Below are 57,010 nucleotides of genomic sequence, written 5' to 3'. Positions count from 1 at the left end.
CCGCCGAAGACGAGCGGCCGCTCCTCGGCGCCGGTCGCAAGGATCGCCTGGCGGGCGACGATGCGCCACAATCGTTCGACGGGGCGTTCCGGATCGGGCATCGCCACATGCTTCTGCACGCGTTCGACGGCGCCAAAGACATTGTCGTCGTACCAACCGAACACGGTCATGCGCGGCAGGCGGCGCACGTTCTCCAGGCTCGCCAGTTCGGCAACCAGCTCGCTGAGAAGCGCATCCGCCGGCTTGCCGTCAATGGTGCCGCTGTCGGAAAGCAGGCTGCCGCCGAGTTCGGATCCCTCGTCGGCGAGGATGACGCGCGCGCCGGCGCGGCCGGCGGTCAGCGCCGCGGCAAGACCGGCAGGGCCGGCGCCGATCACCAGCAGATCGCAATGCGCCCAGCATTTCTCGTAAGTGTCGGGATCGGCCTCGTAGGAGGCCCTGCCGAGACCCGCCGCCTTGCGGATCACCGGCTCGTAGAGCTTTTCCCAAAGCGCCGCCGGCCACATGAAGGTCTTGTAGTAGAAACCGGCGCTGAGGAAGGGCGAGAGCAGGCCGTTGACCGCGCCGACATCGAAGCCGAGCGAGGGCCAGCGGTTCTGGCTCTTTGCCGTCAGCCCCTCATGAAGCTCGATCATCGTCGCACGCGTGTTCGGTTCGGTGCGTCCGCCGCTGCCTGTCGTCACCAGCGCGTTCGGTTCGGCAGCCCCCGCCGTCAGAATGCCGCGCGGGCGATGATATTTGAAACTGCGGCCGACGAGCTGGACGCCGTTGGCAAGAAGCGCCGAGGCGAGCGTATCGCCCGGATGGCCGTCTAGCGGCCTGCCGTCGAAGGTGAAGCCGAACGTCGTGGCGCGGTCGATGCGGCCGCCGGAGGAAAGACGGAAGCTCGTCATGCCGGTTCTCCGCCGAGCTTGGAAAGGGCGGCATCGCGGACGCCATGGACTGCATGGGTGACGGTATCGCGTTCGACGATCAGCCAGCGTCGGCATCCGGAGGAGTGGTGCCAGTATTCGCTGTGCCGGCCGCGCGGATTGTCACGCAGATAGACATAATCGAACCAGGCATCCGCACCGGCATCCGGCGCCGGCCGGGCAAGGCCCGCATCGCCGCGGATCGAGAACTCCTCCTTCGGTCGGGCGCCGCAATGGGGACAGGAAATCAAGCTCGCCATCTTAAATGTCCTCAGTGCAGGTTGGGCTGGGCGCCGACGCCCTTTTCGTCGATCGGATAGCCGCGCGCGAAACGATCGAGCCGGAAGGCGCGGGCGGTCTGATGCGGCGCGTTGCGGGCGATCAGATGGGCGTAACAGAAGCCGGAGGCGGGCGTGGCCTTGAAGCCGCCGTAACACCAGCCGGTGTTGAGATAGAGATTGTCGATATGGGTGCGGTCGATGATCGGCGAGCCGTCCATGCTCATATCCATGACGCCGCCCCAGGAGCGCAGATACCGCACGCGCGACAGCGACGGGATCAGCGCCAGCCCGGCTTCGGCGACATGCTCGACGCAAGCGAGATTGCCGCGCTGGGCATAGGAATTATAGCCGTCGATATCGCCGCCGAAGACGAGGCCGCCCTTGTCCGACTGGGACGCGTAGAAATGCCCGGCGCCGAATGTGACGACCGTGTCGATGAACGGCTTCAGCCCTTCCGAAACGAAGGCTTGCAGCACATGGCTTTCGATCGGCAGGCGAAGACCGGCCATATCGGCAACGACGGTGGAGTTGCCGGCTGCTGCGAGCGCCAGCTTGCCGCAGCCGATGAAGCCCTTGCTGGTCTCAACGCCGGTCACCTGGCCGTTCTCGGTGCGAATGCCGGTCACCTCGCACTGGGTGATGATATCGACCCCGCGCTGATCGGCGCCGCGCGCATAACCCCAGGCAACCGCATCGTGGCGCACGGTGCCTCCGCGCGACTGGAACAGGCCGCCCATGATCGGGAAACGGGCATTGTCGAAATCGAGGAACGGCAATTTCTTGCGCACTGCCTGCCGGTCGAGAAGCTCGGCGTCGACGCCGTGAAGCCGCATGGCGTTGCCGCGGCGCGTATAGGCGTCGCGCTGGGCGTCGGAATGGAAGAGGTTGAGCACGCCGCGCTGCGAGACCATGGCGTTGAAGTTGAAGTCCTGCTCCAACCCCTCCCAGAGTTTCATCGACAGCTCATAGAAGGGATTGTTGCCCGGCAGCAGGTAGTTCGAGCGGATGATCGTCGTGTTCCTGCCGATATTGCCCGAGCCGAGGTAGCCCTTTTCGAGGACGGCGACATTGGTGACGCCGAATTCCTTGGCAAGATAATAGGCGGTGGCAAGACCATGGCCGCCGCCACCAACGATGACGACGTCGTAATGCGGCTTTGGGGCCGGGTCGCGCCAGGCCGGCGCCCAGCCTTTGTTGCCACGAAGGCCGTTCAGGAAAATCGAAAGAGCGGAATAGCGCATGGGTCACCCCGGAAAGAACAGCTGCATGATGCCAGAAAGGGGAGGGCGGACTTGCACAGAAGGGACATTAATCGCTAAGAATAAGACATGTCCTCGCTTGATAGCAGAAATGTGCAGACGATCGGCTTCATCCTCATCCCGGGATTTGCGCTGATGTCCTATGCCTCGGCGACGGAGCCGCTCAGGGCGGCAAATCTTCTGGCCGGACGCGAGATCTATCGGCTGCAGGTCTTCTCGCCGGATGGCGCACCGGCGCTTTCTTCCTCGGGCGTCAGCGTCCCCGCCGAACCTCTTCCCCTCAGAGGCTCGGGTCTCGGAACGGCCTTCGTCTGCGCCGGCGGCTTACCCCGCGACTGGCGGTATCCCGGCGTGCTTTCCTGCTTGCGGCAGCTGTCGCGCGAAGGGGTGAGGATCGGCGGCATCTCGGGCGGGCCTTATCTGATGGCCGCCGCCGGACTGCTCGGCGGCCGCGATTTCACCATCCACTGGGAGCATGCCGCAGCCCTTCTCGAAGCCTTCCCGGACCTCACGCCGCGCCAGGCGCGCTTCCTGATCGACGGCAACCGGATTACCTGCGGCGGCGGCATCGCACCGCTCGACATGATGCATGTGCTGATCGCCGAGCGCATGGGGCCGGATTTCGCCCGCCGGGTCAGCGACTGGTATCTTCATACCGAGGTCAACGAACCCGCGGCACCCCAGCGCGCCTCGCTGGCGCAGCGTTACGGCGTCCATCATCCCGGTCTGCTCAACGTTCTCGAACGGATGGAGGAGACGATCGAGATGCCGCTGGAGCGCGCCGCCATGGCGCGCATCGCCGGCGTCACCACCCGCCATCTCGACCGGCTCTTTGCGGCGCATCTCGGGACCACCTTCCTTGATCAGTACCGCAGGATCAGGCTGCAGCATGCCCATCGGCTGCTGAAGCAAAGCCCGCTTTCCGTCTCGGAAATCGCGGTGGCCACCGGCTTTTCCAGCCTGAGCCATTTTTCCCGGATGTTCCGTGCCGTCTACGGCATCGCCCCGCGTGAGGCACGGCGGGAATAGGTTTTCTTCACGGTTGAGGAATTTTCACTATGACGATAGGGTTGCCTTTGGACAAAAGAGACGGCGGCAGGGGAAAATCCATGAAATCCAGGCGTGAAGCGGCAGAGCAACCGGAACAGCCGGGCGGACGCGCTCCCTTTTCCCAGGACCCGCACGCCGTCCGCGAGCCGAAGGAAAACAACCTCGAAATGGCGATCGGCCATGAGGTGCGCGCCTACCGCAAGAAACTCGGCATTACGGTCACCGATCTAGCGGCGGCGACCGGCATTTCGCTCGGCATGCTGTCGAAGATCGAGAACGGCAACATATCGCCGTCGCTGACGACGCTGCAATCGCTGTCGCGGGCGCTCGGCGTGCCGCTGACGGCCTTCTTCCGCCGTTTCGAGGAACCGCGCAATGCCGTCTTCGTCAAGGCAGGTCAGGGCATCGAGCTCGAACGGCGCGGCACACGCGCCGGCCACCAATATAATGTGCTCGGTCATATCGACAACAATACCAGCGGCGTCATCGTCGAGCCCTACCTCATCACCCTGACGACCGACTCCGACATCTTCCCGACCTTCCAGCACGAGGGGATGGAGTTTCTCTATATGCTCGAGGGCGAAGTCGTTTACCGTCACGGCGACCAGCTTTTCCAGATGCAGCCGGGCGACAGCCTGTTCTTCGACGCCGATGCGCCGCATGGGCCGGAGCAGCTGGTGAAACTGCCGAGCAAATACCTCTCGATCATCAGCTATCCACAGCAGAGCTCGAAAAGCTGACTTGCCTTAAAAGAAAAAATCTTTCTTCCGAGTTGAAAAACCAAAACAGACCTGCTAGTCCTTTCTCAACACGAACGGAGGTCTGGTCATGTGCGGAATTGTGGGTCTCTTCCTCAAGGATAAAAGTCTCGAACCGGAGCTCGGGGCACTGCTGTCCTCGATGCTGGTGACGATGACGGATCGGGGGCCGGACAGCGCCGGTATCGCGATCTATGGCGACGCCAGCGGCAACAATGCCAAGATCACCATCCAGTCGGCCAATCCGAAGAAGGATTTCGCCGGCCTCGAGGCCGAGCTCGGCCAGGCGGTTGGTGCATCGGTCGCCATCCAGGTGAAGAGCACGCATGCCGTCATCACGCTTGCGAAGGATCTGCTCGACACGGGCAAGGCAGCCGTTGTGGAATTGCGTCCGAACATCCGCATCATGAGCAGCGGCGACGCCATCGAGATCTATAAGGAAACCGGCCTGCCGAAGGATGTCGTCTCCCGCTTCGCGGTCAATTCGATGGCGGGCACCCACGGCATCGGCCATACCCGCATGGCGACGGAATCGGCCGTCACGACGCTCGGCGCCCATCCTTTCTCCACCGGCTCCGACCAATGCCTGGTGCATAATGGCTCGCTCTCCAACCACAACAATCTGCGCCGCGAGCTGAAGCGCGAAGGCATGACCTTCGAAACCGAAAACGACACAGAGGTCGCCGCCGCCTATCTGACGGCAGAGATGGCCAAGGGCAAGAATCTCGGCCAGGCGCTCGAAGGCGCGGTGGACGACCTCGACGGCTTCTTCACCTTCGTCGTCGGCACGAAGTCCGGCTTCGGCGTCGTGCGCGATGCGATCGCCTGCAAGCCCGCCGTCATGGCCGAAACCGACCAGTATGTCGCCTTCGGTTCGGAATACCGGGCGCTCGTCAATCTGCCCGGCATCGAGAATGCCCGGGTCTGGGAGCCGGAGCCTGCAACCGTCTATTTCTGGGATCACCAGAAGGTCGCTTGACCGGCGCCTCATGCGTATTCTCCAAGGGTTATCGAAACATGCCTGTCATTGATCTTGCCACTACGCCGTTGCGTGAACTCAACAGTGCCCTGCACAACATCCAGAACGGTTCGAACGATCTTTCCTTCGAAGTCGTCAATCCGCGCGGCAGCCATTCGGTTGCCGTCGGCATCGACGCGCCCGTCACGGTCGACGTGAAGGGGTCCGTCGGCTATTACTGCGCCGGGATGAACGACGGCGGGACCGTCACCGTTCACGGTTCGGCAGGTCCGGGTGTTGCGGAAAACATGATGTCTGGAACCGTCGTCATCGAGGGCGATGCCAGCCAGTATGCCGGCGCAACCGGCCGCGGCGGCCTCCTTGTCATCAAGGGCAATGCGGCATCGCGCTGCGGCATCTCGATGAAGGGCATCGACATCGTCGTTCATGGCAATATAGGCCACATGTCCGCCTTCATGGGCCAGTCGGGCCACCTCGTAGTGCTCGGCGATGCCGGCGATGCGCTTGGGGATTCGCTCTACGAGGCGACGCTCTTCGTGCGCGGTTCGGTAAAGAGCCTGGGTGCCGATTGCATCGAAAAGGAGCTGCGTCCCGAGCATCTGACGAAGCTGGCCGAACTTCTCGAAAAAGCGGGCGTGACCGAAGTGAGGCCCGAGGAATTCAAGCGTTACGGCTCCGCCCGCAAGCTTTACAATTTCAATATCGACAACGCTGACGCATATTAAGGCGAGGGACCATCATGAGCTATCACAACCCCTATACCCCGCCGCGCAAGTCCGCGACCTTCGACGATTACACGCTGGCGGAAATCCGTCGCGCTGCGGCGACCGGCATTTACGACATCCGCGGCGCCGGCACCAAACGGAAGGTTCCGCATTTCGATGACCTGCTGTTTCTCGGCGCATCGATCTCGCGCTATCCGCTCGAAGGTTACCGCGAGAAATGCGACACGTCAGTCGTCCTCGGCGCGCGCTTCGCCAAAAAACCCATTCACCTGAAGACGCCGATCACCATTGCCGGCATGAGCTTCGGCGCGCTCTCCGGCAATGCCAAGGAAGCGCTCGGACGCGGCGCGACGATTGCCGGAACCTCCACCACGACAGGCGACGGCGGGATGACCGATGAAGAGCGCGGCCATTCGCAGACGCTGGTCTACCAGTATCTGCCGTCGCGATACGGCATGAACCCCAAGGATCTGCGTCGCGCCGACGCGATCGAAGTAGTTGTCGGTCAAGGCGCAAAGCCCGGCGGCGGCGGCATGCTGCTCGGCCAGAAGATCTCCGATCGCGTCGCCAACATGCGCAACCTGCCGAAGGGCATCGACCAGCGCTCGGCCTGCCGCCATCCGGATTGGACTGGCCCGGACGACCTCGAAATCAAGATCCTGGAACTGCGTGAGATCACCGACTGGGAAAAGCCGATCTATGTGAAGGTCGGCGGCGCGCGGCCCTATTACGATACAGCGCTTGCCGTAAAGGCTGGTGCCGACGTGGTGGTGCTCGATGGCATGCAGGGCGGAACCGCCGCGACCCAGGATGTCTTCATCGAGAATGTCGGCATGCCGACGCTCGCCTGCATCCGCCCCGCGGTCCAGGCGCTGCAGGATCTCGGCATGCATCGCAAGGTGCAACTGATCATCTCGGGCGGCATCCGTTCGGGCGCCGACGTGGCCAAGGCACTGGCGCTCGGCGCCGATGCGGTTGCCATCGGCACGGCAGCGCTCGTTGCGATCGGTGACAACGATCCGCACTGGGAAGAAGAATACCAGAAGCTCGGCACGACGGCCGGCGCCTATGACGACTGGCACGAGGGCAAAGACCCGGCCGGCATCACCACGCAGGACCCGGAACTGATGAAGCGGCTTGATCCGATCGCCGCCGGCCGTCGTCTTGCCAACTATCTGAAGGTCATGACGCTGGAAGCCCAGACCATCGCGCGCGCCTGCGGCAAGAACCACCTGCACAACCTGGAACCGGAAGATCTTTGCGCGCTGACGATGGAGGCGGCTGCCATGGCCCAGATCCCGCTCGCCGGCACAAACTGGTATCCCGGCAAGGGAGGCTACTGATTTCTACTACCGGCCGGGCAAAAGTCCCGGCCGTCTCGCATCCATAACCAAGGTGTCTCCAAGAAATCCAAAGGGGAACGAGAATGACACTGGACCTTGCTGCTTTTGCCAGAGACAAAGGCATCAAATACTTCATGATCAGCTATACCGACCTGTTCGGCGGCCAACGCGCCAAGCTGGTTCCCGCAGAAGCCATTGCCGACATGCAGAAAGATGGCGCCGGCTTTGCGGGCTTCGCAACCTGGCTCGATTTGACGCCAGCCCATCCCGACCTGTTCGCGCTTCCCGATGCTTCCTCCGTCATCCAGCTACCCTGGAAGAAAGACGTCGCATGGGTTGCTGCCGACTGCGTCATGGACGATCAGCCCGTCGAACAGGCACCGCGTGTGGTGCTGAAAAGGCTGGTCGCTGAAGCTGCGAAAGAAGGGCTCCGGGTGAAAACCGGCGTGGAGCCCGAGTTTTTTCTCATCTCCGCGGACGGCTCGGTGATTTCAGACCAGTTCGATACAGCCGAGAAGCCCTGCTACGATCAACAGGCCGTGATGCGTCGCTATGATGTCATCGCCGAGATTTGCGACTACATGCTCGAGCTCGGCTGGAAGCCTTATCAGAACGACCACGAGGACGCGAACGGCCAGTTCGAGATGAACTGGGAATATGACGACGCGCTTCAGACGGCAGACAAGCACTCCTTCTTCAAGTTCATGGTCAAGTCGGTCGCCGAAAAGCACGGCCTTCGCGCGACGTTCATGCCGAAGCCCTTCAAGGGCCTGACCGGAAACGGCTGCCATGCCCACATCTCGGTCTGGGACATCGATGGCAAGGTCAACGCCTTCGCCGACAAGGAAATGCCATTTGGTCTCTCCGCTCAGGGGAAAACCTTCCTCGGCGGCATCATGAAGCACGCCTCCGCGCTTGCCGCGATTACCAATCCGACGGTCAATTCCTATAAGCGCATCAACGCGCCGCGCACCACATCGGGCGCGACCTGGGCGCCGAACACCGTGACCTGGACGGGCAACAACCGCACCCACATGGTACGCGTGCCGGGACCGGGCCGCTTCGAGCTGCGCCTGCCGGATGGTGCGGTCAACCCGTACCTGCTGCAGGCGATCATCATCGCGGCCGGCCTCGACGGCATCCGCAGCAAAGCCGATCCCGGCCGGCACTACGATATCGACATGTACGCCGAGGGGTATCTGGTGAAGGACGCGCCGCGCCTGCCGCTCAATCTGCTCGACGCGCTGCGCGCCTATGATGCCGACGAGGGCTTGAAGCAGGCGATCGGGGCCGAGTTTTCCGCCGCCTATCTCAAGCTCAAGCATCAGGAATGGAATGCTTACTGCTCGCATTTCACCCAGTGGGAACGCGACAGCACGCTCGATATCTGAGTGGCCTGGACGCGTCCAATGACAGGCTAACGCGCCGGGGCGAACAAGCTCCGGCGTGATCGAGACCCCTGCACTTGATATGGCGAAGAAAGTGACAGCATGAAGAACTTCGTACTCACCGTATCCTGCAAGTCGACGCGCGGCATCGTCGCGGCGATTTCGAGCTATCTGGCCGACAGGGGCTGCAACATCATCGACAGCTCGCAGTTCGACGATCTCGATACCGGCAAGTTCTTCATGCGCGTCAGCTTCATTTCGGAAGAAGGGCTTTCGGGCGCCGATATCGACACCGGTTTTGCAGCCGTCGCGGCACCCTTCGAAATGGATTACGATTTTCACGACAGCGAGAAGCGCATGAAGGTGCTCTTGATGGTGTCGCGCTTCGGCCATTGCCTCAACGACCTGCTCTACCGCTGGAAGATCGGCGCACTGCCGATCGATATCGTCGGCGTCGTCTCCAACCATTTCGACTACCAGAAGGTCGTGGTCAACCACGACATTCCCTTCCACCATATTCCGGTCACAAAGGCCAACAAGGTGCAGGCCGAGGCCCGCATCATGGAGGTGGCCGAGCAGTCCGGCACCGAACTGATCGTGCTCGCCCGCTACATGCAGATCCTGTCGGACGAGATGTGCCAGAAAATGTCCGGGAAGATCATCAATATCCACCATTCCTTCCTGCCGAGCTTCAAGGGCGCCAATCCTTACAAACAGGCCTATCAACGCGGCGTGAAGCTGATCGGGGCGACGGCGCATTACGTCACCGCCGATCTCGACGAAGGCCCGATCATCGAGCAGGATACGGCGCGCATCACCCATGCGCAGTCGCCCGACGACTATGTTTCGATCGGCCGCGATGTCGAAAGCCAGGTGCTGGCGCGTGCCATCCACGCCCATATTCATCACCGCACCTTCATCAACGGCAACCGCACCGTGGTCTTCCCGGCAAGCCCTGGCAGCTATGCCTCGGAACGCATGGGTTAGAGACGGGTTGGGGACGGCAAAAGCGTAGCAGCATCCGTTGTTCAGATGGTGAAGGTTGCAGCAAGTGCCGTCGAAAGTTTTGGGAAATGCATGCCGGGCGGGCTTGCCACGGCGCGAAAGACGAATATAGTCAGGAAATAAATATTCCGTAGAGGAAACAAAAGGGAACGGACAATGGCTTTATCATGGCGTTTCTCCGTCTTGGCGGATCGGCATCGCGCTCTGGGATCGAAGCTTGAGGACTGGAGCGGTATGGGAACCGCCTGGACCTACGACAAGGACATGTCGGAAGAACATGTCGCCGTCCGCACCAAGGCCGGCATCATGGATGTCTCGGGCCTGAAGAAGGTGCACCTGGTCGGCCCGCACGCCATCGCCGTGCTTGACTCCATCACCACCCGCGACCTGACGAAGATCTACCCCGGCCGCTCGGTTTATGCGACCATGCTGAACGAGCGCGGCCACTTCACCGACGACTGCATCGTCTATCGCACCGGCCCGAATTCCTGGATGCTGGTGCATGGCTCCGGCTCCGGCCACGAGGAGGTCGTCAAGCAGGCGGCGGGCCGCAATTGCGCCGTGCTCTTCGACGATGACCTGCACGACCTGTCGCTACAAGGTCCGATCGCGGTCGACTATCTCGCCAAATATGTGCCCGGCATCCGCGACCTCAAATATTTCCACCACATGCAGACGACACTGTTCGGCGCACCGGTGATGATCTCGCGCACCGGCTATACCGGCGAACGCGGCTACGAGATCTTCGTGCGCGGCCAGGACGCCGTCATGGTCTGGGATCGGATCGTTGAGGAAGGCAAGGAGATGGGCATCATCCCCTGCTGCTTCTCGGTTCTCGACATGCTGCGGGTCGAAAGCTACCTGCTGTTCTACCCTTACGACAATTCGCAGATGTATCCCTTCGCCGATCAGCCGCCCGGCGACAGCCTCTGGGAACTCGGCCTCGACTTCACCGTCAGCCCCGGCAAGACAGGTTTCCGTGGCGCCGAGGAACATGCCCGCCTCAAGGGCAAGGAACGCTTCAAGATCTTCGGCATGCTGATCGATGCCGACGGACCGGCCGATCTCGGCGACGAAGTCTTTGCCGACGGCAAAAAAGTCGGCGTCATTACCTGCCCGAGCTATTCGGCGCTGACGAAGAAATCCATGGCGATTGCCCGCCTGGACGTTGACAAGGCGGTGCATGGGACGAAACTCGAAGTCCGCGGCAAAACCGTGAAGGCAAGCGCCACCGCCCACACGCTTCCTTTCGACGATCCGGAGAAGAAGAAGAGGATCGCCGTAGGTTAAGGAGCACGCGAATGCTCGTTGCAGGCATCAAGAGCCGACCAGTCTACACGGGCCTGACCATCCAGCCCAACGCCCGGCGGCACATTTTCGCGCTCGAAGGGGAGGGTGCCAGGGCTCTGCTCGATCAGCAGCCGGCGCTTCACGAAACGGCTCTTTCCCGCAGCGAGATCCTCTATGTCGCCCGCGGCTCGCAAGGATCCGGCCTCGACGAGACGTTGCGCCGCCTCGGCGCCGACATGTTCTTCACGGCGCCGACGATCGCAACGCTGCTCTTCCGATTGAAGGGTTCGCTTGCCACCGCCCATATGGGCACACGGCTTTATCTGTCGGGCACGGAAGGCTTCATCGGCCAGGCAATGCTCGTGGCGCTCGATTACGGCATGGACCATGCCTCCGTCATCACCGAGCATCGCGGCTCGCTGGCCCGGCGTGTGCAATGCGTCCATTGCAAGGGCATCACCGACGACGTCACCACCAGCCCCTTCAATTGTAGCCATTGCGGGCTGCCCCTTCTGGTGCGCGACCATTATTCGCGCCGGCTGGCTGCCTTCCAGGGCGTCAACATCGATGCGGAAGAACCGGGCAGCGCGCCTGATCCGGAGGAGTTGTTCCTTTGAGCGGTGGCACTGAAATTCCTGTCCGCGTGACGCGGATCACGCCGATCGCCGAGCGGGTCAAGCGCTTCCGTTTCGAGCGCCTTGACGGCAAGCCGATGCCCTATTTCTCCGGCGGCGCCCACGTCATCGTTTTGATGAACGATGGCGGCCATATGCGCCGCAACGCCTATTCGCTGATGTCGCCGCCGCATGATTGCGCAGCCTATGAGATCAGCGTGCTGCACGTCGAGGATTCGCGCGGCGGCTCCACCTTCATGCATGAGAAGCTCAGCGAAGGCGACGAGCTGAAGGTCAGCTATCCCGTCAACCTGTTCCAGCCGGACTGGCGCGGACGCAAGCATCTTCTGATCGCCGGCGGCATCGGCATTACCCCCTTCATCGCGATGATGGAGCAGTTTTCCCGCGAAGGCGCCAATTTCGAGCTACATTATGCCATCCGCACGCGCGACCGCGGTGCCTATTGGCAGCAACTCGTCGAGCGCTATGGCGGACATCGCATCAAGATCTATTGCGATGCCGAAGGCGGCGCCATCCCGTTGACACGCCTGCTCGACAGCCAGCCGCTCGGCACGCATCTCTATGTCTGCGGCCCATCCGGGATGATCGACGGCGTGCTGAAAACCGGCCTCAACGCCGGCTGGCCGGAGCAGAACCTGCATTCGGAACGGTTCCTGTCGTCTCTACCAGGCAAGCCCTTCGCGATCGAGCTCCTGCGGTCCGGCAAGACCGTGAAGGTCGGCCATCACGAAAGCATGCTGGAGGCGATCGAGGCGACGGGCGTCGACGCGCCCTTCCTCTGTCGCGGCGGCGCCTGCGGTCAATGCGAGACCGGGGTCGTCACCTGCGACGGCAAGCTGCTGCACCATGACGTTTATCTGACGAACGAAGAAAAAGCATCCGGCCGCAAGGTGATGATCTGCGTTTCCCGCTTCGAGGGAAACACGCTGCATCTTGATCTTTAGCGGCATCGGAAGCGGAACAAGGAGACCGGACATGGCAATCGTCTTCAAGCAGGAAACCTTCCGGAACGATTTCAGCTATCGGAACAGCCCCGAGAACATCCGGCGTTTCCCGTTTCCCTTCGACCGCGACGAATACATGTATTCGGTCAATATGGAGCCGCATGTGCACGGTCGGGCGGGAACCGTCTACGAAAGCTTGATCGACGTCGACGAACATTACGTCGCCGAGATGCACGACCGGGCGCTGGTTCTGAAGGAAGATCCGCTACGCTATCAGGCGCTGCCGCACATGATGAGCGCGCAATGGGATACGCTTGAACTTTTGATGGAAGAGCAGGCGGCGGGTTACCCCGATCATTTCACGCTGATCCGCAACGGCGATCAGTGGCGCTGGATCAACCGCCCGCTCGGCATCGACGACAGCTTCACCTTTGGCGACGCCTCGACGCTGCCCTATGAGCCCTTCGAATATATCACCCGCCAGGCCCAGGGCGATTTCTGCATCGTCGACCAGCGCGACAGCAATCTCTGGATGGATGCCGGCATGGTGACGACGCAGGCCGACTGGTCGCTCGATTTCGATATCGGCATGAACTTCATGGAATGGCACGGGCCGGTGCCGCTCGCCCACCAGATCGGCGTCTTCGACCGGGCGCTGAAATTCCTGCTGAACCTGCAGCAGGGCAAGCCGACACGACGCTTCAACTGGACGATGACGATCAATCCGCGGCTCGACACCAGCCCGGAGAATTATCACAAATGGGGTCCTGACCGCACCACGGTGACGCCTGACAATGTCGGCGAGAAGGTGCATCTGCGTGTCGAATTGCAGAGCCTGTGGCGCCTGCCGCGCTCCAACGCCATCCTCTTCGTCATCCGCTGCTATCTGATGAACATGGAAGAGCTCGTCACCGTGCCGAAATGGGCGCGCCGCTTCCCGCGCGTGCTGAAGACGCTGCCGCCGGAGCTTATCGACTACAAGGGCCTCACCCGCTTCCGCGAGACGACGATCGACTGGTTTTCCAAATATGACGACGGGGCGCCGACCAGCCCGGGTATCTATCCGGACTGAGGCGCAGCGATGTGTCAGGCAATGCGAGATAATCAAGAGGGGAATGCTTCATGACTAGAGTAGCCGTCATCGGTGCCGGTCCTTCCGGACTGGCGCAGCTGCGCGCCTTTCAATCGGCCGCTCAGAAGGGCGCCGAGATCCCGGAGATCGTCTGCTTCGAAAAGCAGTCGGACTGGGGTGGGCTCTGGAACTATACCTGGCGCACCGGGCTCGACGAATATGGCGAGCCGGTCCACGGCAGCATGTATCGTTACCTCTGGTCGAACGGCCCAAAGGAATGCCTCGAATTCGCCGATTATTCCTTCGAGGAGCATTTCGGCAAGCCGATCGCCTCCTATCCGCCGCGCGCCGTGCTCTGGGATTATATCAAGGGCCGCGTCGAGAAGGCGAACGTCCGCCACTGGGTGCGCTTCAGCACGCCGGTGCGCATGGTCCGCTTCGACGATCAGACGAAGAAGTTCACGGTGACGGCGCATAACCGCATCGAGGACCGGATGTATGACGAGGAGTTCGACTATGTCGTCGTGGCATCAGGTCACTTCTCGACGCCGAACGTGCCCTATTTCGAGGGCGTGAAGACCTTCAACGGCCGCGTGCTACACGCCCACGACTTCCGCGACGCGCTGGAGTTCAAGGGCAAGGACATCCTGCTCGTCGGCCGCAGCTATTCGGCCGAGGACATCGGCTCGCAATGCTGGAAATACGGCGCAAAATCGGTGACGACGAGCTACCGCTCGAAGCCGATGGGCTTCAAATGGCCGGAGAATTTCGAGGAGCGGCCGCTGCTGACCAGGCTCGAAAACCGCACCGCGCACTTCCTCGACGGCTCGACCAAGGAGGTCGATGCCGTAATCCTCTGCACCGGCTACCAGCACCATTTCCCCTTCCTGCCTGACGATCTCCGGCTGAAGACCGCCAACCGCCTCTGGGCTGACAGCCTCTACAAGGGTGTGATCTTCGACAAGAACCCGCAGCTTTTCTATATCGGCATGCAGGACCAGTTCTACACCTTCAACATGTTCGACGTGCAGGCCTGGTGGGCGCGCGACGTGATGATGGGCCGCATCGCCCTGCCGCCCGAAGAGGAGTTGAAGGCGAATTTCGACATGTGGCGCGCCCGCGAGGAGACGCTCGAAGATGCCGAGCAGATGATCTGGTATCAGGGCGACTATGTGAAGGAACTGCTCGCCGAAACCGATTATCCCAATTTCGACATCGAGGGCACCAACCAGACCTTCATGGAGTGGGAACACCACAAGGCCCACAACATCATGGGCTTCCGCGACCATGCCTACCGGTCGCTGATGACGGGCAACATGTCGCCGACGCACCACACGCCCTGGGTCGAGGCGCTCGACGATTCCATGGAGGAATATCTGCGCAACTGATGAGGCGGGCCTGCATTGCCGGAGGAGGGTGTTCGGGCACTCTCCTCCGGCATATTGTGAGCCGCGCCTTTGAGCGAGACGACTGCAACTCTTCTCTTCGGATGTCGCCTTCATGGATTTTCAAACGAGCATTCTCGGGCGCATGAGCGGTTTTCTCTACCGCTGCCGTGCCGATGAAAACTACACGATGCTTGAGATGACCGACGGCATCGAGCGCATCTTCGGTTATCCAGTCGACGAGATCATCGGCAACCGCACGCGGACCTTCACCTCGATCATGTACGAGGAAGACGTGCCTCTGATGGACGAGATCGTCGGACGGGCGCTGGAGAAGCGCACGGACTGGACGATGGAATACCGCATCCGTCACGCCATGGGGCATCTGATCTGGGTGACCGAGACCGGCGGCGGCATCTGGGACGAAAAGGGTGAGCTTCTCTATCTCGAAGGCAGCATCATCAACATCGAATCGCTCTACCAGCGAATCGATGACCAGACCGCCGACATGCGCATCACCGCCTCGAAGACCAACGAAATCCTGCAATCGCTGCGTTACCTGAAGCTGCTCGCCGTCAATGCCGGCATTGAGGCTGCTCGCGCCGGCACGGCCGGATCGGGCTTTGCGGTGCTGGCCGCCGAGATGCGCACGCTCGCCAACTCCTCGGAAGAGGCCGCACGCGCCATTTCCAACGCACAACGCAAGGCCGAAGGCTGAGCTTTACCCCAAGCAGCGGCAGATTTGCGGCTCAGTTCGAAGCGGCAATATTAACCGTGCAGCGCTTCCGGCGATAGCCACGCTTTTCCAATAACTTGCGGTAATTATGCGCTTAAAGAATCTCAGATGATTGTGGGTGATATTAAGGCCGCGTTAACTTTTTGTTAACCATAGCAGCGGTAGACATGGTCAACGATTTCTTCACATAGATGACCAAAGTGCTAACAGACGCTCGCTCTATCCGCATCAAGGGCCGCTCTTTCCTCGCGGTCATGCTTTCCCCGGATCTTCCGATCGATGATTGGTTGATCCGGCTGGACGATCTGGCCGCGCGTTCGGCCGGCTTCTTCCTCGGACGGCCTGTCGTGCTCGATCTGACGGACCTGCAAATCGACCGACCGCAGCTGAAGGACCTGATTGCCGAACTTGCCAAGCGCAATGTCAGCATCATGGGCATCGAGGGCGCGCGGCCTTCGATCCTCGGATCCGGCATGCCGCCGGCACTCAAAGGCGGTCGTTCGGTTTCCGACATCGAGGTTCAGGCAAAGGAGCCTGCCGATCCGCCCGGCAAACCGGCGGTGGCAGAGACCCGCCCGGCCATGCAATCGATCGTCATCAGGGAGCCGGTGCGCTCGGGGCAATCGGTGATCTTTCCGGAAGGCGACGTCACCGTCATCGGATCGGTCGCCTCGGGTGCCGAGGTCATCGCCGGCGGATCCGTCCATATCTATGGCACCTTGCGTGGCCGAGCCATGGCAGGGTCCATCGGAAACGCATCGGCGCGGATCTTTTGCCGCAAGCTCGAGGCCGAGCTGGTTGCAATCGACGGCATCTACAAAATGGCGGAAGACATGGCGCCCAATCTTCGCGGACAGGCTGTTCAGCTCTGGCTCGAAGACGACGCGATCATGGCAGAGAAACTGATCTGACGACAGCGCCGCGCGTCTCTTCGTGAGCCGCAAAGGACGCTTTAACACTTTGAATTACTGGGGCCACGGCAAAGGAGAGACAATGATGGGGAAAGTGATCGTCGTCACGTCAGGCAAGGGCGGGGTTGGCAAGACGACCTCGACCGCCGCATTGGGAGCGGCGCTGGCGCAACGCAATGAAAAAGTCGTCGTCGTCGATTTCGACGTGGGCTTACGCAATCTCGACCTCGTCATGGGCGCCGAGCGCAGGGTCGTCTACGACCTGATTAATGTCATCCAGGGCGATGCCAAGCTTACCCAGGCGCTGATCCGCGACAAGCGGCTGGAAACGCTGTTCCTGCTGCCGGCCTCGCAGACGCGCGACAAGGACAATCTGACGGCCGAGGGCGTCGAGCGCGTCATCAACGACCTGAAGCGCTATTTCGACTGGATCATCTGCGACAGCCCCGCCGGGATCGAGCGCGGCGCAACGCTTGCCATGCGCCACGCCGATGTTGCCGTGGTCGTCACCAATCCCGAGGTCTCGTCGGTGCGTGATTCGGATCGCATCATCGGTCTGCTGGATGCCAAGACCGCCAAGGCCGAGCGCGGCGAGCGGATGGAAAAGCACCTGCTGCTCACCCGCTACGACGCCAACCGCGCCGAACGCGGCGACATGCTCAAGGTCGACGACGTCCTGGAGATCCTGTCCATCCCGCTGCTTGGCATCATACCCGAAAGCATGGATGTTCTGCGGGCATCCAATATCGGTGCGCCCGTTACGCTGGCAGACAGCCGCAGCGCGGCTGCGATGGCCTATTTCGACGCTGCTCGCCGGCTCGCCGGCGAAGTTGTGCCGATCGCCATCCCAGAGGAAAAGAGGAATATTTTCGGCAAGATCTTCGGACGGAGGGCGGCATGAATATTTTCCGTCTTTTCAACAAGCAGAGAACCGCACCGGCCGCCCGCGAACGGCTGCAGGTCCTTCTCGCCCATGAACGTTCCTCGGCAGGGTCGGACCTGGTCACCCTGCTGCGCGAGGAAATCCTTGCGGTGATCGCCAAGCACGTGCAGCTCGACCACGACAAGGTGCAGGTGACGATCGATCGCAACGAATACGTTTCGACGCTCGAAATCGACGTCGAAATCCCGCTGAATGCAGCCGTGCAGGCCGCTTGAAAGAGAGCGCTGCCTGTTACGACAACAGGCGGCGCTGACGATCAGGACTTTCTGGCTTTGCGATTGGCGTAACGCAGGTCGCGTTCGGCCTTTCGGGCAGCTTCGTCGGCAATCACCCGGGCGATCCGGTCTTTGTCAGCCGCTTCGCGCGCGTCGGCATCGGCGCGTGCTGCGGCCTCGGCGGCAGCCTGACGTTCGGCCTCGGCGGCCTGAGCCCGCTCCAGCTCCTCGAGCTTGAGACGTTCTCGCTGAGCGCGACGTTCTTCCCTGGCCGCGGCAATGGCTTGACGCTCCGCCTGCTTTGCCAGCCTTGTGGGTTCGGCTGAATCCTTGGCGCTACGATACGCATTGAGGAGAGCCGCCTTGGCTTCAGCAGCGGCGCTGCGGCGATCGGAAAGCTCGTTGTTTTTGGCGTTTTTCAAATCTGTTTCCTGACTGTTTGACTTCGACCCTAGAGCATGATGCCGAAAAGTGTGCGCGGTTTTCGGACGACATCATGCTCTAACTAAATAATGTAGAACAGGATTCAGAGTTTAGGCCGACCCTGCCTAAAATCATCCTGTTCTAGCGCGCCGCGCGTCTTCAGACGCGCAAAGGGCGCTGTAATACCTTGAACTGCTGCATCGCTTTATCCTGAAATCGGACCGATTTAAGGAATTATGCCGTAGGGTCAGATTTTCTTTTGTCGCTTCGCGCTGGGAGCAATAACCCCTGTCAAGCGATCCTGCAATTCCTTGGCTTCACGCGCTTCGCGTAACCGCAAGGTTTTTTCCTCGCGGGCACGTACGGTCGAATCGATCTCTTCGACCGCGCGGCTTCGCGCCAGGAACTGCGATTGCGCGTTTCCGAAGGCAATCTCCGCCTGCTTGCGTGATTTGCTGTGTGACTCTGTCATATCAATCCTGGATTTATCAGCCCGCTTGGCGGAACGCAGCAAAAAGGCCAGGCAAATTGCCTGACCTTGATAGTATCATACTTTCGACAGTGCCGGTACATCCGCGGTCAAAGGAAAGCAGATTTCAGTTTAGGCAGCTTGGAGATTGCAAGCGGACATTTTGCCCGACTTGTTATCGCGCTCAAGCTCGTAGCCGATCTTCTGGCCTTCGACGATTTCGCGCATGCCGGCGCGTTCGACGGCAGAGATGTGGACGAAGGCGTCAGCGCCGCCGTCATCAGGCTGAATGAAGCCGAAGCCCTTGGTGGAATTGAACCATTTAACTGTGCCAGTGGTCATAACAAACCCTTTCATAGCAATTGACGACCGCACGTGCGGAAGCACGACGGATGATGATCTCGATTTTGAAGAGGGAAGTTCGTCCAGGGCACGTTGCCAGCGTGCGATAACAAAAGTCAAACAAGCAATATCGACTAGCGAGATATAGTCATCCAGCCCGAATTTGTCAACTTTTAGTTTTTCAGGGCCGCTCACTCATCATCAGGTTGCATCTCGGTCGCCTTGCATGCCGGGACGCCAATCGCCGGCCTCGACCACAAAAGCAGGCATTACGAGCGCGGCCGCGTCTTCTGCGGGTCGTAATGCGAAAGCGGCACGACCGTGGCCGGCAGGCGCTTCTGGTGACCGTCGAGCTTGCCGATCTCGACCTCGGTGCCGGGGCTTGCATGCATCACGTCGATGCGGGCGAGCGCGATCGTCTTGCCGAGGATCGGCGAGCGCGTGGCGCTGGTGATAACGCCCACCTGGCCCCGGCCGATATGGATGCAATCGCCATGGCCGACGGCCTCGTTGGCCTGGATGTCGAGGCCGACGAGCAGATGGCGCGGATGCTCCTTGCGCCGGATCAGCGCCTCGCGGCCGATGAATTCGTCCTGCTTGGACTTCAGCGGCACGGTGAAGCCGATGCCGGCCTCGAACGGATCGGTCTGATCGGTGAATTCATGACGGGCAAAGATCAGGCCCGCCTCGATGCGAACCATGTCGAGCGCCTCCAGCCCCATCGGCTTCAACCCGTGCGGCTGACCGGCCTCCCAGACAGCGTCGAACACCGTCAGCGCATCCTTCGGATGGCAGAAGATCTCGTAGCCGAGCTCGCCGGTGTAACCCGTGCGCGAGACGACGATTGGGGCACCCTCGAAGCCGCCGATGCGGCCGACGGTGAAGCGGAACCATTCGAGCTCGCCGATTTCAGGCTGGCGCGGCGCCGTCCAGATGATCTCCTTGAGGATATCGCGGCTCTTCGGACCCTGCAGAGCGATATTGTGCATCTGATCGGTCGAAGAGCGGACCCAGGCCTTGAATCCCTTTTTCTCCGCCTGCTGACGCAGCCATATGCCGCTGGAATCATCGCCGCCGATCCAGCGGAAGTTCTTGTCGCCGAGCCGGAACAGCGTGCCGTCATCGATCATGCCGCCGTTTTCGTAGCACATGGCGGAATAGACGACCTGGCCGGTCGACAGTTTGCGCACGTCGCGCGTCAGGCAATATTGCAGCAGTTCCTCGGCATCCGGCCCCGTCACCTCGAATTTCCGCAAGGGTGAGAGATCGATGACGGCGGCGCGCTCGCGGCAGGCCCAGTATTCCTCGACCGGTCCCTCGCTGGAAAAGCGGTTCGGCAGCCAGTAGCCGCGATATTCGGTGTAGTCCCGCGTCAACGCGGAGAGGCGGGGATGGAAGGCGGTTTCGCGCGTCAGTTCGGCGTCTGCATCTGGGGTCATGCGATAGGCCACCGCTCGTGAGAATTTCTCTTTTCCGGAAAAGGTGCGGACGTGGATATCCGTCGGATCCCAGCCGTTCGCCGCGTCGATATCGTCAGGGCAGGACGAGGAGACGCAGACGAGATCGGTCAGCGCCCGCATCAGCACATAATCGCCGGGACGCGACCAAGGCTCGTCGAGATAGAGCTGGTTGTTGTGGTCGATATTGGTGTTGTAGAAATAGTTCAGCGCTTCCCAGCCCTTGCGGCCGGCAATGCCGTAAGGCGCCAGCGCCGCGTTGAAATTATCCGTGCAGTTGACGTGGCCGGGATAACCCATGTCGTCGTAATAGCGCGAATTGCAGGCGGTCGCGAAAGCATCGTGGCGCCCGACCGTATCCTGGACGATTTCGACCAGCGGCTCGAAGTCGCGGTCGAAGGCCTTGGAGGGGAGACCCGGCATCGGATAGCTGCGGCCGAGCAGCGTGCGGGTGACTGTGGAATCGAGCGCGAGGTCCAGACCCTTGTCGACCTTGCGGGCGGCAAAAGCCTGGAAATCGGTGCACTGGCGTCCATAGACGTCGATGATCTGGATGAATTCGCCGGCACGCACGAAATAGGCTGCGGCGGTTGCAGCCCGGATGCGGATATCCTCGACCGGATCGGCGGCCGGTTCCGGCAGGGCGGAGGCGTAATCGCGGATCAGCAGGTTGCGCTTGATCCTGATCTCGATCGGCGTCGCCGTATCCTGCGCCTCCGGCGACATGGCGCTGGCGGGTGCTGCGACGATCAGCAGGCCCTTCATGGAAATCGTGAAATCCGCCTGGCTGCCCGGGGTCGATCCCGCCCCGAAGATGCTGAGCGCGCCGGCCGCCGCCAGATCGGCGCCGCGACGCTGAAGCGCTGCACGCGTGCGGGCAGCACTCTCATCCTCTGCTTGAAGAATTGCCTTCAAACCATCGGCTGAATTGCTGAAAGCCGTTCCGAGACCGGCCGCGAAAAAACGCCCTTTCTCGTCGAGGAAGGAGATCTCGCAGAGCTGGCCGCCCTCGCTGTCGATGACGCTGACGCGGTCTCCCGGCTCGACGCGCATAACGACCGATCCGCCGCCCTTTGCCCTGTAGCGCTCCGTTCCCTCCGGCAGGGTGGGAATGCCGGGATAATGCACGAGGCTCGGAGCGGCCGGCCGCAGGCCTGTCATAGCAGGATGAAGTTCTCGCATACTGCCCTCATGGGAGGATCGGGCGTCCTCGGACACCCACCCATGCAGGTTACAAAATGCCCCGGGAAAGTAAAGTGATGTTGACTAAAAAGAAAATATCTTCACTATGCATAAAGAGTTGAGACTCGGGAATCCGTCGGGAACACGGATCGCCAAAATCATCCGGGCGGGCTTGAGACTGTCAGGGAGACACGTTCAGGGAGACGTACAAAGATACGTCCGGAACAAATAGAATGGGGAATTTCACTGATGACAGACGTTGTGGAGGCCGGGATTGCATCCGGCACCGAAGGTAAGCTTGTACGCGCGCTCGACTGGAAGGGCGCATTCTGGGTGGCTGCGGGCGTGCCGCCGCTTGTTCTTTTCTCCATCGGCGGCATTGCGGGCACGACGGGCAAGCTCGCCTTCGTCGTCTGGATCATCTCGATGGTGATGGGTTTCCTGCAATCCTTCACCTATGCCGAGATCGCTGGCATGTTCGCCAACAAATCCGGCGGTGCCTCGGTCTATGGCGCCACCGCCTGGCTGCGTTATTCGAAATTCATCGCGCCGCTGTCCGTCTGGTGCAACTGGTTTGCATGGTCGCCGGTGCTGTCGCTCGGCTGCGCCATCGCCGCCGGCTACATCCTCAATGCCTTCTTCCCGATTCCGGCAGCGGATTCGCAAATGGTCCTCGACTGGATCTCAGCGCATGCCGCTTCCATCACGGCCGATAGCCCCCGCGTCGCCGAATATATTGCAGCCCATGCCGGCACGACGCCGGATGACGCCGTCAAGGCATTGCTCGGCACCGACGGTGTCGCCGCCCTGACGCCAGCAATCCGCAGCTGGTCGCTCTTCAGCTTCAGCATTCCCTTCCTTGCCACCGCCAATATCAATGCCACCTTCTTCATCGGCGGCATCCTGATGCTGATCATCTTCGCCATCCAGCATCGTGGCATTTCGGAAACGGCAAGCGTGCAGAAGTGGCTGGCCATCATCGTGCTGGTGCCGCTGCTGATCATCGGCCTCTATCCGATCGTCAGCGGCCAGATCCTTGCCACCAACGTCACCGGTCTCGTGCCGCCGACAGCCGCCTATGCCGCTGCCGACGGCACCTGGAGCAACGGCGGCTGGACACTCTTCCTCGGTGGCCTCTACATCGCCGCCTGGTCGACCTACGGCTTCGAGACGGCGGTCTGCTACACCCGCGAACTCAAGAACCCGAAGACCGACACCTTCAAGGCGATCTTCTATTCCGGCCTTGCCTGCTGCCTGTTCTTCTTCCTCGTGCCCTTCGCCTTCCAGGGCGTTCTCGGCCATGCAGGCATGCTGGCCCCCGGGATCGTCGATGGCACCGGTGTTGCCGAAGCTCTCGGCGGCCTGATCGGCGCCGGCCGCGTCGTCACCCAATTGCTCGTCGTGTTGATGATCATGGCGCTCTTCCTCGCCATCATGACGGCGATGGCCGGCTCCTCGCGCACGCTCTACCAGGGCTCGAAGGATGGCTGGCTGCCGAAATATCTCGACCACGTCAACGAACACGGCGCGCCGACCCGGGCGATGTGGACCGATTTCGCCTTCAATCTCTTCCTGCTGGCGATCGCCTCGGATGTCGGCGGCTACTTCTTCGTGCTCGCCGTCTCGAATGTCGGCTACATCATCTTCAACTTCCTGAACCTCAATTCCGGCTGGATCCACCGGATGGATTCGGGCCATATCGAACGCCCCTGGAAGGCGCCGACCTGGCTGATCGGCCTCAACACCGTGCTGGCCTTTGTCAACGCGCTCTTCCTCGGTGCGGGTGCCAAGGTCTGGGGTTATTCCAATGCGCTCTGGGTCGGCTTCATCTTCGCCGCCCTGATCCTGCCGGTCTTCGCCTATCGCCACTATGTGCGCGACGGCGGCAAATTCCCGGCCGGCGCGATGGAAGATCTTGGCCTCGTCGGCCAGGATCTCGGCGTCAAGAAAGCCGGCATCCTGCCCTATCTCGCACTCGCCGGCGGCCTGGCGATCGTCCTGATCGCCAACGTGATCTTCCAGCTTCCGGCCTAAAATCGCCTCCCAAGCAGAAAGGCCGAAAAGCCGCCATGGAAACATGGCGGCTTTTTCATTGGTGGTTGCAGACCGGGCGAGACGACTCATCCGGTTGCAGAAGGAAGGCTCAGCGCCCGCCCTCGATCTTGCGATGGCGTTGGTTGATACCACCCTTGCCATAGGGATAGTCGAAAGGCTGAGGCGCACTCACCTCGTTCAACCGCGCCATCTCGTCGTCGGAGAGCTTGAGTTTCATGGCGCCGAGGTTGTCGGCGAGCTGTTCCGGCGTGCGGGCGCCGAGGATGACGGATGTGATCGCCGGCTGCGCCGCAGTCCAGGCGAGCGCCACCTGCGCCATGCTGACGCCATGCGCCTTGGCGATCTCCTCGACGACAGCGATGATCGCCCAGGTTCTCTCCATCGCATTACGCGGCGCATAGGATTCGCCGCCGCGATTGGGGTTTTCGCCGAGGCGGGTGGCGCCGGTCGGCATCTCGTCGCGCTTGTATTTGCCGGTCAGCCAGCCGCCACCGAGCGGCGACCACGGCAGCAGGCCCATGCCGGCATCCTGGCAGGCCGCGACGATCTCGAGTTCGATGTCGCGCACCAGCAGGTTATATTGCGGCTGCAGCGTCACCGGACGGGTATAGCCGCGCGCCTTGGCGATCTCCGAGGCCTTGGCGATATGCCAGCCGACATAGTTGGAGAAGCCGTAATAGCCGATCTTGCCGGATGAAACCGCATCGTCGAGGAAACGCAGCGTTTCCTCGATCGGCGTCAGCGCGTCCCAGGCATGCATCTGGTAAAGGTCGATCTGCTCGAGGTCGAGGCGGCGGAGCGAATCGTCGAGCGCCTGGCTAAGATGCCGGCGCGACAGGCCGATATCGTTGGGGCCGTTGCCCATCGGAAAGCGCCCCTTGGTGGCGACGATCGCCTGGCGGGCCTCGGTCGGGCGCGCCTTCAGCCAGCGTCCGATGATCTCTTCCGACTTGCCGGCGCTGTAGACATCGGCGGTATCGATGAAATTGCCGCCCCAGGCGAAATAATCGTCGAGCAGCTTGTGCGAGGCGGCCTCATCGGCCTCCGCGCCGAAGGTCATGGTGCCGAGGCAATAGGCGGTGACGACGGTCCCGCTGGGACCGAGCTTGCGATAATCCATTTCTTCCTCCTCATGCGGATACCCGCAGCCGACGTGCAAACGTCGGGGTAGAAGCCGGGGCTCCTGCAATCAATGACAATGACAATATTGTGCTTGAGGCGGCCGCTTGCCGCCGGATGACGTATAGCGCCCTGGGCTGGGAGCACAGGGGCGAGGGGGAGCATAACCAATCCCGCCCGCGCTACCAAGTGAGAAAAAAATATTCCTGCCTGCCGCGGCAGCCGGCGAAGGCACGGATTTCACGAAAACGACCCGGCGATCCGATCGGCTGCGGCGACGCCGGTCTCGTAGGCGCCGTGCGCCGTCGAATAACGCGATGTCGAACAGGCTTCGCCGGCAAAGAAGATCCGCTCGTCATGCGGCGCGGCGAGACGGCCGCGTTGATCGGAGGCACCGGGCTCGGCGTAGGAATAGGAGCCGCCGATATGGGGCGCTGCGGCCCAGGCCGACATTGCGACCACCGACAATTCCTTGCGGATATCCGCGCCGAAATGTGCCGCCAGTTCGTCTCCAGCGAAGGAGAAGGCAGCCTCTCTGCCTTGCCCCTCCAGATCATGCGCGAGGTCGCCGGCGAAATAAGCCTCGACGACGGGCGCGCCAAACGGCCGGAGCTGATAGGTGCCGGTCGCGCCGCGACGGGTAGAGCCCAACATATGCGTGTCAGCCGGCAACGCCTCCCGATTTGCGAGCCTCAAGAACAGCTTGTCGGCCAGCCCGAGCGGTAATTGGGCCGCTGCCTCGATCTTGTCAGGCAAAGGCGGGTCGAAGGCGATCTTACCGGCGGCAAGCACATTGGTCGAAACCGTCACCAGCACGGCGCGGGCACTGAGCACACCCTGGTTCGTCTCGATGCCGATACGGCCGGCATGACGATGGTCGATGCGCGTGACCTCGGCGCCGAGCCTTGCCCGAACCGGCTTGCCGTAAAGCGAGACCAGCGTTCCATAGCCCTCGCGCACCCGCCAGTCAGGGCCAGGGCCGGGATCGTATCTGTTGTAATCGACGACCGACGACCGCTCCAGTTCGGCGCCGGTGATATAGGTGCCGACCGCCCGGATCTGGCCGTTCCAGGGATTGCCCGGCTCGAGCATATCGGCCATGGCTGCGTCATTCCCCGCGTGGCTCTCGAGGCGCTCGAAATAGGCGCCGATCGCCTCCCTCGCGGCACGCGCCGCCGCGTCATCCCGCTGAAGTCGCCGTCCGCCATCGTTCCAGGGTGCCGGTGTGCGGTCGACCGTCAATCCGACCTCGCCGGCGATCGCAGTCCAGGCATTGGTCCGCGCGCCATGCAGCCAGCCGCAGCCGAGATCGAGCCCGATATCGGCGGCTTCAGGCAGGCTGGCCGTCCAGGCGCGACCGCCGAGACGATCGCCGGCTTCAACCAGGAGGATGGAGAGATCCGAGCGGATTGCCTGCAGACGGCGGGCGGCGGCAATGCCGGCGGCACCGGCGCCGATGATGACGACATCCTCGTCGGCACCCTTGCTTTTGTCACCAGGCATACATTCTCCTTCGGTCGCGCGACGGTTAAGTGGAAAGGGTCGCTCTGATACCAACCCGCTTTGCTATTGCAGCTGCTCCAGCAGCCGCCGGAGTGCTGTCCGCAAATCGTCCATCTGTTGCTGGCTGGTCAAGGCCGCCCAGCTTTCATCGACGCGCCGGCCCGCCGCCATCGCTATCGGCCTGACCCCCTGGCCTTTTTCCGTTAGAAACACCAGCCGGCCGCGCCGGTCGTTCGGATCGGGCCGGCGCTCGACATAACCCAGGCGCTCGAGTTCTTCCACGGCCTGCGTCATCGTCTGCTTGCGAACACGGGCGAGCTTGGTCAGCTCGCTGACCTGGATGCCCTCCGGCCGCGCGAAGGTGAAGACATTGGCATGCGGCGGGCGGATATCGCCGTAGCCGGCCTCATCGAGTGCCGCTTCGACAGCCTGTGTCCAATGCTGATGGACCAGACGCAACAACAGGCCAAGGGAAGACGACGACATAGAACCTCGCGCAGCGATATAGACAGTTACCTGTCTATATGGTAAATGGACAGTCGCCTGCCTATATAGCACGAAAGCGTGGAGCTCCATATGCCGACCATCGATATCCTCAGCTCGTTCATCTCCTACGAGGAGCTGGGGGAGGGCGACCCGATCGTCTTCCTTCACGGCAATCCCACCTCATCGCATCTCTGGCGGAACATCATGCCCGGCATCGGGCCCGGCCGCTGCCTGGCGCCCGATCTCATCGGCATGGGACGCTCCGGCAAACCCGATATCGGCTATCGCTATGGCGATCACATCGCCTATCTCGACGCCTGGTTCGATGCGCTTGGCCTCGACGGCGTCGTGCTCGTCGGCCACGACTGGGGCGGCGCGCTGGCATTCGACTGGGCCTCGCGCCACGCCGAGCGAGTGCGCGGCATCGCCTTCATGGAAACCATCCTGCGGCCGATGAGCTGGGAGGATCTGCCAGGCGGCGGAAAGGCGCGTTATGAACTGTTACGGGGTGCCGGTACCGGCGAGGCCAAGGTCCTCGACGAAAATTTCTTCATCGAACAGGCCTTGCGCGCGACCACGCTGAAAGGGTTCGGCGATGCCGACTGGGATGTCTATCGCACACCCTATCCGGACCGTAACAGCCGGCGCCCGCTGCTGGAATGGCCGCGCGCCATGCCGATCAACGGCGAGCCGGCCGATGTGGTCGCCAGGATCGAGACCTATGACCGCTGGCTTTCCGCCAGTCCTGAGGTTCCCAAGCTGTTGCTGACCTTCGACGGTCCCTCCGAAACGCTGTTGATCGGCAACGAGATGATTTCGTGGTGCCGCGACAACATCGCGGGCCTGGAGATCAGGGGGTGCGGGCCGGCACGCCATATCGCGCCCGAGGACCAGCCCGAGGCGATTGCCGCCGAAATCAAAAGCTGGATCGACAGGAGGGGGCTGAGAGCAGCGCACCGGAAGGTCGCGTTTCAGGCATGAAGATCTGCGTCTGCGGCACCGTGACTGCGTCATGACAGACTGTTGCAATGTTGAGCCGGTTCATAGGTGGGACCAATCAGCCACCGTGAAGGTCCCATGCCACGTTTCGATCGCCGACGCTTTCTTCTCGCCTGGCTTCGCGCACCGCTGCGCATCGCCTCGATCACACCATCAGGCCCCCGCCTTGCGGGCCTGATGACCAAGGAAATTTCTGCGCTGACCGGGCCGGTTCTCGAACTCGGCCCGGGCACCGGCGTTTTCACCGCGGCCCTTTTGGAACGCGGCATTGCAGAGCGCGATCTGACTCTGATCGAATACGAACGGGATTTCGCCACGCTGCTTCAAGATCGCTTTCCCGACGCCAGGGTGCTGCATCTGGACGTGCGGGGGATGTGGAAGACGGCGCTTTCCAGAAGCTTTTTCGGTGGTGTCGTCAGCGGGCTTCCGCTTCTCGCCATGCGGCCGGACGATGTGCAGGCGCTGCTCGAGGGCTGCTTTTCCAACCTCAGACCGCATGGTGCCTTCTATCAATTCACCTACGGGCCGAAATGCCCGGTGCCCGTCGAAATCCTCGACTCCCTCGGCCTTGTCGCCACGAGGATCGGCTGGACGTTGCGCAATATCCCGCCGGCTGCGGTGTATCGGATCAGCCGCAGGTACCAGCCAATGATGTTGATCGAGCAGCGCCGCGCGTGATGATACGATCCTTTGCTACGAGGCGGCGATCCGGCATTCAATGCGCGACAGGCATCGCAGACTTGCTCGAGGGTGATATGGTCTCTTCCTGTGGATCGACGGCCCCGATAGGAATGTGAGATGCGCATATTACTGATCGAGGATGAACCTCAAATGGCCGTGGCGCTCCGGGGGGCGCTCACCAGGCACGACATGGTGATGGATCACGTTTCGACCCTATGCGACGCCGAACTGGTGATCGGCGACGGCGCTTACGACGCCGTCCTCCTGGATCGGCAACTGCCCGACGGCGATGGCCTCGAACTCATTCCGAAGATCCGCAAGAAGGGGCTGACGCTGCCAATCATCGTCATCACCGCCAAGGGAGAGGTTCCAGACAGGATCACCGGCCTTGAGACCGGCGCCGACGATTACCTTGCCAAGCCCTTCGTCTTCGACGAACTTCTGGCGCGGCTGCGTGCCGTCATGCGCCGCTCCGAAACCTTGCGCCCGGCGCTGATCTCGATCGGCCGGCTTTCGTTCGATCCGACCTATTGCGACATCATCGTCTCCGGCCTGCGTCTGGAAATGCCGCGCCGGGAGGCGTTGGTGCTCGAATGCCTCATGCGCCGTGCCGGCCGCATGGTGCCGCGACCGGCCTTGATGGAAGCGGTCTTCGGCTTCGACGACGAGATCCAGTCGAACGCGCTCGATTCCCACATATCGCGGCTGCGGCGCAAGCTGGCAGCATCGCAGGCAGGCGTGGTCATCAACGTTATCCGGGGCGTGGGCTATCTCCTGCGTGAAGCATCATGAGCAAACGATGCTCCTATTCGCTGCGCAAGCGCCTGTTCTGGCGCCTTCTTGCCGTGCAATCGGTCGTGCTCATCCTGGTGATGATCGTGCTGATTTCGGTTGGCAAGATATCCGAATTCAGATCGACGGAGGGTACGATCGAGATCCTGCGCCAGGCCGTCTTCCGCCAGCCCACCGGAGAATTGAGCCTGAGGGAGACCGAGGATCTGCGACAGCTGCGCAAGGACGCGCCCGATCTCTGGTACACTGTTCGCGATATGCAGGGACATGTTTTGACCGAAGGCCGGATCCCGGAAGAATATGCCACAATCGGCAACACACTCGATCATGTCGGCCAAGCCAAGTTCGGCTTGAATCTCGGCGACCACGATCGTCCGGCTGCGCTGATGAAGTGGGTAGCGACGGATTGGGGACAGGTGCAGTTTCTGACGGGCACCGACGGCCCCAACTCGTCCACCTTCATCCTGCTCAAGCTTTCGCTAGTCCTTGCGAAAATTGTCATTCCCATCGTCGCGGTGATGGCGTTGGGTGCGTTGATCGCGACGCCGCTCGTCGTGCGAAGGTCGCTGGTCGGGATCGATCAGGCCGCGCTCCAGGCCGATACGATCGATATCGACCAGCGCGGCGGCCGGCTGTCTGAAACCGATACTCCGGAAGAGATCGCGCCGCTGGTGCACGCCGTCAATCGCGCGCTCGGCCGTCTCGACGAGGGTTATGAACGGCAGGAACGGTTTCTGACCGACGCCGCCCATGAGCTGCGCACGCCGATCGCCATTCTGAATACGAGAATTGGATCCCTGCCGCACAGTTCGATCAAGACCGACCTGTTGGAAGATGCCGCAAGGCTTGCCGTTCTCACCGAGCAGATGCTCGATCTTCAGCGACTGAAACAGGGCAAGGTCCAGTTCACCAAGGTCGACCTCGGCCAGTTGGCGAGGAAGGTCATCATCGAGATGGCGCCGCTGGCCTTTGCCGCCGGTTATACGGTGCAGTTCGATGTCGATGGCGCCGGCGAGATCGAGGGCGATCCTCTGGCGCTGCAGCGCGCCCTGATGAACATCCTGCAGAACGCAATCAACCACGGCGGCAGGAAAGGCACCATTACGCTGACCGCCGGCTGCCACTGGATCGAGGTCAGGGACGAGGGACCGGGCATCCCCGCCGATATGCGGGATCGGATATTCGAGCCGTTCTTCAAGCGCCATCACGACGGACGCGGCGCCGGCCTCGGCCTCAATCTCGTTCGCGACATCCTGCGCATGCACGGCGGCGAGGTGACGATCGACAACCGCAGTCCCGGCGCGGTCTGCCGGCTGAGCTTCCCGCCAGACAAAACGGTACGCGTTGATACTCCACCGCATCTGGCGACTGCATAATTCAAAGTGCCGCAGCGTTCCTTGCGCCTCGCGAAAAGACCCGCGGCGTTGTCATGCGATGGATTAAATCGCGTCTCCGTGACATATAGATTCGATGAGCGTGCACAGAGATTCGCAACTCGACATGTTTGCCAAGGCATCGCCCGCGACGGCCAAGGCACGCGGTCCATCGCACCGGCGGCCATCGCAACCGGTCGTCCACTCCGATGAAGACATGGTGCGGGCGCTCGAAGAGAGCGGCAACTATCGCATCTTGAGAAAACTGGCCGCCCGGCCGATTGCGTCAGTCAGACGGCCCGGGTTTTCGCGGCTCGGCGTCATTCTCGATACGGAGACCACCGGTCTCAACCACCGCAACGACGAGATCATCGAAATCGGCGCCGTCGCCTTTACCTTCGACGATGACGGCGCGATCGGCGATATCGTCGGCATTTACGGCGGCCTGCAACAGCCGTCCCGGCCGATTCCGCCCGAGATCACCCGGCTGACGGGTATCACCGATGCGATGGTCGAAGGACAGCGCATCGATATCCAATCGCTGAGAACTCTGATCGAGCCGGCGGACCTGATCATTGCCCACAATGCCGGTTTCGACCGGCCGTTCTGCGAGGCCTTCTCGAAGATTTTCACCGGCAAGGCCTGGGCATGCTCGGTGTCGGAGATCGATTGGAGCGCCCGTGGCTTCGAGGGCACGAAGCTCGGTTATCTCGTCGGCCAGGCCGGTTATTTTCACGAAGGCCATCGCGCCGTGGACGACTGCCACGCCCTCCTGGAAATCCTCGATCAGGAGCAGCGCGACGGTGAAAGCCCGTTCACCGAGCTTTACCGCGCCAGCCAGCGCTCGCGCATCCGTATCTTTGCCGAACACAGCCCGTTCGAGATGAAGGATCATCTGAAGGCGCGGGGTTATCGCTGGTCGGACGGCAGCGACGGCCGCCTGAAGTCCTGGTGGATCGAAGTCGGCGAAGAGGATCTCGGCGACGAGCTTTCCTATCTGCGCTCGGATATTTACCGCTGGGCCGAGGCGGAGCCGCCGATCGTGCGGCTGACCGCCTTCGATCGCTTCAAACTCTGACCGCGAAGCGGTTCGGATCCTGATTGGCTACTAGATTTGGCGACCCATGCAAGCGCCGCATAGGTGCAGTGATGCATTGGCGCTGCAATAATCAGCGGTCTCATACTATATACAACTCATCGAAGCGAACGAAGCGCCAAGGACTGGCAGCTAAGCTTCGAAAGCCCACGAAAGGGGATCATCATGAACGTAGCACGCTCTTTCAATAACTGGCGCAAGTACCGTCAGACGGTCGCTGAACTGGGTCGTATGTCCGCACGCGAACTGGACGACCTCGGCATCGGCCGCAGCGAAATCCGCAACGTCGCCCGCGCAGCCATCGCCCGCTAACGGCAGCTTAGACCAAGCATCTTCAAAGACTATGCCAGCGCCTGCTTCCTCCCGAGCGGGCGCTTTGCTTTTGTGCTTCCGGCAGATGGACCATGTGATCGAGCCTCCCGCTTTTCGCATAACGCATAGCTGCCCTGCAAAGAAGTGCCTATCAACTGAGCAAAAAATAAGTATGATTATTTCTATCGAAGCGATGCACCTCCTCCCGCATCCCTTCGATGTACAGGCGCCCCATCCTCCTCCCAGGGTCGTCTGTGGAATGACAGCACTCCTCCTCCCAGCTGTCGTTCGGTTTTTTACGAAAGCCTGCCGCACCTCCTCCCGCGGCAGGCTTTTTCGTTTTGGCCGATAGCACTGCCGGATCGCGCCAAGAACGACCGCTTGCGATCCATTGCTTGGATGATGGCGTCATCATCTCCGGAAATTCTCCTGTCTATTCCCAGATTTTCTTTCGTACTCTTGCGGGCCTTGCGTCTCCTCAAGTGCGCACGGACAAACCTGTTGACACCAAACTTGTCGTACAACTATGTAACCGGATGGATACCGCCGCAGCGGAACAGGCCGGACAAGACCGGCTCCCGCAACAGCGACGACCCGTAGCGACAATGAAGCGGAAGGAAAATTGACATGCAGATCGACGTGAGGCACGCCTCCCATCCCGAGGCCGTGCGCGATTTCGACACGGAGACGCTGCGGCGTCACTTTCTGGTGGAAACCGTCTTCGCGAGCGGCGAGATCCGGCTCACATATTCGCATTACGACCGGATGGTCATCGGCGGCGCGACGCCGCTCGGCCCCGGGCTGACGCTAACGGCGCCGACGGCGATCGGACAGGAAACCTTCCTTGCCGAACGTGAACTCGGCGCCCTGAACATCGGTGGTGCCGGCCGCATCATCGTCGACGGCACGAACTACGATCTTGCCAAATATGATTGCCTCTATGTCGGCAAGGGTGCCAGGGACATCAGCTTCGAGAGCGCGGATGCCGCCAATCCGGCAAAGTTCTATCTGGTCTCGACGCCAGCGCATCAAGCGCACCCGACCGTGTTGCTCACCCGCGAAAAGGCCCGTCACCTGACGCCGGGCGAAGCCGCGACGGCCAACAAGCGGTCGATCTACCAGTTCATCCATCCGGAAGTCTGCCAGTCGTGCCAACTCACCCTGGGCTTCACCATGATCGAGCCGGGCAGCGTCTGGAACACCATGCCTGCGCATACGCATGACCGCCGCATGGAAGCCTATCTCTATTTCGATCTGGAAGCGGAACAGCGTGTGTTCCATTTCATGGGCGAGCCGCAGCAGACCCGGCATATGCTCGTCGCCAACGAACAGGCGGTCATCTCGCCGCCCTGGTCGATCCATTCGGGCGCCGGCACCAAGAACTACAGCTTCATCTGGGCGATGGCCGGCGACAATAAGAGCTTCACCGACATGGACCATATCGCCATTGCGGATCTGAGGTGAGCATCGTGGCAAATCCCTTCGACCTTTCCGGCCGGGTCGCCGTCGTCACCGGCGCCAATACCGGTCTCGGCCAGGCCATCGCGGCAGCGTTGGCGCAGGCCGGTGCGTCGATCGTCGCCGTAGGGCGCTCCTCGATGGACGAAACCGAGGCGCTGGTGCAGGAAGCGGGAAGCCGCTTCCATGTCATCAAGGCCGATCTTGCCAGCATCGAACCGGTCAAGGGGATTGTCACTGAGACCATCCAGACCTTCGGCGGTCTCGACATCCTCGTCAACAATGCCGGCATCATCCGCCGCGCCGATGCGCTCGACTTCACCGAGGAAGACTGGGACGCGGTGATCGACGTCAACCTGAAGACTGCCTTCTTCCTGTCTCAGGCGGCCGGCCGCCACATGGTCGACAAGGGCAGGGGCAAGATCATCAACATCGCCTCGCTGCTCTCCTTCCAGGGCGGCATCCGGATCCCGTCTTATACTGCCTCGAAAAGTGGCCTCGCCGGACTGACCAAGCTGCTTGCCTGCGAATGGGCCGGCAAGGGCGTCAACGTCAACGCCATCGCCCCCGGTTATTTCGTCACCAACAACACCACGGCGCTGCGCGAGGATGCCGACCGCAATGCCGCCATCCTCGCCCGCATCCCGGCCGGGCGCTGGGGAACGCCGTCCGAAATCGGCGGTGCGGCCGTATTCCTCGCATCGTCGGCATCCGACTACGTGCATGGAACGGTGCTGCCCGTCGATGGCGGTTGGCTGGCGCGCTGATCGGTCTCACCAACCGATCAGGCCTGGAGCGCCGTGCGTCTTTCAGACGCGCTAAGGGCGCTCTATCGCTTTCATTTTCCGCATAACCCCGAAAATCGATTCCGGTTTTCGGGGTTATGCGCTAGAGCATGATGCCGAAAAGTGTGAGCGGTTTTCGGACGACATCATGCTCTAACTCTTTAATTTAGAACAGGATTCAGATTTTAGGCCGACCGGCCTAAATCATCCTGTTCTAGGGCTGCTGCCCACCGCATCGGCGTGGATACGAAATGCGAACAGGAAACGGGGCCGGCGCAGCCGCCTCGACACCAGGATTTCGAAACAGGATGGCAGATAAGGACAACGCAGTCTTCAATACCGTTCAGCAGGTGCCGAACCTGCGCAGCAACCTTGCCGATATGTTGACGGCGCAAATCGAGTCCGGCGACCTGAAGCCCGGCCAGCGCCTGCCGACCGAACAGGCGATCATGACGGCGACCGGCGTCAGCCGGACGATCGTTCGCGAAGCGCTCGCCGCGCTGCGCGCGAAGGGACTGATCACCACGCGGCAGGGCCTTGGCGCTTTCGTCTCGAACGATCCGACCCCCAGATCCTTCTCCATCATTCCGAACGACCTGCAGTCGATCGACGAGGTTCTGCGCGTGCTGGAGCTGCGCATGGGGGTCGAATACGAAGCCGCCGGTCTTGCCGCGCTGCGGCGCACGCAGGAGGACATCGACCGCATGCAGGATCGTCTCGATGCCCTCGACAAGGCGCTCGAGGAGGGTGGATATGGCGCGCAAGAGGATTACGCTTTCCACAGATCCATTCTGGTCGCGACGCACAACTCCTATTACGGCCGCCTCTTCGACACGTTCGGCAACATCATGGTGCCGCGGCAATGGGCGCGCTTGGACAAGATGACATCAGCCGAGCGCAAGCGCCATGCGGCGCGCATGCGCAGGGAACACCATGCCATATTCGCGGCGATCCGCGACCGCGACGAGCTTGCTGCGCGCCGCGCCATCCGAAGCCACCTGTCGAAGAGTGCCGCGCGCTTCGAAGAGTTGCGCGACGCTACCGCATAATACCGCAGTGCATGGCGCCCCCGCTTCACACCTCAGGCTTCAACTTCATCAGCCGCCGCCAGGCGGCGTGGTCGGTTTGCAGATCAGCAGAAGCGTGGATCGCGGGCAGAAGCGGTTTGCGTTTGCGCCGGCCGAAGCGCCGTTTGAAGCCGAGGATATTTTCGACGAAGCTCCTGATGTAGAGCCCCGGGCCGCTTGAATAGATCCGCCATCCGCCGTCGACGGCGATCTCTCCCGCCTTGACGCGTTCCCATTCGGCCGCTGCCTGATAACGGTCATGGAAAGCCGCATCGCTGCTGCTGAAATAGGTGTTGCGCTGGCGCAGCGATGCATGCGGCAGCGCTGATGTGACAGAAATCGGATTGACGACGGCGATCGCCTTCCAGAGGTCCTCCGCCTCGGCATCGAGCGCCAACGTCTCGCAGTAGCGCAGATGCGCATGGACATACATCAGCCCGATCTCGCGGCCGAAGAAGGAGGAGGATTCGGCCCGGCGAAACAGCGTCTCGGGCCCGCCGGCATAGGTCGCGGGCTTTTCCATCAGCCGCACCCCGTCGGGGAAAAGCAGATGCTCTTCGATCAGCTTCATATGATCGCGTCTTTGAACCGGCGTGAAGAGGCCGCCGAGCATCGCCTGCGTCATCGAGATCAGCGAAAAGTGCAGGCCGGTGCGCCGGTCGCTCGGATGCAGCAGCAATTCAACGCCGTCATGGCTGGGATCGAAGATGCCATAGCCGGCAACGACGCCGTCGCGCACGAGATGGCGGTTGAAATCCCGGCGCATCGCCGTTGCGATCTTCCTCAAGCCCTTGGCCTTGTCGCCATGGCCGAGGCGGCGCAGGATCGCCGAATAACGGACGATCTGCTCGTAGAGCAGGGCAACGGTCCAGCTGCTGACCATCCAGTCGCGCAGATGCGGATCGGCCGGTTGCAGGGAATCGTTCCAGTCTCCCTCGCCATAGCGGATCAGATGCGTTCCGGGAATGAAAGCTTCGCGAACGGTCTCGAGCAGCTTCTCGACATGGATCGCGATAGTGTCGAGCTCCGGCGCCCTCGCCATCGTCTTTTCGTCGCGCCAGGAGACTTTCTCGTCGAGGATGGCGAGATCGCCGGTCGCTTCGATGTAGTCGCAGAGCGCCTTTAACGGCCAGACGACGATGTCGCCGTGACTATCGCCTGCCCGGATGTTGGCATAGGGCTCCAGCATGAACCATTGCGGCCAGTCGCCTTTTTCCAGGTATTGTTCACTGAAGACGGTCTTCAGCACCTCCTTGGCTTCGCGATCATGCTCGTAGGCGAGCAGGAATTCGATCGGCCCCTGGCATGCGTCGCGCGTACCCCAGGCCGCACCGGTATATTGCTCGAGGCCGTGCGGTACGCTCAGATGCACGATCGCATCATGCGCCAACCACGGCAGCAGCGTCGTCTGCGCGGCAAGGTCGGGCGAAGTGCTGGCGATCGTCAGGCCGCGCACGGCGTTCCGCCAGAATTTCGATGCCGGTGCAAGCATGGCTTCGTCGGTGACGCCGGCCTCATAACGCTGCGCCAGCCGCTCGGCTTCCGCAGCATCGGTCATCGAGCCGACGACGGCGAAAGAGAGCGCCTGCGTGATCAGGGATCGGAGCGCCACGAAAGCACCGTTGCGTGTTATTCCATCGCTGTAGAGCAGTTCGTCGCCGCCGATTTCCTCGATCGCGTCGGGCGTCGAAGTGACCAGCCAATAGCTGGCATCGGGATAGCGCTCGCCCCAGAGCCAGGCCGGGTCCGGCCGGAAAAGGATGCGTTTGTCCGACCGATCGAATTCGATCTGCCCGCCCGCGTCATATTCACGCTCGCCAAGCACGACATGGCCGAATACCAGGAAGCGACACGGTTTGCCCTCGACGGAGACGGACCACTGCATCGCCGCATCCTCGCCGGAGGCGACCGCCGACACGATGATCGTGCGTTCGGGGAGGCGATAGATCCAGCGGCAATCGCTGAGCCCCATTTCGAAAGCCGACGGCACCGCCAGAAGCTGCCAGCCGGAGCCGATATCCGCCATGATGCGCAGCCCGCTGGCGCGGGTCAGATTGTAGGGGTCGCGGGAGACGGAAAAGAGCTTGTGAAAGGACGTATTGCCGATCGTCAGCTGGGCCGCGAAAATGCCCTGCATCCAGCAGGTCGCGGCAAGCGTCGTATCGTCGAGCAGCATATTCTCACCGCTTCTGACGATCGCGCCGTGACGGCGCGCCACAATCAGCTCCTTGTCGCGCAGGACCACATGGCGGTTCAGAACGCCATCGGAGACGAAAAACGAAAGAAGCTTTCCGTCGACGCGCTCTTCCAGGCTTCGCTCCGGATAGAGCTTGCCGATCGCCTTTTTGTCCAGCGCCTCGGCCTTCAGCAGGGCAGCATCCTGGAGCAGGCTGCGGACCGGCGCGGCCTCCTCGATATCGGCGGCCGCACTGTCTGTCGCCGCGAGCTCGTCAAGCCGTGAAAGGTCGGCATCGCTCGACGCCTCGGGATGATCGGCGACGAACACGGCAAAGAAGGTCGTGGTCGCGCCGGTCGCCGGCACAGAAAGCGATTTCGACTGAATGGCGGGGCATGCCGTCTCCTGCTGCCGCCGTTTGCTCGGCAAGCTGGTGCCGAAAGGCCCGACCAGCAAGTCGTCGAGGCGGTCGCTCGCCTGCACCAGCTGGATCGCATCCGTGGCATAGGCAGCCGCCCCATCAAGGCAGCCCTGCGCGAGCCAGGGGTTGCGGGCGCCCGACATCTTGAGATTTTGCCGGTTCATCACGACAGGGCCGAATGTCTCGTGATCGGCGATATGATGATCGACATATTGCGATGCATAGGCTTCACTGTTCATCAGGAAGCCGCGATCGCCGAGGCCGACGTCCTGGATCAGCACCAGATCGACCGGCAGCGTCCCATCCTTCAGATGCCGGATGGAGGCACGCCAGAACCAGGCCGTTTCAGAGGGATGAAGCTCGAGGCGGACATTGTAGCCGATATCGCCTGTTTTGCCGCTCCAGGAGAGGCTCGTCGCATCGTGCCCGAAGCTGCCGTTAGCGCGAGGCCCGACAAGCTCCACCACCTCGGGCGCGGCGCCGCCGATGCGCAGATAAAGGCGACCGACGCCGCCGGCGAGCGGCGAGCCCTGGATCTGGTTGATCTGCAGCGATCCCTTGTCGTCGGCGTATTCGATGGCAAACAGGGTGCCGTTCGGCAAGGCCGATATCGACAGGCCGGAACCGTTGCTGATCGTGAAGAGGCCAAGCTCGTCGCGTCGGGGCATTTGAAAACTGCGGTCAAGGTCCGTGGCCATTGAGATCTCGTCGATTGGCTTCAGAAGGGAACTGGAGGATGACGCAAAATGGTTGAGAGAAATCTTACCACTATCGCCGGTTCTCGATTAGGTCCTTGAAAGACAGGCCAGCCGATATCACTTGATGTTTCAATTCGAAAGTTGCACCGAGAGGTCATTGCCAAGGCGTCAAAGGAACTGAGGTCGCCGGAGACGATGATGCCGTCAGGTTGCTCAATGGGCCATACCGGCGGGAACGGAGTTCCCTATCGTTTAAGTTCAAGGCAAACTGGGACGGAAAGCGCTGATTCCGTCTGTGCGTGCAACTCGCAGCTCCTATTCAACGAGGTGACTATTGACGCAGTTCTTCGAAACCACTCAAGGGATCATGGCAATGGGAGCGTTCATCGGCGCCGGCGGTTTAGCCGCTGGCTCCTTGCTTCCCATCGTCATTCGACTTGCGAAGTCTGGGATCAACCGGCGCCCGAAAGCCGAGGTTAAAAACCTAGCGATGCTGACGGTGCTGGCCCTAGACGATTTTGTCGGAGCCAGCTATGCGGCCGTTCACGACATGCCCGAATTCAATCCTATGGATGAAGGCCAATTCGCGTTTCACGTTCCCGATCCAACCCTTGCACTTCCGCAGGACGCAAACTGGGGGCTTTTTAATACCGAGCTTTCAGAAGAAATTTTGTGGTTGTCGAACCGAGTGAAGACCCTTTCTTATGCGTTGGATAGTCTCGACCTTTCCAGGCCCGGATACGATGGCTTCTTCGAACGACGCCAAGAAGGTTATGCTGGTCTGGCGGCTGAAGCGATGGACATTATTGAGCGTATGCTTGAAGAGTTTGACCTCACCCTGCCTGCCAAGCCAGATTATTATCGCCAGCGGGAAGGTCTCGTTTCAGCTGTCCAAAAGGCTGGAGAAAATAACTCGCAGCGCTCAAAGGCTCGCACTCTCGCGCACCCGAGTGGGTCAAATGTGCTGCAACTGTTCCCAAAGGCGAACGACGACGCCGAGTAAAATCAAGCGAAACCGTCGAACCCAATCAAAGGCATCGCCTCCTCACGCATGGCATCTTCTCCATTGGATGGCTCGTTCCATTGCGGCCTAGTCCTGCGCCAGATCGACGCCTTCTAAAAAGTTCAAGATCCAGGTCGCGGTGAGAGCCTTCAAGATGCCATCCACCACGGACTATTTTCGGCTGGATGATCCGTCATTGCATAGCTGCATTGCACAAAAAATGTTTTCCAACTGGTAAAAAAAGGAGCATAGTGATCATAGCTGATGCAACACGACGGCTTTCCTCCCAGTTCCGTCGTTTCAGCTGTTCCCCTCTGGAGGTTTATACCTTCACAATTAATGGGCCACGGTTCTCCGTTGGCCCTTTTTTTTGTCTGAGAAAATCACGCGTTGCCGCCGGGGTTGATCGACCGGCATCCCAATTCCCAGGCGCTGGCTTCGGTCCTATAACCGTAATTCAGTCATCAATAGAGTTTGTTTGAGACCGGAGCGATATGCGAGCCACGTCGTGGCGACGCGGACGTAAAAGTGGCTGACGAAGCCGGGCAGGGAACACTGCTTTAGGAGTTCTTCGGCTCCAGGGAAGCGACACAATGGTGAGGGTTTGATGGCAGAACGAATGTCTGAACGCGCCAAGGGTGACATCGACGCCATTTTGGAACGGCTCTATCGGGTTTCGCCGGAGCTGGATAGAATTGCCGCCGATTGCGAGAGAGCTTTGCGGCTTAATGCCGAAGCAAGAGGCGATTACATTTCGCCACGAACCATGCAGGCGTTTGCCGAAATGCGCGATGCCGTAAGCGCGCTGTACGGTTCGGCGCAGAATGCGATGAAGGAAGCCGATAGGTTCTTCAAGCCGAAATCGTAGGTTAGATTTCGCTACGGATGCGCGATAGGGCCATGGGGCTCGGCACGGCCGACGATTTCAAGCCATTCGCCAGGTTAACCGTTCATCCACGGGAGCTTAGTTGATTCGCCTAAAGCGGCTTCCTCAACCCTGGTTTTCACGTTGACGTTGGCCGCCTGGCAAAGGGCACTGAGAGCAGGGCGCAGCCGGTCAGGACGGCAATCACCATCCAGGCTTCGTTGATCGCCTGGACGCTTGCGGCGGTCTGGACCAACGGATCGAGCAGCGCCGTGGTATCCGCGTCGAAGCTGCCACTATGCCCGGATATCGTCTGAAGAGGTGCGCCGACGAATGTCGCAGCCTCGACGTCGCCGGCCTGAAGGCGGGTCCAGAGGACTTGTCCCAGCGGCTCCGAGCGCGTGTAGATGATGGTGTCGATGAGGGCGATGCCGATCGCCCCGCCGAGATTGCGCATCAGGTTGAAAAGTCCGCTCGCATCGGGGATGCGGTCTGGCGGAAGTGTACCGAGCGCCAGCCGCGTCGGCGGCAGCAGGCAGAACATAATGGCGACGCCGCGCACCACCTGCGGCCAGAACATCGCGTCATAATCCGAACGAGGGTCCTGAAAAGCGCTCATCCCGACACCGATCGCAAAGAGCGCGAAACCGGCCGCCGACAGCAATCGCGCGTCCATGCGCTTCTCCAGCGCGACCGCGATCGGCGCCGTGATCAGCTGCGCGACGCCGGTGACCAGCATCGTCATGCCGATTTCGAGGGCGTCGTGTCCCCTGATGAAAGCGAGAAAGACCGGCATGAGATAGACCGAACCGAAGAGGCCGATGCCAAGCACGAAGCTCAGAACCGAGCCGACGAGAAAGTTCCGGTCACCGAAATTGCCGAGATCGACGATCGGCCTGTCTCGGCGCAACGTTCGCCAGACGAAGACGCCTCCCGATGCAAGACAGACCGCCAGCAGGCTTAAGACATAGGCCGAGCCCCAGCCGCTCGTCGGCGCCTCTTTCAGGCTGAGTTCCAGGCTCGTCAGCGCGGTTGCCATCAGCAGCAGCGACAGACCGTCGAGATGCCTGAGTTCGGACGGATCGGTCGCCTGCCTCGGCAAGGACCGTGCCGCCAGGATTGCCGAGGCAATGCCTGGAAGGATATTGATCAGGAACAGCCAGTGCCAGGAGTAGGTCTCAGTCAGCCATCCGCCGACGATCGGCCCAACGGTCGGGGCCAACACCGCGAGAACGCCGGCGATCGTCGTCGCAAGCGCCTGGCGCTCGTTCGGGAAGAGAATGAACACGGCTGAAAACACCGAGGGGATCAGGGTTCCGCCGGAAAAGCCCTGAAGCACCCGCCAGGCTACCAGCTCGCCGAAGCTGCCGCTCATCGCACAGCCGGCAGAGGCTGCGACGAACAGGCTGATGGCGGTGACGAACAGCCATCGCATCGTCAAAAGCCGCGTCAAGAGGCCGGTGAGCGGGATCGCCACCACTTCGGCGATGAGATAGGCCGTCTGTATCCAGCTCATCTGATCCGGATCGATATCCAGCGCCGACTGGATGGTCGGCAGCGATGTCGCCACCACCTGGACGTCGAGGATCGCCATGAACATGCCGACGCACATCGCCATGAAGCCGAGCCAGACGATGGCGGGCGTTTCATCAGGGCGGGCAGATTCAAGTCGTTCCGACATGCGATGATCCCGCGCGCTGCATTCTCCGCCCAGGGTGCGAAGACTACTGCAGAATTCCTTAAATCGGAATCGATCGAGAGTAAAATATGCAGCAATTCAAAGTGATGCAGCGCCGCGTCTGAAAGACAGCGGCGCTGTAGGCATTTCCATCCCCAATTGCGATCGAGCCTGACCGGGTGGGTCAGGCTCGATCCTCTGTTCAACGGATTTGGTCCGAGCGTCCTATTTGTCCGGTGCTTAGCTGCGGAAGAGCGACAGGATATTCTGCGACGACGAATTCGCGATCGATAGCGACTGGATCGCAAGCTGCTGTTGTGTCTGCAAGGCAGACAGCCTGCTCGACTCCTCCTCCATGTCGGCGTCGACCAGCCGTCCCACGCCCGACTCGATCGAATCGGACAGCGCACCGACAAAGTCTTCCTGCAGTTCGATGCGCGTCGAGATCGAACCCAGCTGCGCACCGGCAGAGGTCATCGCCGACAGCGCGGATTCGATGGTCGACAGCGCCGACTGGATCTGACCGGTGGTGAAGTCGGTAATGTCGAGCGAATAGACGGAATCGCCATTTGCGTCCACCGTTCCGAGGATGCCGGACGCGGTATCGATCGTCCCGCTGCTCATGCCGAACAACACATTGCCCGTGGAGCTGGTATCCAGGGCATAATCCGTCACTTTAACGGAAACGGCGCCGGAGCCATCGCGAACAAAGGACGACACGACGCTTTTCGTGCCGCTTTCGCCCGCGACCCAGTTCTCACCAGAGAACGACGCTGACTGGGCGATGCTCAGCAGCTGATTCTGAAGCTGCGTGATTTCTTCCTGGACCTTGGATTTGTCGACACCGTCTTCAGTCGCTGCCACAAGCTTGGATTTGATCTCGTCGACGACGTCGATCGCATTTTCCATTGCCGTATAGGCAGTATCGACCTTTGCTGCGCCGAGGCCAAGGGCGTCGGACACGGCGGAAAGTGCCTTGTTGTCGGACCGCATCGTGGTTGCGATCGACCAGTAGGCGGCGTTGTCGGATGCGGTGTCGACCCGGTAGCCGGTAGAGACACTGTTCTGTGTCGTTTCGAGATTGGAATTGATACTGCGCAGCGTCTGAAGGGCAGCCATCGCGGAATTGTTCGTATTGATGCTCGTCATTGGAAATTCGACCCGTTCATGAAGTTGGATGTGTTGCATCCCGGGTCAATCCGGGCCGTGGCGAGCAGCCTCATGCTTATCGACCCGTGTTCGGGAAGGTCAATTCGCCATCGTTGGGTTCAATTATGGTACTTAAAAGTACCTTAATCGTTAACACGAAGGGACGCGGCGATATTTTTTCGCGGGAATGCGATGCCAAGGCTCGGTTGCTCGATTTGCCGGCCACTTTTTCGGTGAAGGTCATGCCCCCGTTAATGTCTGCTGAGAGCCGATCCGGAGGCGCTGCAGAAATTTCCAATCGGCAATTGACGTGTCGGCGGGAAACTGACTATCAATCTTAAATCAATTTGATTGACTTCAAAAATAACGGGATCGCGGGGATGAGGTTGAGCAAGGATGCCCCCCGCGCCATTTCCATCGGAGCCGGCTTTGCGGCAGCAAGCGCTCCGACCGGGCTGGGCTTACGCGATCATCGGCAACATCACACCCTCGGCCGCCTACAAAAAGGCCGCTGGCGCCATGCCTACCCCCAATTCCGCTCCCGGTAGTACGCCGGAATACGCATGATCCGATCTTCAAGAGGAAAGAATGACAATGTCCACACCGCGACCAAAAGCCCTGCGGCTTGAAACCCTTTGGAATCCGCCTGCTGATGGTAAGGAATTCTCCTACGTCCTGCGCCTCAAGAACCTCGGCACCGAGCCGCTTTCGAATTTCTCCCTCTGCGTCAGCGGCCCGGGCCGTGTCGATCCGGCCGGGCGCGTCGAAGGCGCCACGGTTTCGCAGCGGCTGTCGAATTTCACCGAGTTCCAGCCGCCGGCCAATTTCGTTCTCGGCGCCGGCGAGACGTGGGCGATCTCGGTCTATGCGCTGAGCTGGCAGTTCCGCCACTGGACGGACGGCGCCACGAGCGGTTATCTCGCTCTGGCCGATGGCAGCACGATCGTGCTCACCATCGAGCCGACGCGATCCTCGGTCAGCAACGCGCCATTGAAGCGTGGCGCCGAGATCTATCCGGTGCCGGTCAATGCGCCCGTTCAGGTGTCGATCATTCCCTGGCCGAACCATGTGGCGGTCGCCTCGCGTCGGCCGCTGCCGGCCGGTTTTGCGCCGCAGGCGCAGAGCGTTGCAGGGGAGGCGGCAACACGCAGTTTCGCAGCGCTGGTCGAGCATCTCTTCGCCGTCGAAGGCATCGTGCGGAGCGAGGCGGAAGGCGCGGTTCCGGTTGCCCTGAAGGATGCCGCCGGCTTCGGGCCGGAGGCCTATCGGCTGAGCTTCGAGGGTGAGACGATCACCATCGAGGCAAGCAGCCAGACCGGCTACCTCTACGGCCTCGTCACGCTCGGCCAGATCTGGCGCGGTGCAAGGCTGCATCCCGAGGTCTTCCAGTTTCCGGCGTCCGGCGAGATCGTCGATGAGCCGTCGATGGGTTGGCGCGGCCTGCATCTCGACGTCGCCCGCCAGTTCTATGGCGCAGCCGAAGTTAAGAAGCTCCTGGCGGTGCTTGCCTGGAACAAGCTCAACCGCTTCCACTGGCACCTTTCCGACGACGAAGCATGGCGCGTCGAGATCGACGCCTATCCTGATTTGACCGCGGTCGGTGCCTGGCGCGGCCACGGTCTGGCCGTTCCGCCGCTGCTCGGTTCGAGCCCGGCCCGCACCGGCGGCTATTATACCAAGGCCGCCATCCGCGAGATCGTCGCCCAGGCCAAGGGCTTCGGCGTGGAGATCGTGCCGGAGATCGATGTCCCCGGCCATTGCTACGCCATGCTGCAGGCGATACCGGAACTGCGCGATCCGGCCGAGGTCGGCAGCTATTATTCGGTTCAGGGCTTTCCCGACAATTGCATCAATCCGGCCCGCGAGAAGACCTATGAGATCATCGAGACGATCCTTTCGGAACTCATCGAGCTCTTTCCGTTCAAGACCATCCATCTCGGCGCCGACGAAGTGCCGCTCGGCGCATGGTCCGGCTCGCCGGAAGCGCTCGAGCGCCTGCGTAGCGTGGCGGGCGACGAGGTTGCCGATGCGCATGCCAAGCGGCTGAACGTCGTGACCAATACCCATGGCGCCGACGACATCCACGGCTCGGGCGCCGCCATCCTGCAGGCGGAGTTCCTGAGCCGCGTCCAGCGCTTCCTTGCGAGCAAGGGCTGCATCACCGGCGGCTGGGAAGAGGCGGCCCACGGCGATGTCATCGACAAATCAAAGAGCTATCTCTGCAGCTGGCGCAATGTCGAGGTCTCGGCCGAACTTGCCGAGCGCGGCTACGAAATCGTCGTCTGCCCCGGACAGGTCTACTACCTCGACATGGCGCTCAGGCCCGACTGGGACGAACCCGGCGCCAGCTGGGCGGGGACTTCGGATGCCGAGAAGCTCTACAATTTCGACCCCATCGGCGGCTGGACGGTGAGCCAGAAACAGAAACTCCTCGGCATCCAGGCCTGCATCTGGTCCGAGCCGATGACGGATCGCGCCGTTTTCGACCGCCTCGTCTTTCCGCGCATTTCCGCGCTTGCTGAAACGGGCTGGACGAAGCCGTCATCCAAGTCGTGGGAGCGTTTCAGGGCGCTCGCAGGACTGATGCCGCTGCTCTACGGGCTGCAGCAGTCGTAGCGCCCGGATCGGGCCACGGGTTTTGATTTGAGGATCACCCTCGCCATCGCCGGAGGCGGTGATGGCGGGGGATACTGAAATCGCTTTCAAAGGGTGTTGTCAGGTGCCGCTTCATCTGCCGCGGGCAGTTCGCATTCGGGTGCGGCGATACGAATAGGACGTGTCCCAATCGGCGCGCCGGTCGCGCGGTCGATGGTGACGGGATCGATCTCGGTTCCGGTCTCAGCGTCGAAGAAGCGGGTGACTGCACCGCCGCCGCGGTGCTTGCGGCCCCAGGCGCCGATTGCAAACAGCACCGGCAGAAAGTCGCGGCCGGCTTGCGTCAGCACATATTCGTCGCGCGGCGGACGCTCGGAATAGCGGCGCTTTTCCAGCAATCCTTCCTCGGTCAGCGATGACAGCCGCCCCGTCAGCATTGTCGGGACGATGCCGAGGCTTTTGCGAAATTCATCGAAGCGGGTCAGCCCCGCATGGGCGTCGCGCATGATCAGCATGCTCCACGCATCGCCGACGAGCGCCAGGCTGCGGGCGATCAGGCAGGGCTGTTCGGAAAGATTCTTCATGTCGATATCTTTTTAGTAGTGACTTGCTATCTTTTTGATAGTAACAGAATGCGCATGAATGTTCCACGACAAAAACGAAGGCAGACGTCAATGAGCAAGAAAGAACGCGGCATTGCCCTGGTCACCGGGGCTTCCTCCGGCATCGGGCTGGTGACGGCGAAGGCGCTGCGGCGCGACGGTTACCGTGTGTTCGGCACCAGCCGAAAGCCGATGGCTGACACTGCCGACGGCATCACCATGCTGGTCTGCGACGTCATCGACGATCAATCGGTGCAGGGCGTCGTAGACGAGGTTCTGAAACGCACGGGACGGATCGATCTTCTCGTCAACAATGCCGGGATCGGCCTGCTCGGCGGCGCCGAGGAATCGACGACGGCGCAGGCCAAAGCCGTGTTCGACGTCAACGTCTTCGGCACGATGCGCATGACCAACGCGGTGCTGCCGGTGATGCGGCGGCAGCGCAGCGGTCGGATCATCAACCTGAGCTCGATCCTCGGGCTGATCCCGGCGCCCTTCAACGCGCTCTACGCTGCGACCAAACACGCGATCGAAGGCTATTCGGAATCCCTCGACCATGAAGTGCGCACACAGGGCATCCGCGTCGTGCTCGTCGAACCGGGTGTCACCCGCACCTCCTTCGAGGAGAACATCACGCGCCCCGACCGGCCGCTTGCCGTCTATGATGCAGTGCGCGCCGATGCGGAGAAGCTGATGCGCGAGATCGTCTCAAAAGGCGATGCGCCCGAGGTGGTCGCCGCAGCCGTCGTCAAGGCCGCCAATGCGCCATCGCCGAAGAGACGCTACACGGCTGGGAAAGCCGCAGGACAAGTGCGTTTCATCCGCCGCTTCCTGCCCGAGTCCTTCGTCGACAAGAGCCTGCGGAAATTCAATAAGCTTCCCGGCTGAGCCGGCGCTATCGGTCGGAGATCAAGGCTGCCGCCCCGCCCACAGCGAACAAACACGTGTCGAGCGAAGCGGCTTCACTGTCGTTGCCGGTAGGCAGAGGGTGTGATGCCTGTGCCCAACTTGAATGCCCGTGTCATGTGGCTCTGGCTGCTGAAGCCGCAGGCCGAAGCGATCTGCGCGATCGGGTCCATGCCTGATAACATCGATTTAGCGCGCTCGATACGCCGGTGAGCCACCCAGCCATGTGGAGACACACCATAGCTTGCCCGGAACATCCGCTGAAAATGAAACGCGCTGAGCTGCCCGATCGTAGCCAGATCCTGCAAACGGATTGTCTCACCGAGATGGGCCTCGATATACTCCAGACTCCGGCGGCGCACATGAGGAGCGAGCCCGCCGCTGATCGCACAGGGACGCATCCCTCCATAACGCGGATCAACGAAAAAATCGTTGATCGCCTGCGTCATCGCTTCTTCAGCCAGCAGATGACCACCCGCCAACATCGCTTTCGTCATCTGCCGAAGCGTGTGCGCCAAGGCGGGTGCATCTGCGAAGGTCACTTCGGGAAGAGCCATGAGCCGAGCATCGCGGTCAAACGTCTCAGCAAACATCCGGCGCATCTGATCGTCGGGAACATACAGATGGACGAATTGGGAAAAGTCGGTGATTTCCCATTCGGACGAGTGCTCCTGTGGCATGATGCACAGCACTCCCGGACGGCCGCGCGCGCCGGGGCTGCCATCCAGACGACGCGTTCCGGCGCCGCCTCTCAGATAAAGACTGAACGTATGACCGTTCGGCCGCTCATAGCTCATCCTGTCCTGTGCATTGCTCCAGATGGCAGCTGATCGCCCGAAACCCAAATCGATGGACTGTGACATCCGTGCAGTGGGAGATGCGGACAAAAACCTGAAAACCGAGGGGTGACTATATTTCACCAATTCTTCCCCACACCTGACCATGCCGCGCGAACAATACCGGTGGACGACCCGCATGGCGAGCCGGAAGTCCGGGCAATTCGATTTCATAGCAAGAATCTGCAAGAGGCCTGCTCACGGTTCGCCTATTGGTCGGGAAAACGAGGATCACTCCATGGCAAATGCCGCTCTTTTCATCGCCACCGTCCTTATATGGGGGACGACTTGGATCGCCATTGCGATGCAGGTCGGTCCCGTGCCGGTCTTGGTCTCGGTCTTTTACAGATTTGCGGTCGCAGCCGTGATCCTCGTCGCCATCCTGGCTGTCATGCGGCAGCTCAAGCTTCCTGCCTGGCGCGATCAACCTTTCATCCTTGCGCAAGCGCTCTGCCTGTTCAGCCTCAATTTCATCTGTTTCTACAACGCCGCCGCCTCCATCCCGTCCGGGCTGATCTCCGTGATCTTCTCGCTTGCAACGATCTACAATGCCGTCAATGCGCGCCTCTTCTTCGGCGACCGCATTACAGGCCGCACGCTTCTCGCAGCGGCGCTCGGAGCAACCGGCCTCCTCCTGCTTTTCGGACAGGACGTTGTTGTCGATTTCGATATGGGCACGTTGAAAGGGATCGGGCTCGCAGCGCTTGGCACGCTGTTCTTCTCGCTGGGCAATATGGCATCGCGTCGAAACAGCGCGGTCGGAATCTCGCCGCTGACCGCCAATGCCTGGGGCATGACCTATGGCGCGATCGTCCTGCTATTCCTGATTGCCGTGACGCAAACGCCGATCGTCGCACCGCCTAACATCACCTATCTTGCCGCCATGCTCTATCTCGCGGCAATCGGATCGGTGATCGGCTTCACCACCTACCTCATGCTGGTGTCCCGCATCGGCTCCTCACGCGCCGCCTATGCCACCGTCCTGTTCCCGATCGTCGCCCTGTCGTTGTCGACGGTCTTCGAGGGCTACCACTGGAGCGCTCTGGGCCTGATCGGCCTGGCGCTGACCCTTCTCGGCAACGTGGTCATCTTTGCGCGACCTCTAGCCCGTCGCCCGCCGCAGTCAGATGCGAGGCTGCCCGCAGGCGGATGAGAGGCCGGCCTCGGCAATCTCCCGGGCGGAGGTAGCTAGCCGAGCGGCTTTTGCAGGACGTCGAAGCGCGGATTGGTTTCGGAAAAGATCGGCAGAGCGGCGGCGCCGAGGATTGCCGTATCCTTGCCGGTCATGCCGATCATCACGCGGGGAATGGTCCGCTTCTGGCTGGGGTCGATCGGAACGTGCAGCGGCTCCAGCCGCTCTGCAAGCCTCCGCATCAGCGAGGTTGAGATGCTGCCGCCGAGCACGATGGTCTGCGGATCGAAGGCAAGCTCCAGAAAATCGACGGTCTGCCGCAGCGGCTGGACCGCCTGATCCAGCCAGGCGTCGAGACCTTCGCCGCCCTTGGCGATCAGTGCGTCGAGATCGTCGGGCGACAGCTCCTCGGCATTGGCAATGCCCATGAATTCATAGGCGACGGCCGGTGACACGTAACGATCCAGACAGCCGCGCTTGCCGCAGCTGCAGAGCTTGCCATGCGGTTCGACGATGACATGCCCGATCTCGCCGGCATTGTTGCGGCTGCCCTTGTAGAGGTGGCCGTCGAGGAACATTCCGGCGCCGATGCCGCCGCCGCCGGCGAGAAACAGATAGACGAAGCTGCCCAGACCGCGGGCAACGCCATGCAGGCGCTCGCCGATTGCGGCTGCCGTCGCATCGTTCTCGACCAGCACCGGCACTTTTACCCGCTGTTCCAGCTCTTGCCCGACAGGAAAATCCTGCCAGCCGGGCAGGCTCAGCGGGCTGAGCGACGTGGTGCCGCCATCGGCATAGCGGCCGGGCAGGGCCATCCCGACGCCGAGCAGCCTTTGCCGGTCGAATGTGAAGGCCTGCTGAAGATCCTCGACTATTGCCTGGAGCGCCGGCATGGCCCGTTGCGGATCCGGATGTTCGACGTGGCGCTCGATGCGCGCGCAGACGGCGCCGGAAAGATCCGTCAAGACCCCGCTTGCGCGCTGGCGGCCAAGTTCGAGGCCGATCGAATAGGCACCGCGCGGATTGATGGAGTAGGGGATGATTGGCTGGCCGCGCGCCAGCTTCTGCGCCTCGGCCGGAACGAGAAGGTGCGATCTCTCCAGTTCCTCGACGATATTCGACACGGTCTGGGCGGTCAGCGCCGTCATCCGGGCGATCGCCGCGCGCGACAAGGGACCGTTCGTGCGGACAACCTCGATCACCACACGCCGGTTGTGAGACTTGGCCTGTTCGAGATTCGTGCCGGATATTGCCTTCATGTCGCCTTCAAAGCAAATGCAGCGTCACCCTTGTCACAAGACGAACACCGATGAAAGCTCCATTCTTCGGAACGTCTATTTGCTCAACGGACACCGCGTCTGTGCAAGAGGCCGATGATCGCTATCCCCGCCAATCCGGTGACGGCGCTCAGGATTGCGGTTCCCGAATAGCCGGTCACATAGGTGCCGGCGGCAAAGATCAGCGCGCCGATCCCGGCGCTGGCAAAGATATTGACGGAGATCAGTGCGCTGCCGAGGCCCGGCCGATCGGCGATCAGATCCTGCAGATAGGTGATCGGAATGGTGATGATCGCCGACGCTCCGATGCCGGCAAGTAAGGTGAGCGCATAGAGGTGCCACGGCTCGGAGGCAAAGCCGAGCAGGCTCAGGAACACGGCATAGATGATGGTACCGGCGGCAAGCGCCGTCATCTGGCCGGCCTTCCGCGAGATCCGCGACCAGACGATGATGAAGACGACTTCCAGCAATGCGACGATGCCGACGAGAATGCCGACGTCGCTCAGCCTGCCGTGAGCAGCACCGGTGGCGATCAATGGCAGAAGGGCGTCATTGAGATGCAGCGTGCTGGTGATGAGCGCCACCCCGCAAATATGCGCCGAGATGCGCGGCGAAACCACCTGGCGAAGTGCGCCGAGATAGCTGAGGTGATGAACTGCTGCCATCTCCGTTCCCGCCCGCTTCGGCAGGGCGAAGACGATGATCCCCTGGCAGAGCAGGCATGAAATGCTGGCAAAGAGGTAGGCCGGCAGCATGCTCGATGCGCCAGACAGCAGCAGGCCGGTGATGCCGGGGATCAGCACCCAGGACAGCGAGATCATGGCGCGTACGCCGGAGTTGGCCGTCACCATGTCGCTTCGGTTCATGCCGTGCATCGCCGCGCGCGCATTGGCAAACAGCAGCGAGTTCAGCGCCCCGTAGATCGGCAGGGGCAGCAAGCCGCTGATGACGAAGACGGCTGCAGTTGGAAAGGCGTAGACCATGCCGTAGCCGACGATGCCGAACAGGCAGGCGCCGATCATCGTCGACCGGTACTCGCCAAGCCGGTCGGCGAGATTGCCGAGCAGAATGCTGATGACGACGTTCACCGCCGCGGAGAGAAAACTCAGGAAGGAATAGAGACCATCGCTCAAGCCCAATTCGCGGATACCCACGACCGAACGATAGGGCGCAGTCATCGCCCCCGCCATTCCGAAGGTGAAAATAGCAATCATGCTGACGCGGATCGCCGGATTGCGGAAGACGTCGGGGAAAAGGCGGCTCATGCGGGCATCTGAATGTCAGTAATGTTCCGATTGGGAGAAAGTCCGCGCGAGCTCAGCCTGGCCTGCCGTCAGGCCGCAATCGACAGGCAGGCAGACACCGGTGACAGAGGCGGCCTGGGGGCCGGCAAGGAAGGCCACGGCATTGGCAACATCTTTCGGATCGACAACCCGCTGCAGCGGATACCAGCGGCGTGCCTCCTCGAAAACATTCGGATTGGCGCTGGCGCGGGCTTCCCAGGCCTGCGTCTTCACCGTGCCGGGGGCGACGGCGTTGGACCGGATCCCGAACTTGCCGTATTCCACCGCGACCAGCCGGGTGAAATGCAGAAGGCCCGCCTTGGCGGCGCTATAGGCCGGGTGTCCGAAGACATGCATGCCGTTGACCGAGGCGATGTTGACGACGGAACCTTTTGAGGCCTTCAGCATGGGCTCGAATGCGCGGAAACATAAGAATGCCGCTTCGAGATTAAGCGCATTGTCCGCCCGCCAGATCTCGGGCGTCGTATCGTGCAGGCTGGTCGCGCGGGCAGCACCGGCATTGTTGACCAGGGTTCGAACCACGCCGACTTCGGCGGCGCGTCTTGCCAATTCCGCAATGCTCGTCTCGCTGGTTACATCGCATTGGATGGCGACGAAGCGATTGTCCGGCCCGAGCTTCAAAGCCACGGCAGCCGCAGCCGCGGCATCGATATCGGCGAGCAACACGACGTCGTGGTCATCGGCGAGCCGTGCGGCGATCGCCGCGCCGATATCACCTGCAGCGCCGGTAACGATGGCTATCGACTGCGTCATTTTCTGTCGCTCCCGTCCATGAACCTCAATCTCCAAGCAATTGCCGGTCGTCGCCGTCACGGTGAATGACCAACTGCTGCTTGATACGCCGAAGCGTGGTCGTCGCCTTCGGCTGAACGGCGTAGGCGACCAGGCTCGACAGGATATCGATCGTCGCGATGTAGGCGATCCGCGTCGAGGTCGGCCGATAGATATTGTGGCCCTCGGGAAGGTCGATCGGCACGACGATTTCGGCGGCCTTGGCAACCGGGCTGTCCGTCTGGGTGAGCGCGATCGTCTTCACCTTGGTCTGGCGGGCAAGCTCGAAGGCGCGCACCAGCTCCATATTGCGCCCTGAGAAGGACGAGCCGATCAACACGTCGCCGGGTCTTGCCGCGGCGGCCATCATCAGCTGCATGCTGTGGTCGGAACTTGCCGTGATGCGAAGCCCGAGACGGAAGAGCCGGTTCTGGAGCTCGTCGGCAATCATCGACGAATTGCCGCCCGATCCGAACGCATAGATCATATCGGCCTTGGCGATATGCGAAACGGCGACTTCGATCGCAGCGAGATCGAGTGACCGGTGCAGGAGAAAGAGCGCGTTCTGGGCCTTGGTGATGATATCCTGGGCGACATCGGCCGGATCGGTGCTTTTCGATTCCGGTTTCAGATAGCGAACGCCGATATGGGCGGTGCGGGCAAGCTGCACCTTGAAGTCGGAAAAGCTCTCGCAACCGAGCCGCCGGCAAAAGCGCGTGACGGTCGGCGGTGATACCTCGGCCCGTTCCGCCAGCTCGATGATCGAGGCATTCACGGCAAACTCGAAGTCGTTGACGATGATCTCCGCGATGCGGCTCTCGGAGGGAGAGAGCCGACCCTTGTCTTCCTGCAGCGTTGAAAAGATATCCAAGCCCGTCCCCCGATGGTTCTCTATCTATCCTTCTTCTTATAGGCCACGCAGTCGATCTCAACCTTGCAATCAACCATCATCGACGATTGCACACAGGCGCGTGCCGGCGGATGTTCGCCGAAATACTCCTCATAGATTTTGTTGAAGGTCCAGAAATCGCGCGGATCATCGAGCCAGACGCCGACGCGCACGACATCCTCGACGCCATATCCGGCCTCATCGAGGATCGAAAGGACATTGGCGATCGTCTTGTGGGTCTGGGCAATGATATTGCCGTCGATGATTTCGCCATCTTCCATCGCAACCTGGCCGGAAACATACAGCCATCCGTCGGCTTCGACCGCCCGTGCGAAAGGCAGCGCCTTGCCGCCGGCGCCCGTTTGAACAGTGCCATAGCGCTTGATCGGCATGCTGAAGTCCTTGCAAATTATTTTCTTGATAAGTTGACAAGTGACCATAGAAAGCAGAATTTGACCAGTGAAAAACACGTTTTATGAAAAGAATTTCAATCCGGGGCTCATATGCGCGATCCTTTCCAGAATCCTTTCCCGTCAGACAGCGCCCGGCATGCCATCTGGGAAATGCTCGTTCCGCGCGATATCGATGCGTTTCTGGCGGCCGATTGGTCGATGGTGGAGCATGACTTCGTCGAAGAGGGCTTTATCGGTATCGATGCCCAGAAGCAGGTCAGCCCCGACAGGTGGCGTATGGCATTTCCGACGCTGTCGGCCTATCGCCAGGAATGGCTGAGGCAGGCAGAGGATTTCGCCAAACAGAGTTTCGCAGAAGATGCGCGCACGGCGATCTTCACCACGACGACGCTGGAAGATATCGAAATCGAAGGCGACATGGCGCTTGTCCGCAAGAAATTCGACGGCGGCATTTCCAAGCCTGACGGCACCCGAGACGTCATGCAATGGCAGACGCTCTATTATTGCAGGCTTCACCAAGGACGCTGGAAGATCTCAGGTTTCACCGGCTACCTGCCGAACCCGATGGGTTGACGCGGGGCCGACAACACGAAGGCCACTTTCTTGCGCATTTTCACGGCAGCATTGGCGACCGAGACCAACACCTTTTCCCCGATCTGCGTCGATCGTCGCGCATTCGAAGCCTCTCTCTATGCCCCGCCCGGCCAGCATCCGGAAACACCGACGCTCTGCACCGCGCCGATCACCGTCGGAAGGCGCGTCACTGCTGAAAAGGGTTGGGAACTGATTGAGGGAACCGCCACCTGGGCCGACCCCGCAGGCCTCGTCAACCGGGCAACCTACGAGGAATTGCGTGACGAAATCCTCGGCCAACTCAGCGCGGCAATGCCGGTCGATGCCGTCGTCATGGGCCTGCATGGCGCCATGGTGGCCGCCGGATACGAGGATACGGAAGGCGATCTCCTATCGCGCATCCGCGAGATCGTCGGGCCCGATGTCCTCATCTGTGCCGAGCTTGATCCGCACAGCCATCTCACCGCAAAACGCGTCGCTGCGCTTAATTTCGCCGTCTATTTCAAGGAGTTTCCGCATACGGACTTCGTCGACCGCGCCGAGGATCTCTGGCGCATTGCGGTCGAGACGCTCGAAGGCCGGATCAAGCCCGATATGTCGGTGTTCGACTGCAAGATGATCGACGTCTTCCCGACATCGCGCGAACCCATGCGTTCCTTCGTCGACAAGATCATGCAGATCGAGAAGGATGATCCGGACATCCTGTCGATCTCGGTGATCCACGGTTTCATGGTGGGCGACGTTCCCGAAATGGGAACGAAGCTGCTTGTCGTGACGGATAATAAGCCGGAGAAGGGCGCGGCTTTGGCACGCGAACTTGGCCTCGAGCTGTTTTCGAAGCGCGGCACCTTCATGGTCCCGCAAATTAACGAGAAGGACGCCGTCTCGCGCGCGATGACTGCCACCGCATGGCCGGTTGTCATCGCCGATGTCTGGGACAATCCGGGTGGCGGCACGGCAGGCGATGCGACTGTTATCCTCGAAGAGCTGATCGCCCGCGGCGTCACGAGTGGCGCGATCGGCACAATCTGGGATCCGGTGGCCGTCCAGATCTGTTTTGCGGCAGGCGAGGGGGCGGAAATTCCACTGCGCTTCGGCGCCAAGTCGGCGCCCGGCACCGGCAATCCCGTCGACGGCACCGTCAAGGTCGTCAAGCTGGTGAAGAATGCCGAGATGCAATTTGGCGAGAGCCTCGCACCTTTCGGCGATGCCGCACATATCGTGCTTGATGGCATCGACATCATCCTCAATTCGACGCGCGCTCAAAGCTTCGATCCGAGCCTTTTTTCGGCGATGGGCATCGACCCTGCCAGGCAGAAGATCCTGGTGATCAAATCCACCAACCACTTCTTCGCGTCCTTCTCGAAGATCGCGGCCGAGATCCTTTACTGCTCCGCCGGAACGCCCTATCCCAATAATCCGGCGACGACGCCGTACCGGCGGGCACCGAAGACCATATGGCCGATCATCGCCGATCCACACGGACCAGAACGCGGAGCCGCCTAGATGCATGACAGGTTTGCCGTCATCGCCAAGGCAGGCGACAGGATCGCCAATCTCTCGACGCCGCGTCCTGTGATCGACGAAGACAGGCTGGCTGCAAACATAGACCGCGTTCAATCCTATATGAACCGGCACGGGCTGAACTTCCGCCCGCATATCAAGACGCACAAGATCCCGGCTCTCGCCGTCGCGCAGGTTGCCGCCGGCGCCAAGGGCATCAATTGCCAGAAGGTGACGGAAGCCGAAGTCTTTGCCGAAGCCGGCTTCGAGGACATCCTCATCACCTTCAACATCCTGGGACCGCAGAAGCTCGAGCGGCTGGCCAAGTTGAACGAGAGAATTTCGGCCCTCAAGGTCGTCGCCGACAGCGAAGTGACAGTCGACGGGCTCGCAGCGCATTTCTCCGGCCACAAGCCGCTGAACGTGCTGGTCGAATGCGATACCGGCGGCGGCCGATGCGGCGTGCAGACACCAGATGAGGCGGCCTCGCTCGCCAAGCGCATCGCCGCTGCCGACGGCCTCACCTTCGGCGGCATCGTGACCTACCCGAAGCCGCAATCGGCGGCCGCCGTGGAAGCCTTCATCGCCGAGACGCTCGAACAGCTGACATCGGAAGGCATAACCTGCCCGATCGTCAGCAATGGCGGAACGCCCAGCCTCTTCGAGGCGCATCTCGTCAAATCGGCCACGGAACACCGCGCCGGCACCTATATCTACAACGATCGCCAGATGGTGCGCATGGGCCATTGCACCGAGGACAATTGCGCCATGCACGTGCTGGCGACCGTCG

General features: G+C 61.4%; 55 protein-coding genes (2 of these 55 only partly in view). 34 read left to right on the top strand and 21 right to left on the bottom strand.

Annotated features, from left to right (window positions below; translation table 11 throughout):
* The 3 genes in view from GR198_RS02375 to GR198_RS02365 are tightly spaced (at most 11 nt apart) and all read right to left on the bottom strand, a layout consistent with a single transcriptional unit that may run on beyond the window.
* Positions 1-893: the start of a sarcosine oxidase subunit alpha family protein gene (locus GR198_RS02375; protein ID WP_164067260.1), read on the bottom strand. The gene continues 2,065 nt to the left of window position 1, outside the view; 893 of the gene's 2,958 nt are visible here — the first part of the coding sequence; its start codon is at positions 891-893; its stop codon lies beyond the left edge, outside the window.
* The gene (locus GR198_RS02370; RefSeq protein WP_003548150.1) at positions 890-1,171 is read right to left on the bottom strand and encodes a sarcosine oxidase subunit delta; all 282 of its coding nucleotides are present in this window, start codon (positions 1,169-1,171) and stop codon (positions 890-892) included. Before GR198_RS02370 ends, GR198_RS02375 begins: the two co-directional genes overlap by 4 nt.
* Positions 1,172-1,182: 11 nt before the next feature.
* Positions 1,183-2,433: a sarcosine oxidase subunit beta family protein gene (locus tag GR198_RS02365; protein ID WP_164067257.1), complete on the bottom strand. Its 1,251-nt coding sequence runs from the start codon at positions 2,431-2,433 to the stop codon at positions 1,183-1,185.
* Between the two features lie 87 nt (positions 2,434-2,520).
* On the opposite strand from GR198_RS02365, the gene GR198_RS02360 reads away from it, so the two are divergent.
* From GR198_RS02360 to minE, 16 genes are all read left to right on the top strand, one after another.
* A complete protein-coding gene (locus GR198_RS02360; RefSeq protein WP_164052417.1) occupies positions 2,521-3,480 on the top strand; it encodes a GlxA family transcriptional regulator in 960 nt (319 codons plus the stop codon).
* An 80-nt stretch (positions 3,481-3,560) separates the two neighbouring features.
* Positions 3,561-4,241: a helix-turn-helix domain-containing protein gene (locus GR198_RS02355; protein WP_164067254.1), complete on the top strand. Its 681-nt coding sequence runs from the start codon at positions 3,561-3,563 to the stop codon at positions 4,239-4,241.
* An 88-nt stretch (positions 4,242-4,329) separates the two neighbouring features.
* Complete coding sequence (locus GR198_RS02350) at positions 4,330-5,238, top strand: class II glutamine amidotransferase (protein WP_130788347.1); 909 nt, start codon at positions 4,330-4,332, stop codon at positions 5,236-5,238.
* A 38-nt stretch (positions 5,239-5,276) separates the two neighbouring features.
* Positions 5,277-5,963, top strand: coding sequence for a GXGXG domain-containing protein (locus GR198_RS02345; RefSeq protein ID WP_164067251.1), 687 nt, complete (start codon positions 5,277-5,279; stop codon positions 5,961-5,963).
* 14 nt (positions 5,964-5,977) lie between these two features.
* Positions 5,978-7,306, top strand: a complete 1,329-nt coding sequence (locus GR198_RS02340) for an FMN-binding glutamate synthase family protein (RefSeq protein WP_003548137.1) — start codon at positions 5,978-5,980, stop codon at positions 7,304-7,306.
* 83 nt (positions 7,307-7,389) lie between these two features.
* Positions 7,390-8,697, top strand: a complete 1,308-nt coding sequence (glnT, locus tag GR198_RS02335; protein ID WP_003548135.1) for a type III glutamate--ammonia ligase — start codon at positions 7,390-7,392, stop codon at positions 8,695-8,697.
* Between the two features lie 99 nt (positions 8,698-8,796).
* Complete coding sequence (purU, locus tag GR198_RS02330) at positions 8,797-9,681, top strand: formyltetrahydrofolate deformylase (protein WP_164067248.1); 885 nt, start codon at positions 8,797-8,799, stop codon at positions 9,679-9,681.
* Positions 9,682-9,855: 174 nt separating this feature from the next.
* Entirely contained in the window at positions 9,856-10,989 is a 1,134-nt protein-coding gene (locus tag GR198_RS02325) for an aminomethyltransferase family protein (RefSeq protein WP_164067246.1), read from the top strand.
* A gap of 11 nt (positions 10,990-11,000) precedes the next feature.
* The gene (locus GR198_RS02320) at positions 11,001-11,606 is read left to right on the top strand and encodes a dimethylamine monooxygenase subunit DmmA family protein (protein WP_164067243.1); all 606 of its coding nucleotides are present in this window, start codon (positions 11,001-11,003) and stop codon (positions 11,604-11,606) included.
* The gene (locus GR198_RS02315) at positions 11,603-12,568 is read left to right on the top strand and encodes a PDR/VanB family oxidoreductase (RefSeq protein WP_164067240.1); all 966 of its coding nucleotides are present in this window, start codon (positions 11,603-11,605) and stop codon (positions 12,566-12,568) included. The genes GR198_RS02320 and GR198_RS02315 overlap by 4 nt, the downstream gene beginning before the upstream one ends.
* Positions 12,569-12,599: 31 nt before the next feature.
* Positions 12,600-13,640 carry a heme-dependent oxidative N-demethylase family protein gene (locus GR198_RS02310; RefSeq protein WP_012763169.1) on the top strand — a complete coding sequence of 347 codons (1,041 nt, stop codon included), beginning with the start codon at positions 12,600-12,602 and terminating at the stop codon, positions 13,638-13,640.
* A 50-nt stretch (positions 13,641-13,690) separates the two neighbouring features.
* Positions 13,691-15,028 carry an NAD(P)-binding domain-containing protein gene (locus GR198_RS02305; RefSeq protein ID WP_164067237.1) on the top strand — a complete coding sequence of 446 codons (1,338 nt, stop codon included), beginning with the start codon at positions 13,691-13,693 and terminating at the stop codon, positions 15,026-15,028.
* A gap of 112 nt (positions 15,029-15,140) precedes the next feature.
* On the top strand, positions 15,141-15,743 hold the full coding sequence (locus tag GR198_RS02300) for a methyl-accepting chemotaxis protein (RefSeq protein WP_164067234.1): 603 nt from the start codon (positions 15,141-15,143) through the stop codon (positions 15,741-15,743).
* Between the two features lie 209 nt (positions 15,744-15,952).
* Positions 15,953-16,672, top strand: a complete 720-nt coding sequence (gene minC, locus GR198_RS02295; protein WP_164067231.1) for a septum site-determining protein MinC — start codon at positions 15,953-15,955, stop codon at positions 16,670-16,672.
* 85 nt (positions 16,673-16,757) lie between these two features.
* Positions 16,758-17,573 (top strand): septum site-determining protein MinD, encoded by an 816-nt coding sequence (minD, locus tag GR198_RS02290; RefSeq protein ID WP_025397600.1) that lies wholly within the window; start codon positions 16,758-16,760, stop codon positions 17,571-17,573.
* Positions 17,570-17,830 (top strand): cell division topological specificity factor MinE, encoded by a 261-nt coding sequence (minE, locus tag GR198_RS02285; protein WP_003548116.1) that lies wholly within the window; start codon positions 17,570-17,572, stop codon positions 17,828-17,830. Before minD ends, minE begins: the two co-directional genes overlap by 4 nt.
* A gap of 41 nt (positions 17,831-17,871) precedes the next feature.
* On the opposite strand, the gene GR198_RS02280 is transcribed toward minE, so the two are convergent.
* The 4 genes from GR198_RS02280 to GR198_RS02265 all read right to left on the bottom strand — a co-directional run bounded on the left by GR198_RS02280 (position 17,872) and on the right by GR198_RS02265 (position 21,703).
* Entirely contained in the window at positions 17,872-18,252 is a 381-nt protein-coding gene (locus GR198_RS02280) for a DUF6481 family protein (protein WP_164026487.1), read from the bottom strand.
* A gap of 248 nt (positions 18,253-18,500) precedes the next feature.
* Entirely contained in the window at positions 18,501-18,725 is a 225-nt protein-coding gene (locus tag GR198_RS02275) for a hypothetical protein (RefSeq protein WP_164067228.1), read from the bottom strand.
* A 129-nt stretch (positions 18,726-18,854) separates the two neighbouring features.
* A complete protein-coding gene (locus tag GR198_RS02270; RefSeq protein ID WP_003548109.1) occupies positions 18,855-19,064 on the bottom strand; it encodes a cold-shock protein in 210 nt (69 codons plus the stop codon).
* Positions 19,065-19,333: 269 nt separating this feature from the next.
* Positions 19,334-21,703 (bottom strand): DUF1989 domain-containing protein, encoded by a 2,370-nt coding sequence (locus GR198_RS02265; RefSeq protein WP_164067225.1) that lies wholly within the window; start codon positions 21,701-21,703, stop codon positions 19,334-19,336.
* Positions 21,704-21,952: 249 nt separating this feature from the next.
* On the opposite strand from GR198_RS02265, the gene GR198_RS02260 reads away from it, so the two are divergent.
* Positions 21,953-23,737, top strand: a complete 1,785-nt coding sequence (locus tag GR198_RS02260; RefSeq protein WP_028741874.1) for an APC family permease — start codon at positions 21,953-21,955, stop codon at positions 23,735-23,737.
* Between the two features lie 109 nt (positions 23,738-23,846).
* Here GR198_RS02260 and GR198_RS02255 read toward each other — a convergent pair whose 3' ends face one another.
* From GR198_RS02255 to GR198_RS02245, 3 genes are all read right to left on the bottom strand, one after another.
* The gene (locus GR198_RS02255) at positions 23,847-24,878 is read right to left on the bottom strand and encodes an aldo/keto reductase (RefSeq protein ID WP_164067222.1); all 1,032 of its coding nucleotides are present in this window, start codon (positions 24,876-24,878) and stop codon (positions 23,847-23,849) included.
* Positions 24,879-25,117: 239 nt separating this feature from the next.
* Positions 25,118-26,380: a flavin monoamine oxidase family protein gene (locus GR198_RS02250; RefSeq protein ID WP_164067219.1), complete on the bottom strand. Its 1,263-nt coding sequence runs from the start codon at positions 26,378-26,380 to the stop codon at positions 25,118-25,120.
* 63 nt (positions 26,381-26,443) lie between these two features.
* A complete protein-coding gene (locus GR198_RS02245) occupies positions 26,444-26,956 on the bottom strand; it encodes a MarR family winged helix-turn-helix transcriptional regulator (protein WP_164067216.1) in 513 nt (170 codons plus the stop codon).
* On the opposite strand from GR198_RS02245, the gene GR198_RS02240 reads away from it, so the two are divergent.
* From GR198_RS02240 to GR198_RS02215, 6 genes are all read left to right on the top strand, one after another.
* Positions 26,957-27,847, top strand: a complete 891-nt coding sequence (locus GR198_RS02240) for a haloalkane dehalogenase (RefSeq protein WP_164067213.1) — start codon at positions 26,957-26,959, stop codon at positions 27,845-27,847. It begins immediately after the preceding gene.
* 96 nt (positions 27,848-27,943) lie between these two features.
* Positions 27,944-28,543: a class I SAM-dependent methyltransferase gene (locus GR198_RS02235; protein ID WP_164067210.1), complete on the top strand. Its 600-nt coding sequence runs from the start codon at positions 27,944-27,946 to the stop codon at positions 28,541-28,543.
* Between the two features lie 120 nt (positions 28,544-28,663).
* On the top strand, positions 28,664-29,338 hold the full coding sequence (locus GR198_RS02230; RefSeq protein WP_011655266.1) for a response regulator transcription factor: 675 nt from the start codon (positions 28,664-28,666) through the stop codon (positions 29,336-29,338).
* The gene (locus tag GR198_RS02225) at positions 29,335-30,714 is read left to right on the top strand and encodes an ATP-binding protein (protein WP_164067207.1); all 1,380 of its coding nucleotides are present in this window, start codon (positions 29,335-29,337) and stop codon (positions 30,712-30,714) included. Before GR198_RS02230 ends, GR198_RS02225 begins: the two co-directional genes overlap by 4 nt.
* Positions 30,715-30,808: 94 nt before the next feature.
* Positions 30,809-31,789: a 3'-5' exonuclease gene (locus tag GR198_RS02220; RefSeq protein WP_164067204.1), complete on the top strand. Its 981-nt coding sequence runs from the start codon at positions 30,809-30,811 to the stop codon at positions 31,787-31,789.
* A gap of 183 nt (positions 31,790-31,972) precedes the next feature.
* Complete coding sequence (locus GR198_RS02215) at positions 31,973-32,119, top strand: DUF1127 domain-containing protein (protein ID WP_003548073.1); 147 nt, start codon at positions 31,973-31,975, stop codon at positions 32,117-32,119.
* A 151-nt stretch (positions 32,120-32,270) separates the two neighbouring features.
* Here the strand turns inward: GR198_RS02215 and GR198_RS02210 are convergent, their stop codons facing one another.
* The gene (locus GR198_RS02210; RefSeq protein ID WP_155248978.1) at positions 32,271-32,534 is read right to left on the bottom strand and encodes a hypothetical protein; all 264 of its coding nucleotides are present in this window, start codon (positions 32,532-32,534) and stop codon (positions 32,271-32,273) included.
* 212 nt (positions 32,535-32,746) lie between these two features.
* On the opposite strand from GR198_RS02210, the gene kduI reads away from it, so the two are divergent.
* From kduI to GR198_RS02195, 3 genes are all read left to right on the top strand, one after another.
* Positions 32,747-33,583, top strand: a complete 837-nt coding sequence (gene kduI / locus GR198_RS02205) for a 5-dehydro-4-deoxy-D-glucuronate isomerase (protein WP_164067201.1) — start codon at positions 32,747-32,749, stop codon at positions 33,581-33,583.
* Positions 33,580-34,344, top strand: coding sequence for a 2-dehydro-3-deoxy-D-gluconate 5-dehydrogenase KduD (gene kduD, locus GR198_RS02200; protein ID WP_312876434.1), 765 nt, complete (start codon positions 33,580-33,582; stop codon positions 34,342-34,344). Before kduI ends, kduD begins: the two co-directional genes overlap by 4 nt.
* 326 nt (positions 34,345-34,670) lie before the next feature.
* Positions 34,671-35,411 carry a FadR/GntR family transcriptional regulator gene (locus GR198_RS02195; RefSeq protein WP_029874825.1) on the top strand — a complete coding sequence of 247 codons (741 nt, stop codon included), beginning with the start codon at positions 34,671-34,673 and terminating at the stop codon, positions 35,409-35,411.
* A 25-nt stretch (positions 35,412-35,436) separates the two neighbouring features.
* Here GR198_RS02195 and GR198_RS02190 read toward each other — a convergent pair whose 3' ends face one another.
* Entirely contained in the window at positions 35,437-38,724 is a 3,288-nt protein-coding gene (locus GR198_RS02190; protein WP_164067196.1) for a GH36-type glycosyl hydrolase domain-containing protein, read from the bottom strand.
* 334 nt (positions 38,725-39,058) lie between these two features.
* On the opposite strand from GR198_RS02190, the gene GR198_RS02185 reads away from it, so the two are divergent.
* Positions 39,059-39,727, top strand: coding sequence for a hypothetical protein (locus GR198_RS02185; RefSeq protein WP_029874827.1), 669 nt, complete (start codon positions 39,059-39,061; stop codon positions 39,725-39,727).
* A 607-nt stretch (positions 39,728-40,334) separates the two neighbouring features.
* On the top strand, positions 40,335-40,595 hold the full coding sequence (locus GR198_RS02180) for a hypothetical protein (protein ID WP_012763191.1): 261 nt from the start codon (positions 40,335-40,337) through the stop codon (positions 40,593-40,595).
* A gap of 136 nt (positions 40,596-40,731) precedes the next feature.
* Here the strand turns inward: GR198_RS02180 and GR198_RS02175 are convergent, their stop codons facing one another.
* Together GR198_RS02175 and GR198_RS02170 are read right to left on the bottom strand one after the other, a co-directional pair.
* Entirely contained in the window at positions 40,732-42,273 is a 1,542-nt protein-coding gene (locus tag GR198_RS02175) for a DHA2 family efflux MFS transporter permease subunit (protein ID WP_029874828.1), read from the bottom strand.
* Between the two features lie 237 nt (positions 42,274-42,510).
* Positions 42,511-43,419 carry a flagellin N-terminal helical domain-containing protein gene (locus GR198_RS02170; RefSeq protein WP_029874829.1) on the bottom strand — a complete coding sequence of 303 codons (909 nt, stop codon included), beginning with the start codon at positions 43,417-43,419 and terminating at the stop codon, positions 42,511-42,513.
* A gap of 588 nt (positions 43,420-44,007) precedes the next feature.
* Between GR198_RS02170 and GR198_RS02165 the strand changes: the two genes are divergently transcribed.
* A complete protein-coding gene (locus GR198_RS02165) occupies positions 44,008-46,035 on the top strand; it encodes a beta-N-acetylhexosaminidase (protein WP_029874830.1) in 2,028 nt (675 codons plus the stop codon).
* Between the two features lie 86 nt (positions 46,036-46,121).
* Here GR198_RS02165 and GR198_RS02160 read toward each other — a convergent pair whose 3' ends face one another.
* Positions 46,122-46,598 (bottom strand): winged helix-turn-helix transcriptional regulator, encoded by a 477-nt coding sequence (locus GR198_RS02160; protein WP_029874831.1) that lies wholly within the window; start codon positions 46,596-46,598, stop codon positions 46,122-46,124.
* A 90-nt stretch (positions 46,599-46,688) separates the two neighbouring features.
* On the opposite strand from GR198_RS02160, the gene GR198_RS02155 reads away from it, so the two are divergent.
* Positions 46,689-47,504 carry an oxidoreductase gene (locus GR198_RS02155; protein ID WP_029874832.1) on the top strand — a complete coding sequence of 272 codons (816 nt, stop codon included), beginning with the start codon at positions 46,689-46,691 and terminating at the stop codon, positions 47,502-47,504.
* 74 nt (positions 47,505-47,578) lie between these two features.
* On the opposite strand, the gene GR198_RS02150 is transcribed toward GR198_RS02155, so the two are convergent.
* On the bottom strand, positions 47,579-48,319 hold the full coding sequence (locus tag GR198_RS02150; RefSeq protein WP_029874833.1) for a helix-turn-helix domain-containing protein: 741 nt from the start codon (positions 48,317-48,319) through the stop codon (positions 47,579-47,581).
* A 277-nt stretch (positions 48,320-48,596) separates the two neighbouring features.
* Here GR198_RS02150 and GR198_RS02145 point away from each other — a divergent pair, with 277 nt between their 5' ends.
* A complete protein-coding gene (locus GR198_RS02145) occupies positions 48,597-49,511 on the top strand; it encodes a DMT family transporter (RefSeq protein ID WP_029874834.1) in 915 nt (304 codons plus the stop codon).
* A 35-nt stretch (positions 49,512-49,546) separates the two neighbouring features.
* Here the strand turns inward: GR198_RS02145 and GR198_RS02140 are convergent, their stop codons facing one another.
* From GR198_RS02140 to GR198_RS02120, 5 genes are all read right to left on the bottom strand, one after another.
* The gene (locus GR198_RS02140) at positions 49,547-50,749 is read right to left on the bottom strand and encodes an ROK family transcriptional regulator (RefSeq protein WP_029874835.1); all 1,203 of its coding nucleotides are present in this window, start codon (positions 50,747-50,749) and stop codon (positions 49,547-49,549) included.
* Positions 50,750-50,832: 83 nt separating this feature from the next.
* The gene (locus GR198_RS02135; protein WP_029874836.1) at positions 50,833-52,032 is read right to left on the bottom strand and encodes an MFS transporter; all 1,200 of its coding nucleotides are present in this window, start codon (positions 52,030-52,032) and stop codon (positions 50,833-50,835) included.
* Positions 52,033-52,047: 15 nt separating this feature from the next.
* Complete coding sequence (locus GR198_RS02130; protein WP_029874837.1) at positions 52,048-52,824, bottom strand: SDR family oxidoreductase; 777 nt, start codon at positions 52,822-52,824, stop codon at positions 52,048-52,050.
* A gap of 25 nt (positions 52,825-52,849) precedes the next feature.
* Positions 52,850-53,713 (bottom strand): MurR/RpiR family transcriptional regulator, encoded by an 864-nt coding sequence (locus GR198_RS02125; protein ID WP_029874838.1) that lies wholly within the window; start codon positions 53,711-53,713, stop codon positions 52,850-52,852.
* A 20-nt stretch (positions 53,714-53,733) separates the two neighbouring features.
* Positions 53,734-54,123, bottom strand: a complete 390-nt coding sequence (locus GR198_RS02120; protein ID WP_029874839.1) for a RidA family protein — start codon at positions 54,121-54,123, stop codon at positions 53,734-53,736.
* A 111-nt stretch (positions 54,124-54,234) separates the two neighbouring features.
* Between GR198_RS02120 and GR198_RS02115 the strand changes: the two genes are divergently transcribed.
* The 3 genes in view from GR198_RS02115 to GR198_RS02105 are tightly spaced (at most 30 nt apart) and all read left to right on the top strand, a layout consistent with a single transcriptional unit that may run on beyond the window.
* Complete coding sequence (locus GR198_RS02115) at positions 54,235-54,717, top strand: hypothetical protein (protein ID WP_029874840.1); 483 nt, start codon at positions 54,235-54,237, stop codon at positions 54,715-54,717.
* Between the two features lie 30 nt (positions 54,718-54,747).
* Entirely contained in the window at positions 54,748-56,223 is a 1,476-nt protein-coding gene (locus tag GR198_RS02110; RefSeq protein ID WP_029874841.1) for a M81 family metallopeptidase, read from the top strand.
* A protein-coding gene (locus GR198_RS02105) for a D-TA family PLP-dependent enzyme (protein ID WP_029874842.1) crosses the window boundary here: on the top strand, positions 56,224-57,010 show its 5' portion. 311 nt of this gene lie beyond the right edge of the window; the window shows 787 of its 1,098 coding nt (coding positions 1-787); its start codon is at positions 56,224-56,226; its stop codon lies beyond the right edge, outside the window. It begins immediately after the preceding gene.

The organism is Rhizobium leguminosarum, from assembly GCF_010668065.1.
In the GTDB taxonomy this organism is placed as follows: Bacteria; Pseudomonadota; Alphaproteobacteria; order Rhizobiales; family Rhizobiaceae; genus Rhizobium; species Rhizobium leguminosarum_S.
The sequence above is the reverse complement of the archived record's forward strand: the minus strand, read 5'-3'. Positions and strand labels throughout refer to the sequence as shown.

Bases quoted from the DNA above. Each gene is read 5' to 3' on its own strand.
- GR198_RS02275 (WP_164067228.1), bottom strand. From the start codon at position 18,725: ATGACAGAGTCACACAGCAAATCACGCAAGCAGGCGGAGATTGCCTTC.
- GR198_RS02115 (WP_029874840.1), top strand. From the start codon at position 54,235: ATGCGCGATCCTTTCCAGAATCCTTTCCCGTCAGACAGCGCCCGGCAT.
- GR198_RS02225 (WP_164067207.1), top strand. From the start codon at position 29,335: ATGAGCAAACGATGCTCCTATTCGCTGCGCAAGCGCCTGTTCTGGCGC.
- GR198_RS02270 (WP_003548109.1), bottom strand. From the start codon at position 19,064: ATGACCACTGGCACAGTTAAATGGTTCAATTCCACCAAGGGCTTCGGC.
- GR198_RS02230 (WP_011655266.1), top strand. From the start codon at position 28,664: ATGCGCATATTACTGATCGAGGATGAACCTCAAATGGCCGTGGCGCTC.
- GR198_RS02235 (WP_164067210.1), top strand. From the start codon at position 27,944: ATGCCACGTTTCGATCGCCGACGCTTTCTTCTCGCCTGGCTTCGCGCA.
- GR198_RS02365 (WP_164067257.1), bottom strand. From the start codon at position 2,433: ATGCGCTATTCCGCTCTTTCGATTTTCCTGAACGGCCTTCGTGGCAAC.
- GR198_RS02160 (WP_029874831.1), bottom strand. From the start codon at position 46,598: ATGAAGAATCTTTCCGAACAGCCCTGCCTGATCGCCCGCAGCCTGGCG.
- GR198_RS02370 (WP_003548150.1), bottom strand. From the start codon at position 1,171: ATGGCGAGCTTGATTTCCTGTCCCCATTGCGGCGCCCGACCGAAGGAG.
- GR198_RS02215 (WP_003548073.1), top strand. From the start codon at position 31,973: ATGAACGTAGCACGCTCTTTCAATAACTGGCGCAAGTACCGTCAGACG.
- GR198_RS02340 (WP_003548137.1), top strand. From the start codon at position 5,978: ATGAGCTATCACAACCCCTATACCCCGCCGCGCAAGTCCGCGACCTTC.
- GR198_RS02310 (WP_012763169.1), top strand. From the start codon at position 12,600: ATGGCAATCGTCTTCAAGCAGGAAACCTTCCGGAACGATTTCAGCTAT.
- GR198_RS02165 (WP_029874830.1), top strand. From the start codon at position 44,008: ATGACAATGTCCACACCGCGACCAAAAGCCCTGCGGCTTGAAACCCTT.
- GR198_RS02345 (WP_164067251.1), top strand. From the start codon at position 5,277: ATGCCTGTCATTGATCTTGCCACTACGCCGTTGCGTGAACTCAACAGT.
- GR198_RS02175 (WP_029874828.1), bottom strand. From the start codon at position 42,273: ATGTCGGAACGACTTGAATCTGCCCGCCCTGATGAAACGCCCGCCATC.
- GR198_RS02190 (WP_164067196.1), bottom strand. From the start codon at position 38,724: ATGGCCACGGACCTTGACCGCAGTTTTCAAATGCCCCGACGCGACGAG.
- GR198_RS02130 (WP_029874837.1), bottom strand. From the start codon at position 52,824: ATGACGCAGTCGATAGCCATCGTTACCGGCGCTGCAGGTGATATCGGC.
- minE (WP_003548116.1), top strand. From the start codon at position 17,570: ATGAATATTTTCCGTCTTTTCAACAAGCAGAGAACCGCACCGGCCGCC.
- GR198_RS02135 (WP_029874836.1), bottom strand. From the start codon at position 52,032: ATGAGCCGCCTTTTCCCCGACGTCTTCCGCAATCCGGCGATCCGCGTC.
- purU (WP_164067248.1), top strand. From the start codon at position 8,797: ATGAAGAACTTCGTACTCACCGTATCCTGCAAGTCGACGCGCGGCATC.
- GR198_RS02210 (WP_155248978.1), bottom strand. From the start codon at position 32,534: ATGATGACGCCATCATCCAAGCAATGGATCGCAAGCGGTCGTTCTTGG.
- GR198_RS02220 (WP_164067204.1), top strand. From the start codon at position 30,809: ATGAGCGTGCACAGAGATTCGCAACTCGACATGTTTGCCAAGGCATCG.
- minD (WP_025397600.1), top strand. From the start codon at position 16,758: ATGGGGAAAGTGATCGTCGTCACGTCAGGCAAGGGCGGGGTTGGCAAG.
- GR198_RS02265 (WP_164067225.1), bottom strand. From the start codon at position 21,703: ATGCGAGAACTTCATCCTGCTATGACAGGCCTGCGGCCGGCCGCTCCG.
- GR198_RS02355 (WP_164067254.1), top strand. From the start codon at position 3,561: ATGAAATCCAGGCGTGAAGCGGCAGAGCAACCGGAACAGCCGGGCGGA.
- minC (WP_164067231.1), top strand. From the start codon at position 15,953: ATGACCAAAGTGCTAACAGACGCTCGCTCTATCCGCATCAAGGGCCGC.
- kduI (WP_164067201.1), top strand. From the start codon at position 32,747: ATGCAGATCGACGTGAGGCACGCCTCCCATCCCGAGGCCGTGCGCGAT.
- GR198_RS02120 (WP_029874839.1), bottom strand. From the start codon at position 54,123: ATGCCGATCAAGCGCTATGGCACTGTTCAAACGGGCGCCGGCGGCAAG.
- GR198_RS02180 (WP_012763191.1), top strand. From the start codon at position 40,335: ATGGCAGAACGAATGTCTGAACGCGCCAAGGGTGACATCGACGCCATT.
- glnT (WP_003548135.1), top strand. From the start codon at position 7,390: ATGACACTGGACCTTGCTGCTTTTGCCAGAGACAAAGGCATCAAATAC.
- GR198_RS02325 (WP_164067246.1), top strand. From the start codon at position 9,856: ATGGCTTTATCATGGCGTTTCTCCGTCTTGGCGGATCGGCATCGCGCT.
- GR198_RS02360 (WP_164052417.1), top strand. From the start codon at position 2,521: ATGTCCTCGCTTGATAGCAGAAATGTGCAGACGATCGGCTTCATCCTC.
- GR198_RS02195 (WP_029874825.1), top strand. From the start codon at position 34,671: ATGGCAGATAAGGACAACGCAGTCTTCAATACCGTTCAGCAGGTGCCG.
- GR198_RS02250 (WP_164067219.1), bottom strand. From the start codon at position 26,380: ATGCCTGGTGACAAAAGCAAGGGTGCCGACGAGGATGTCGTCATCATC.
- GR198_RS02260 (WP_028741874.1), top strand. From the start codon at position 21,953: ATGACAGACGTTGTGGAGGCCGGGATTGCATCCGGCACCGAAGGTAAG.
- GR198_RS02140 (WP_029874835.1), bottom strand. From the start codon at position 50,749: ATGAAGGCAATATCCGGCACGAATCTCGAACAGGCCAAGTCTCACAAC.
- GR198_RS02320 (WP_164067243.1), top strand. From the start codon at position 11,001: ATGCTCGTTGCAGGCATCAAGAGCCGACCAGTCTACACGGGCCTGACC.
- GR198_RS02170 (WP_029874829.1), bottom strand. From the start codon at position 43,419: ATGACGAGCATCAATACGAACAATTCCGCGATGGCTGCCCTTCAGACG.
- GR198_RS02350 (WP_130788347.1), top strand. From the start codon at position 4,330: ATGTGCGGAATTGTGGGTCTCTTCCTCAAGGATAAAAGTCTCGAACCG.
- GR198_RS02240 (WP_164067213.1), top strand. From the start codon at position 26,957: ATGCCGACCATCGATATCCTCAGCTCGTTCATCTCCTACGAGGAGCTG.
- GR198_RS02255 (WP_164067222.1), bottom strand. From the start codon at position 24,878: ATGGATTATCGCAAGCTCGGTCCCAGCGGGACCGTCGTCACCGCCTAT.
- GR198_RS02145 (WP_029874834.1), top strand. From the start codon at position 48,597: ATGGCAAATGCCGCTCTTTTCATCGCCACCGTCCTTATATGGGGGACG.
- GR198_RS02245 (WP_164067216.1), bottom strand. From the start codon at position 26,956: ATGGAGCTCCACGCTTTCGTGCTATATAGGCAGGCGACTGTCCATTTA.
- GR198_RS02150 (WP_029874833.1), bottom strand. From the start codon at position 48,319: ATGAGCTATGAGCGGCCGAACGGTCATACGTTCAGTCTTTATCTGAGA.
- GR198_RS02305 (WP_164067237.1), top strand. From the start codon at position 13,691: ATGACTAGAGTAGCCGTCATCGGTGCCGGTCCTTCCGGACTGGCGCAG.
- GR198_RS02155 (WP_029874832.1), top strand. From the start codon at position 46,689: ATGAGCAAGAAAGAACGCGGCATTGCCCTGGTCACCGGGGCTTCCTCC.
- GR198_RS02300 (WP_164067234.1), top strand. From the start codon at position 15,141: ATGGATTTTCAAACGAGCATTCTCGGGCGCATGAGCGGTTTTCTCTAC.